The sequence below is a fragment of the Ditibartonella choladocola genome, assembly GCF_002007565.1.
Lineage (GTDB): Bacteria > Pseudomonadota > Alphaproteobacteria > Rhizobiales > Rhizobiaceae > Bartonella > Bartonella choladocola.
On sequence record NZ_CP015625.1, the window covers coordinates 1,211,100 to 1,268,770 of the forward strand.

The following is a 57,671-nucleotide window of genomic DNA, read 5'->3' on the forward strand; positions in this document are numbered from 1 at the left end:
GCAGCAAAAACCGGCTTCATGATAAGTCCGGAGCGGAAAACAAAGCGGTTCAGCTTGTCTATATAAGCATTCATATCCGTGATCGGTCGTGTCGCGACACCCGATTCCATCGCGGCTTTTGCAACGGCTGGCGAGATGCGCAGAATAAGCCGGGGGTCAAAAGGCGAGGGGATCAAATAATTCGGACCAAAGTTCAAGGCCTCGCCCGAATAGGCGCGAGCTGCCACATCGGAAGGTTCTTCTTTGGCGAGAGCTGCAATTGCATAGACAGCCGCCGCTTTCATCTCCTCGTTGATTGCCGTTGCCCCGACATCAAGTGCACCACGGAAAATATAAGGAAAGCACAAAACATTATTGACCTGATTGGGGTAGTCTGAACGACCGGTACATATCATTGCATCGGGGCGTACTTTCCGCGCTTCTTCCGGCATAATTTCGGGTGTCGGATTGGCAAGAGCAAGAATGAGTGGCGTTTTAGCCATCTTTGCTACCATTTCAGGTTTTAAAACATTACCGGCAGAAACGCCCAAAAAAATGTCGGCATCCCCGATGATGTCGTCAAGCTTGCGCGCATCGGTTTTCTGCGCATAGACGCTTTTCCAGCGATCCATCAAAGCTTCACGCCCTTCATAAACAACGCCTTCAAGATCGCTCACCCAGATATTTTCTTTTTTTGCTCCGAGGCGAACCAATAGATTGAGGCAGGCAAGGGCGGCCGCTCCGGCTCCGGAAGCGACAATTTTTACATCTTTGATGTTTTTGTGAGCGAGTTCAAGTCCGTTAATAACGGCCGCGCCGACGATAATGGCAGTACCGTGCTGGTCGTCGTGAAATACCGGAATATTCATCCGCTCCCTGAGTTGCTCTTCAACTTCAAAACATTCGGGTGCTTTGATGTCTTCGAGATTGATACCGCCGAAAGTCGGCTCCAATGCTGCAACAGTATCAACAATATGGGGAATGTCATTGGCATCTATTTCAATGTCAAATACATCGATATTGGCAAATTTTTTGAAGAGTACAGCCTTGCCTTCCATAACCGGCTTGGCTGCGAGCGGTCCTATATTGCCGAGGCCGAGGACTGCCGTACCGTTAGAGACCACAGCAACCAGATTTGAGCGTGCAGTATATTCGGCGGCCGTTTTCGGATCATCGTGGATAGCCTCGCAAGGGGCAGCTACACCGGGAGAATAGGCAAGCGCCAAATCGCGCTGGTTTCCCAAAGGTGTGGTCGGATGTATTTCAAGTTTTCCGGGGTTCGGATAACGGTGATAAAAGAGAGCTGCTTGTTCGAGTTCTACTTGACGGGGGGATTTGTTTTTTTGTGACATCGGGTTAATCCAAATTTAAAAAGCACTTAAATAAGCGCCGCCATCAATGATAAGGTTTTGGCCGGTTATAAAACCGGATTTTGTCGAGCATAAGAACGCACAAGCATGCCCGAATTCTTCCGGATTTCCGAAACGTTTAGCCGGATTCTGAGTTTGCCTTTTCGCTACGATTTCATGAACCGGAATTCCGGTCTTTTCCGATGCTGCGGCAAAACTTTGTTTTAAACGGTCAGTCAAGAACGGACCGGGCAAAAGATTATTGATCGTGACATTGTCTGCAACGACTGTACGCGCAATTCCGGCAAGAAAAGATGTTAAACCGGCGCGGGCTCCGGATGAAAGATCGAGACCGGCAATAGGAGCATAAACCGATGTCGATGTTATATTAACAATGCGGCCGAATTTTTTGGCAACCATTTTATCAATGACCGCTTTTATCAATTCGATAGGTGTGACCATATTTTGCGTTACACCATCGATAATTGTGTTGCGATCAAGCTCACGAAAATCACGAAAGGCAGGACCGTGATTATTTGTGACAAGAATATCGGGATCCGGACATGCTTTGAAGAGATCTCTCTGTCCTTCTTGAGTTGCAACGTCGCCAACCACTTCGATCACAGTTGCACCAGTAAGCGATTTGATTTCTTTCGCTGTCTCGTGAAGACTTTCGCCATGTCGTCCGTTAATGACAACTTCACATCCTTCTTTAGCCAAAGCGATTGCACAAGCTTTGCCTAATCCTTTACTTGACGCGCATATAATCGCTTTACGTGTTGTTAAACCCAAATCCATAGTATTTTTCTTTCAATCCACCTTTTATAATATAAGAACTGGATTATGTCGGCTTTTTTAAGTGGATGCCGCTGTTTTTCATTTTTAGTTGTCGAGATATAGTCTAACTATCCGCAACTGTCATGAGCTACAGGAATGTGTAGCTTACACGAATGTGTTATGTCCAGAAAAACATAGTTAATTGGAGATTAATCTTTCTCGATGATATTTAGGAATGTATTGAGAAGAATCGACATTTCAGGGGGAAATGAACAGGTTGAATGAGTGATCGTATGAAGTCGGCACAACAGAAGTTAAATAAACCGGCAATGGTTAGACATGATATAGAGGACGGAGTTCTGTCTGTTTCGTGTCTTGGCTATTGGAATACGCATACGGTATATCTTATCGACGATGAATTACGCAAACTCGAACACGCCGAGTGCAAAAAAGCTGTATTGGATGCTTCCGGTCTCGAAACTCTGGACACCGCCGGTGCATGGGTGCTCGAACGCCTTTATGTCAAGCTCAAAGAACGCAACATAGAGGTCGAGCTGACAGGAACCAAGCATTCGTGGCATTCGCTTCTCATTACTGTCGGCAAAAGTTTTTCCAATAAAGATGATACACTGAACGAACCCAAGCTACCTGCTTATATCCGCTTTTTTTCCGCCCTGGGTGAAAGGGTCATTAACAGCTACCACGATTTTTTATTGGCAATGGATATATTGGGTGCGACGATTCGCGGTTCCCAGATGAAAAAAGGGCGAGGGTCCGGGGTGAGCCTGCCTGCTGTTGTGACACAGATCGACCGGATGGGGGTAGGGGCCGTTCCGATTATCATTCTTATGTCATTTATTGTGGGGGCAATTATTGCCCAGCAAGGTGCATTCCAGTTGCGGCTTTTCGGTGCAGAAATTTTTGTTGTCGATCTGGTTGGTATCCTTGTTTTTCGTGAACTCGGTGTGCTTTTAACGGCGATTATGATTGCCGGACGATCGGGAAGTGCCATCACCGCAGAAATCGGCTCTATGAAAATGCGCGAAGAAACCGACGCATTAAAAGTTATGGGGCTTAACCCGATAGGTGTTCTGATTTTTCCGCGACTCGTCGCTTTGGCGATTATTTTGCCACTCCTGACAGTTATTTCCGATCTTGCAGCATTGATCGGCGCAGGCGTTGTTGCAAACCTTTATTCCAATATTTCGTATGCAGCCTTTATTACCCGTCTGAATGACGCTGTCTATACGACAACCTACTTTGCCGGTCTTATCAAGGCTCCTTTCATGGCACTGATTATCGGAATCATTGCTTCGGTCGAGGGGATGAAGGTTGGTGGCAGTGCAGAATCATTGGGGCAACGCGTAACATCTTCGGTCGTCAAGTCCATTTTTGTTGTTATCGTCATCGACGGTTTTTTTGCAATCTTCTATGCTGCGATCAATTTTTAAGAGGTTTTAAGGTGAAAAGAGCCAAACGAAACCATTCGACACTGGATCTCACAACCGATGAAATCATTTCGGTTCGTGATGTTACAGTGCAGTTCGGCAGCAAGAAAGTTCTCGATGGACTTAATCTCGATATTCACCGTGGTGAAATTCTTGGGTTCATAGGACCATCGGGTGCCGGAAAATCCGTGTTAATGAGAACAATTCTGGGGCTTAATAAAAAAGTATCCGGACATATCAAAATTCTGGGACAGGATATTGATGAAATTTCAGACAATGAAAAAGTCGAGATTGATATGCGTATGGGCGTATTATTCCAACATGGCGCCTTGTTTTCGGCATTGAATGTCTTGGAAAATATACAGGTTCCCATGCGCGAATACCTGGATTTATCGCCGAAATTGATGGACGAACTTGCGAGATTGAAAATTTCTCTGGTCGGGCTGGAGGCCGATACGGCCGAAAAATATCCTTCTGAGCTTTCAGGTGGTATGATTAAACGTGCAGCACTTGCGCGTGCTTTGGCACTCGACCCGCATATTGTGTTTCTTGATGAACCGACATCCGGCCTTGACCCGATCGGTGCGGCAGATTTCGATCTTCTTATTGAAGATTTACGCGACACTATGGGATTAACTGTATATATGGTAACACACGACCTTGATAGCCTCTACGCTGTTTGTGACAGAATAGCGGTTCTCGGTCATAAAAAGGTTATGGTTGAAGGTACGATAGAGGATATGTTGAAGTTTGACGATCCATGGGTTCAATCGTATTTTCGTGGAAAACGGGCAAGGCAGATTGTTCCGCATAAACGCCACCCCGAACCTGAAATAAAAGAGACGGCAGAGTAAGATGGAAACCAGAGCAGATTATGTGACAGTCGGTATCTTCACTGTGGTGACGCTTATCGCTGCTTTTATGATCGTTTATTTCATTGCCCGAATGGGTGATTCCCACCAGCTCGAACCTTTGGATGTCCGCATTCCCGGCTCTGTTACCGGATTGGGCGAAAGCAGTCAGGTATTCTTTAACGGTATACGCGTTGGTACCGTGCGCCGCCTTGTTCTCGATGACACCAACCCCAATATGGTTATCGCAAAAACAGAGATTAACGGCACAACGCCGATAACCCGCTCGACAGTTGCAACATTGGGATTTCAAGGGTTGACGGGACTTGCTTTTATCGAACTTAAAGGTGGTAGCTTGAAAGAACCGAATCTCCTCGAAGAGGCAAAGAAAGAAGATACAGTTGCACGTATTGATGCCGATCCTTCAACATTCAACAATCTTCTGGCAACCGCACAAGATATTTTTGCCCGTGCAAATTCGACATTGGGCGAAATGGAACGATTTATGAAGGATTCACGCGAGCCTCTTACAGAAACGATAAAAAATACCCGCAATTTCTCTGCGACGTTGAACAACAACACCGACAATGTTCAAAAAATTCTTGATGATACCAGACAGATGATGGCGCGACTGAATACCGCCTCGGAAAAAGCCGATTCCATTATGGCCAAGCTTGACAATATGCTCTCGCCGGATAACCGGAACAGTGTCATTGTTCAGGCTCAACAAACCTTGGCCTCTATTCAAAAGGCGGCCGATACTATAAACGAACATATAGGACCTATCGCCAATAATCTGGAACGTTTTTCGGGGCAGGGGTTACGAAATGTCGAGGCTCTTGTCAGTGATAGCCGTCGTTCGGTTGACCGGATAGAAAGAGCCATTTCGGATTTGGAACGTGATCCACAACGCGTGTTATTCGGCGGGACGGGGACTGTTCCACAATATGACGGGAGAACACGTCGATGATAACAGAACGGAAAAAAGTCAGTCGGTTTCTCTCGGTTTCTTTGGGAATCATGTTTACTGCATCGGTTCTTTCCGCCTGTGGTACACCTTCACGCGACACTTATGATCTATCAATCGGCAATGCCACGCTTGAGGGCGCGCAAAAACATCCGAAAATACAAATTCTGGTTGAACAACCGGATGCCGTTAAAGCACTTGACGGACAGGACATTGTTGTCAAACAGGGCGGTTCTATTTCCTATCTGAAACGGGCCCAATGGAGCGATCGTCTCCCCGATCTTGTTCAGGCACGTCTCATTCAAGCTTATGACAATAGCAATCATTTCGGCGGTGTCGGGCGTCCGGGAGACGGCTTGGCTATCAATTATCGAATCCTCTCGGACATTCGTTCATTTGACGTCAATGTTATGAATGGGCATAATGTGGCGACCCTTGAGATTGCCGTAAAAATTATGGATGACAGAAACGGTAATATAAAAGCGCAGAAAGTTTTCACGGCCAATTCACCTGTATCGGGTACAAACAACAATCAATATGCTGCCGCTCTGGATAATGCTTTCAAAAAAATTACCAATGATATTGTCAACTGGACAGTTTCGTCTATTTAGCCAAGGGTTTTTAGCTGGTTTCGCAAATCATAATGCTGCAAGCCACTCGCTCAACGAGCTTGCGCCTGCTTTTTCGTGATATGGCTGAACAGCCGATAGGAAGAGATTTCGCTGTGGCAGCGTGGCGTAGTGCATATTGTTAGAATAGGCGAATACCACGCTTACGCAGGCAGATTTCCGCTATTATTTTAAAGCCGCAGTTTTCTTAACATCTCTACAAAATACGGATAGTGGCGGGGTAGATGATGAAGCCATCACTCACGGATTAAAGACTGCCGAATTGCCTTTTGGAGGATAAATATTCATCCTTCCTGAAAACCGGCGGGAATACCGGTTTCAAACAAAATATTTCATTTCGGAGACTTCGATTTTTCAGGTATTTTTGTGCATTCCCAAAAAACAGATTTCCGGTGCGCCGGAGCTGAACGGCAGCGCAATCTGGTAACCAAAAACAGAGAGCTTGATTATCTCGTCAAAAAACAGGAAGCTTGAGGATTTTCAAGAGCGCAAAAAAGCGGTAGATCGTGCCGAATTAATCAAGATTCCGGTTCTCGGCTTCAAGAATAACGTTCAAGCGATATTGTTAACCCGATCTGTCTAAGACAAAAAAGGGAGCCTAAGGCTCCCCTCTTTTCAACTTACTGGATGCGTCCACTTGCATGGGCAAGCATTGTATAAACCTTGCCTGTATCCGAAGTCAGATATTTACGTATTGTTTCCCGATCGCCGGTTTCTCTCGAAACATCACGTAACAATTTTTCAAAATCGGCAATGTATTGATTGACCGAACGGCGGAACTCACTGTCAACGAGATATTTTTGGCGAATTTTCTCGAATGTCTTCTGACCACTTAAAGTGTAGAGACGTTGTGTATAGATGTTCCGTTGACCGCGACGATAATGATCCCAAAGCTGAACTGCTGCATTATGATCTATCGCGCGGACAATATCGACAGAAAGCGAATTCAGCGATTCAATCACATGATCGGCAGGGCGGGGCTGCTCGACTTTGGTCAGTGTTGCGACATCGGGTTCATCTCCACGTGATGCGCGAGCCAGCAGGTTTGAAACCCACCCATCTCTCGCCGGAGGTGTTGTCGTTACCTTTGCAGCAGCAGGAGCCGGCTTTGCAGCGAAATTCTGCTTGAACATCGGCATTGTACGAGGCTTTTCGTCAAAAGACGGAGCCGCAGTCCTTAAATTCGCGCTGGAAGAGGCAGGGCGCGAAAAATTATTGCTTTGTGCGGTTTGCTGCATCAATACCGAAAGTTCTTGCAACGCATTGATCTGGTCGGTTACCGCGTGACGCATCTGGTCTGCAGATTCCCTCGTTTGTACCGGCAGTTGACGAATCGTATTATTCAAACTGTCGCTTGTCTTTTCAAGTTCGTCCTTGATTGATTGGGTGGCGTGACGAATTTCATCAGTCGCATTGGAGAATTTTGAAGAAGCAACGACCACCATTTCATTGAGACTCTGTTGCAGTCTGAATGCTGAATCGCGTGTGCTTTGGTCGGTTTCTTTCAATGCTGCCCCGATTGCTTCTTCATAATGGGCGATAACTTGACTGATTTCTTCCGACTTTGCCATCAATGCATTGCTCAATTGAGCCAAAGCATTCTGCTTCTCTTCAACTGTGCCGCTGAACGACGACTGGGATTGTTCAAGCATTTGAACTGCCTGACTGAGAACACCGGCATGTTGATCGATATTCTGCGACATCTGGTTGATTTGTTCGAGAGTATTGCCTGACAAGCCTTGCAGAAGCTCGAAATTATTGCTGAGCATCTGGCTGGAATTGTTGATATTCTCGGCAATCTGGTTGCTGTTTTGATAGAACGCATTTGCCGTTTCACTGAGTTGACCGTCAATGTTCTGGATTGAAGCGATCAACGAATTAGCATTGGCACCGATATTCTGCGCAGATTGATCCATTTGCGCCAGTAGACCGGATACATTGCCAAGGAAGTCATCTTTTGCACCCGAAACAGCCTGTAGCGTTTCCGACGTACGTTGTGCCAGTGCATTCAGTAATGCGTCGTTCTGCGCCTGCATGCGTTGCTCGGTTTCTTGTGTCGCCGAGCTGAGTTGGTCGTTAAACTGCGTGGCCATATTACCGATTGATTGTGTGGCTTGCTGAGCTGTCTGACCGAGATTTTCTGCAACGCTTGCCAGTTGCTGAACATTACCGGCAATTTGGCTCGAAGCACTGGCGAATACATTGTTGACGTTTTCGCCAACGCTATTCAATTGATAACCGATATTATTCTGCAATTGCTGCATCGTTTCGTTCAGCATATTAGAACGTTCCGACAACGACTGTTCGATGGACTGGGCTGAAGCTTCGATGACAGAGTTAAAACGCTCGGCTTGCTGGTTGATAATCCCTTCAGCGCGAGACATTTCCGTATCTAAAGTTGTTGTCAATGTCTGTCCGGCTTCGTTGAAACGGCTTGCTGCTTCATTAATTCTGGAATCGAGTGAAGAGAGAATATTATCTCCGGCTTCGGCAAGTGCCTTGCCAACATTATCCGACTGTTCTGTAAGACTGGATACAGCACGTTGCCCTGAAGCAGTGAGAACGCCCTCGGCTTTTACTGCAACATCGGCAAAGGACGAGACAAATTCCTGACTGATGTCGGAAATTCTCGAATGAACCTTATCTGTCTCGCTATTCAATGTCGAAAGAATACCATCACTCATATTGGTAAGCGTAGATTGGAGTTTTGCCGCTTCGTCATTGAAAGAGGAAAGTACCTGATTACCCGATTGGGAGAGCATGGCAGAAGCCTTGTCTGTCACTTCGGTGAGTGAAACTTTTAATGTTTCATTTGAATTTTCGATGACGTTGCGGGTTTTTTCAGTCTCTTCGGCGATTGACGTTGTCAATCCGTTACCGGCCGCCGAAAGAACGTCTGAAGCTTTTTGTGTTGCCTCTCCAAGGCTATTGACAAGTTTGTCATTGGCCTCTGTCAGCAAGGAATGTGCCTTGTCTGTTTGGCTCGACAAATTCGTAACGAGACTACCGCTCGACTGGGAAATCAACTCGGCAGCCTTTTTAGCTTCATTACTGAAAACTTCCGATGCGGCCGCTATATTGTCACGCAAATCTCCCGCGAGAGAGACAGCAGAATCTTCCAAAGTTGTTTTGACATTATGAACGCCGACTTCCAATGCTTTTTGCATGGTCTGGGTGCGTTCGTCGAGGATCGCCGTCTGTTCGGAGAATGAACGTGTAATGCCTTCATTGTTCTCGGTCACAATGTTTTTCAGTTCATCGGACCTTTGCCCCAGCAAATTGCTTTGGACTTCCAACGAACGGGTGACTTCGCCCAAGGTGGTGGTAAGGCTGTTTTCCAACTCTCTGGCGCGTTCGGTTATCGTATTGGAGCTGGTTGTCAGGCTTTTATTCATAGAACCGATACGCTCGTCGACGGATGCCAACAATGAATCATTGGAAACAGCCAATGCTTTTTCGAGCATTTCGGTGTGATTTTTCAAAGTATCCAGATGATTTGTGAACGTAGATTTCAACGATTCACTATTGCTGCTAATAGCATCCTGAACTTTCAAAACCTGATTGCCGACGGTTTCGTTAAAAGTTGCATCACCTTTTGCAATGACATCCTTGATGTAATCAATGCGTTCCTCAAGTACACGCGCTTGATCGGCCAGAACTTCATTGAGCGCAGAGCTGTTGACGGTGAGGGAATCCCTCAAAGCATCAGCTCTGGTGTCGATATTGCGCGTTTGCGTATCCAGCAATTCGTTGGCTGTCTCAAAACTTTTTTCGATAGCCGCTTGTAGTGCTCCGGTGCGTTGTTCAATACCCTCGACATAGCCCTGCGAACGTTTGTCGAGCATTTCAACATTTTTAACCATAACTTCTTCAATACCGGTTACATGTTGTGAAAGCACGTCGATCTGGCCTTTTACAATCGCAGAAAGCTTATCTGTTTCGCCACCCAGCATTTCGGTGATGAGTTCACGACCTTCGGCGATCTGTGATTTGAACGCTTCGGCGCGGTTCTTGAGCATATCGCCAAGCGAAATGTCCAAACCGGCTATTTGGTCGGCAAGTATTTTTTTGCCGTCATCAACAGTCGTGAGAAAATCATTACGACCGGATGTGAACGCATTGGCAATATCAATGGCACGGGCTTTAAGTGTTTCATTTATTTCTGACGCACGTGAATCGAGTACTCCGCCAAGCTTCTCGGTGTTTTCTTCAAGCTCTTGAGCGCGTTTAATAAATGAATCGATTATCGTGTTGCCTCGTTCGTCCAACGATTTGTCGACGTCGGACAAGCGTTTTTCAAATGCTGCGATAGCTGCTGTTGTTGCATTGTCAAATTCGGCCGACAATGTGTTTGCATGGCTGCCCAGCTTGGATATTCTTTCGTCAAACGTGGATAATACGCGTTCGGTTGCAGCTTGCATCCGCTGTCCGAGTTCTTCGGCTCGCTGTTCTGCTTGCTCGGCCCCCTGATTGAAACTTGACGATATTTTCGCACTGTTGGATTCAAGCCGTTCGGTCGCGTTATTCACGCTTTGCTCTAAATTATTGTAGAGTTCGGAATTCTGTTTTTGCAATTCCTCGGCAGTCTGACGGAACTTTTCGGCAAGTTCACCACTGACACCTTCGCCGACTTCGGCAAGGCGTGCAACGAGATCTTCTCCCTGTTGCTGGAGTGATTTTGTCAGTGTTTTTGTGACGTTTTCAACATTGGCGGAAATGTTGGAGGTAATGAGGCCAAATTCCTTGCCCAGCTCGTTTTGCGTTCCGCGAATGGTTGATTGTACACGATCGGCATGGCCAAGAATCGCCTCGCGTTCTGTGCTCAATTCACTGATAAGATTATGAATGCGTGATTCGTTTTCTGTATAAGCGCGTTCAAGGTTTTGTACTTCACCCTGAATAAGTGCTTCCAGTTCTACCGCACGCGACAACGTCCGTTCGATGCCTTCGTTCATAGCGGCGACTTCCTGACGGATCGTCTTGCCTAACGAAACAGCATGTTCCTCTGTCGATTGCGGATGGCTTAGTCGTAATGCAGCGTCGCTGACCGCGGCCGCAATATTCTTGAGTTCGCTCGAACGTTTCGATAATTGTGCAAATCCCCAGAACATCAAAATAGGCACTGCCGTTCCCGCAGCCACCGCAAGACCGACAGGAGTGGTAGCAAATGCGGCAAGTCCCGCCGGTGCCAATGTATTTGCAACGTAAGCACCACCGGCTGCCCAAAGTGCACTTAAAGCTGTTGTGCTCCAATAAATGCGCGATGGTTTGTTGGTATAGGTTCCACGAACGGCGACAAGATTGAGGTCGTCATTGGCAGGGCGAGGCTGATTGGCGATCAGTGTGTCGTGAACCGTACCACCAGTTGATTCGCGCACCGGTTTTTTTCCGAAAAGGCTTTCTGCCACAGATTCGTCAACAGCCGGTCCCGCCGGACCGTTGCGTTTCGCAGACGGCGCACTTTCGGCGGCAAGTTCTTCTGTCGCTTGCGCTATCTGCTCGGCAAGGTCATCAAGATCTATGAGCCCGTTGTTTGATTGGGCAGCATTGTCTTTTGTCGGGGCATTATCGAAGTTGAAGTCTAAAGCCTGTTCAAGTGCTTCTTCTACTTCGACATCAATCTTTTCTGCCTTGGTTCTGCGTGCCATCTTAGCCTCTTTACTCTATACACATTGAAAGACGGTGGTACTTTCAATAAAGCTTGCCTATCCTAACCTTTAAGGAATTAGAAAGGAATACGTTCTTGGCTAAAGTTTGAAAAGTTTTAAGATAAAGTTAACGGAACTTCGTCAAGACTCGAAAATTCGGTAAAAAAATCCGAAGAAACAATGAGATAGGGTGATTGGTTTGGTACAGATATGTTTCGTAAACACGCGTGAACAACAGCAATTTGTTGTGGATAGCCCGTCAGGTTTGACATTGATGGAGGCAGCATTGGGAAATAATGTTCCCGGAATCGTTGCTGAATGTGGCGGAGCGTGTTCATGTGCAACATGCCACGTTTATATAGATGAGAACTGGTTGTCACGCGTCGGAGACCCGAACCCGATGGAAGATGATATGCTCGATTTTGCTTATGACAGACGTGAAAATTCCAGACTTTCATGCCAGATAACTCTTGACGAAAGTCTGGACGGTCTTGTTGTTTATATTCCGGAACGACAGGGGTGAGAATTATTTTCTCGATTGTTCGAGTTTCTGCAACCTTGCAACGAGCAAATTTATGAAACGATGTTCAAAGTTTACTGCTTCAGCCCGATCAAATTCCTTTTGCGCATTTTCGTGGTTTGCCAATATTTTATAGGTTGTTTTTTCAATGTCTTCTTTCAAGAGATTGCAATCGGTTCTGTAGGGTAAACTTTTTACCGCTCTTTCGATTTGCGAGGCATGGGCCCGCGCAATGACAATGTGGCTTTCTTCGTGACGCTGAATATCGCGGGACAAAGTGTCCCAGACGAGTGCCATTTCGATTGACTTGGTGGTTCTGCGTTGCTTCCAGCGTGGCAGAGACATTTTTGCGTGCACATCGACACTGACAGAAGCAACCTTGCAATAACGCCCGTCCTGAACCAGTTTCAAGCGTGGATCAAACGAAATTGTCGTAGCACCCGGATGATGGCTGCCTGTGCTTTTCAGATAGGGGCCTTTATGTGCCAGTCCTTTATCCAATTGTTCAGGGGTTGTGCCCGATAAAGTGTAGTAGCTGACAGTTTTATAAATTCTGGCCGCATTGGCCGTCAAACAGGACGGTATCAAGAAAATACATGTAGCAGTTAAAATACCAAAAGTTTTTTTGAACATTTTAATCTCTGTCGTTAAACGTCGTAAGTTGTTCTAGACATTTACATGAATATGCTAAAAAAGCATCTACAAAATCGGATAAATTTAAAGCAAGCAAAATACGACATGCAAAGTAGCTGGGCTATTGGACATAATAAAACTATTTTCCTTGGTACAAAATCTGTATTGATGGGGATTTTGAATGTAACGCCGGATTCATTTTCGGATGGTGGCGAACACAATTCGTTTGAAGATGCTATTCGTCACGCTGATAAAATGTTGCATGACGGAGCCATGATTATAGATGTCGGGGGGGAATCCACCCGACCGGGATTTGGCGAGATAGGCTGCGATGATGAACAGAGACGTGTTTTACCTGTTGTAGAGAGTTTGAGCGGGCAGGGTAAAGGGCTGTTGTCAATCGATACCTATCACGCCGAAACGGCGCGCCTTGCCTTGAAAGCGGGAGCACATATAATCAACGATATATGGGGGTTGCAGAAAGATCCGGAGATGGCAGAAATAATTGCCGAAGAGCAGGCCGGTATCATCATCATGCACAATTCGCGCGAACGCGTTCCGCTTCCAGATATGATCGAAGACCAGAAATTCTTTTTCGATAAATCATTGGAAATAGCCACGAAGGCCGGAATTCCGGACAATTCGATCGTGCTTGATCCGGGATTTGGCTTCGGTAAGAATTATCACGATAATCTCGCATTACTTCAGCGCGCCGCCGAACTCCGGATGTTCGGTTTTCCGTTATTGGCGGCTACTTCCCGAAAAAGGTTTCTCGGAACAATAACAGGCTACGAAAATCCGAAAATGCGCGACATTGCAACCGCTGCAACTTCGGTTCTGTTACGGCAGGCCGGTTTTTCACTTTTTCGGGTGCATAATGTGACAGATAATAAGGATGCATTGGCAATTGTTGATGCTTTATTGAATGTTGAAGAGAGCGATTAACGCTGATGAACAAGCCGAAAGCGGAAGAGCTTCGAGATAACGGTTGGAAGAGGGCGTGGCTCGGACTTGGCGGTAATATCGGAGATGTTATCAAAACACTTGGCAATGCCCTGGAAGATATGGCGCATGCACCGGCTATCCGGTTAAAAGCGGTTTCTTCCTATTACCGCACACCTCCTTGGGGAAAAACCGACCAGAATCAATTCGTCAATGTCTGTTGCGAGATCGAGACCGGCCTCTCTCCGGAAGAGCTTTTGCAATTTTGTCTGAATCTTGAAAAAAAATATGGACGGCTAAGAGAAGTCAAATGGGGTCCGAGAACGCTCGATATTGACGTGCTCGCATATGAAAATATCGACCATTATCACTCTGAAACTCTGGATATTCCCCATCCGTTGATGACGAAAAGGGCATTTGTGTTGGAGCCGTTAAATGAAATAGCTCCGGATCTCGTTATTAACGGGCGCGAAGTCAAAGCGTGGAAAAACGAATGTCAGAATGAAGGTATTGTGGTACTTCCGACACACTTCACAATCAGATGACAATGGTTTTTCATTATAGTGGTGACGCGGGCAGAAAAAATCGTTAAAGGGCATTATAATTCGATAACTTTGCGAGCGTTGTCGATTGGTCAAGCTGAAGTGTTCGCAAGCTGAGGTGTTCGTATGTCAAGCGTTTTCCCGAAATCATTTCTTATTGTTGCCGGTTTAGCAATCGCTGTATCGGGATGTACTACAACCTCGACGACAAAATCGACGGCTTCAACAAATGCTTTGGTTACCCCTATAGCAAGCAATCCGGCGCCGAAATTTCCGTCATTCACCTCGTCGGCACGGAGCGTTGCACCCGATCTTGCACAAGCATGTATCAACAGCGCGGCAAATAAATACTTTTTACCAACACGGGTTATCAAAGCGGTTGATTCTCGCAAACCCGGCGATGGCTCGACACAAGTAATCTTGAAAGTCGATTTACGTGACGCGGTCTGCACTGTCAGTGCAGGAGGTGTCGTGAAATCGGTTATAGATACATCTCCGAAAAGTGCTGACCAGATAGCAGCAGAAGCACAAGCAGCATCAGCCAAGACAGTTTCACCTAGTCGTACCGAAAACACGGTCGTTAAAACCACGCGGAAAGCCACTTCTGCAACCAACGTGTCGTCCGGTAATAAAAAGCGGTCGCAAGCAACAGCTTCTTCCGGACAATCTCTCTACTAAATTAAGCCTGTTTATTCCTTCGGGATGGGATATGATCGAGGAGTATAACTCCACGTCTTACCGGATTGTGTAAATTTTCGTGTCTGACTTGAACCGATAATGACAACAGAACGGCTTGTTATATCTTGAACGTTTACATTGGCGAGCGTCGTAATCGACGTTTGCTCGCCACTTCGGCCAATATCGGTGCCAATCATGATTAATCTTTCCGCCCCGCAATGTGCTTTAAGCATGTCGATGACATCCATTATTTTTGTAGGGCGCGCCCGCGAGACAGGATTATAAAGAGCAAGAACCAGATCGGCTTCTATTGCTGAAATAATCCGTTTTTCTATAATCTTCCATGGTTTGAGATTATCCGACAGCGAAATAACCGCAAAATCATGTCCAAGTGGTGCTCCAAAACGTGCTGCAGCGGATTGTGCGGCAGTAATGCCCGGTTCTACTCTCACGTCGACATTATTCCAGAGCGGTGAATAATGTTGGTCCAATGTTTCAAAAACGGCAGCAGCCATTGCAAATATTCCGGGGTCTCCCGATGAGATCATCGCAATTTTTTTGCCTGTTGCTGCACGATCAAGTGCGGCTTTTGCCCGTGCCAATTCCTCGCGGTTGTCGCTTGCGTGGACAATCTGGTTTGTCAGAAACGGAGCGGCCAATTTTAAATAATATTCATAGCCGAACACGTCGGTCGCTTCTTTCAAGGCATTCCGTGCAGAAAGAGTTATGCCTTCGGGGCTTCCCGATCCAATGCCGACGATTGTAAGCACTCCACGCTCTTGCGCTGGTAAAGAGACATGTTCTTCCCGTTTCCGGTAAACCAATTTTGTCGGGGAGCCATTCTGTTCTTTATTCACGTCATCAATGACGATTTTTAATGGTGCATCATTGACCAGAGGCAGCGAACCGGTATGAAACCATTGATGGTCCCCGACCAACGCGACTTTTTGTCCGTTTAAAAGCGATGAAATGAAACTTGCAGCGTCTTCTTTATTGACAAGTTCGAGATCGGCAGGAGGCAAAAGCAGATTTAACCCGAAACGCAAATATCCACTTGTGGTAATTGCCGCGTGTCCGTGAAGAATATCAGCCAATTCACCGGCGAGTTCGTTGGCTCCGGCGTTCCCTCCCAAAAGCGGTACAATGGACGAACCATCCTCGGCAATACACAAAACCGGTGGTTCATCGAATTTGTCCTTCAATAGCGGGGCGAGAATGCGAATAACGATTCCGCAGGCGCAGAATGCGACAATCGGCCGACCGGACTTGAATGCGTGCCTGATTTCATCGGAGATATTTTCTGTAAGCACAAATACGCTATGTTTAACGCGACTTGTCCGATAAATTGTGGCGTTCCTGAAACCTTCGCCTATCGCCATTGCGTGTTGAGAAGAGAAGTCAGAAAAAACAAATATCGCAATATGTTGGGAAGAATAATTAAACAATAATATCAACCTTTTTTCTGATGCGATTGCCCCGGTATCAAGATAAGCGAAAAATATGGCGCCTGTTCACTATCAACTTCCTTAAGCGGAATGATTTTTTGGTTCTCCATTGTAGCCCGTTCAATGTATAGAGCACGTTCGATCAATCCTGTTTCTGCGAGCGCTTGTCGAATTTTTTCGACATTGCGACCGACTTTCAAAATGGCAAAAGCATCGCCGTTTTTGAGGCGCTCAATAAGCTGTTGTTTTTCGAGAACACCGGACAAGACGGTGAAACTTTGATTGCGGTAGCATAATGGTACCTGAAGAACCGATGCTGCACCGAAAACAGATGAAATACCCGCAATGATTTCTGTTTTATAGCTTTTCCCAAGCCGGTCATAAATATACATGAAAGAGCTATAAAAAAGTGGGTCGCCTTCGGCTAAAACAACAACGATTTTTCCATTTTTTAAAAAGGTTTCAATAAGTTGTTCTGATTTCTTATAAAAATCGTTCAGCTTTTCCTTATAGTCATCAGAATTGCTATCCGATTGTATGGTTACCGGATAAGTCAGTGGTTGAAGGATTGCCGAGGGAGAAATCCAGCGACTTGCTATTTTGAGTGCGTTGCTATTATGCGAATCTGTTTCGTGATAGACGATGACATCGGCCGACTGTATGGCCTTCACACCTTTGACAGTGATAAGTTCAGGATCGCCGGGACCAATGCCAACACCGACAAGCTTTGCTTTTTGATCGCTCATTCGCGTTCACTCGCCAAAGCATTGATTGCAGCAGCAGCCATAGCACTACCGCCGCGCCTTCCATGAACAACAATATAGGGAATAGAAAATTTGTTCGTCGACAATGCTATTTTCGATTCTTTTGCACCTACAAACCCTACTGGACAACCAATAATTAACTTCGGTTTATCAAAGCCTTGTTCAATCAAGTTAAGAAGATGGAAGAGCGCGGTCGGTGCGTTTCCGATAACCACCACAGCATTTGACAGATAAGGTTTCCAAAGCTCGACCGCAGCGGCCGAGCGCGTATTGTGAATTTCCTTCGCGTGAGCAGGCACAGTCTCGTCGTCAAGTGTGCAGATCACACGATTATTCGCCGGCAAGCGTTTTCTTGTAACGCCTTCGGCAACCATTTTAGCATCGCATAATATTGCAGCACCACCATCAAGTGCTGTTCTGCCGATAGTGCCGGCATGGTCTGAAAATGCCATATCCTTGACAATATCAATCATGCCGCAGGCATGGATGACGCGGACAACCACTTTTTCAAGATCGGCCGGTACAGTGCTAAGATCCGCTTCCGAACGGATCGTTGCAAAAGAACGATTATATATTTCCTGACCGTCTTTGATGTAATCAAGCATTCACCTGCGCCTTTTTATTTTGTGTTTCGTTTTTCGATTGTTCTATATAGCGCACAATATCGGATATGCCCGCATTCTCGAATAAAAGTTTTCCGAATTTGGTTTTCTGCCCCGAATCTGCCCGATAGAGATTGTAAACGCCATCTTTGACAGCCAGTAACGTAAAGGGAAAAGCGACCGTTGCTACGCATGATTTCGGGCACGCAGTTAAATGTATAGAAGCGTTTTGCGAAGATGAGAGATGATCGACAAGATATTTTCCATCGCGCTGAACGTCTGACAGTGCGGAACGGCAAAATGGCGCACCGGCGCAACAATAAACATAGAGTGCCGGACTGTTTTCATCTGTCGCAAGGCCTATTCGCGAAAGTTCATTTTTTACAGATTCGGCTTCCGTCTTGGAACAATCGGATATAATTATTCCTTGATGGTGGGTAAGGCGCACCGGTGTGGCGATATTCCGTTTTTCGCCAAGTTTAGCAATTTCGCGCAATGCGCCAGATGTCAGGCGGCCAAGTTCCGGCCGCGCTCCGACGTAAAAACACCCTTCCTGCTTTTGGGGGAAAATTCCGGCGAGTGACGATTTGGCGTTGTTTCTGTTGATTGAAAACACAGGTTTGGAAATTTCACCGCCAAAGTGATTGGATAGATCGGTTAAAAACGCCTTGAATGTGGAACCGGAACAGAGATGTTTCATCCGGCTGATTGACGGATTGGCTCTGGCCACGGCAATGAATGCTTCGAGTGCAGAGCGGATAAATTCCAAAGCGTGACAAGCGCTGATATTTCCAACGGCATTGGAATTCTGTTTTTGATTATCAAGAGCGGATGAAGCAAAACCGAAATTATAAGTTTTACCATCGGGTAGGGCAGAGAGCCATATATCGGCAATGTGGTCGAGAACGCGGGTAGTTTCTCCGCCATTAATCAGAAAAGAAAATTTGGGAGACAGAACCGCAAACTCTTTTTCAAGTTGCAACATTTCCAGAAGTTCTTTTCCCAATTTTGTTGTGTCGCATGACATATCCACATCTATGCCGGCAGTTGGCGCAACCATGACATTGCGAATATCATCTCCTTCCGGCGTTAAGGGACCAAGGCCGAGCTTAAGCAGTTTGTCGATCAGCTTTTGCTCATTATTTTTTTCAACAGCCCGAATTTGAAGATTTGCTCTCGTCGTAAGCTCGATAAAACCGGTTGAAAAAGCATCTACAGCATCAGCCAAACCATTCAATTGGTCGCTTGTCACACAACCGAGTGGAAGCTTTATCCGGCAAATGCCGCCGTCATTGGCTAAGGGCATGCGAAACAATCCCGGACAGGCATATCTCCTGTCTTGAACGGCTTTAATTTTGTTTTCAATCTCGGTGGCGGGGGAATTCATCATTTTGCTTGCTCTTCAACCGTGCGGAATCTAATAAAACTAAATAGGAACAAATAGCTGACCGATCAACGTGAATGAACAAAAAACCTTGGCTTAAAATTATAGGTATCGGTGATGATGGTTGGGATGGTCTCACTCACCGCCAACAAGAAATCATCATTGACGCTACGCATATTTTCGGTGGCAAGCGACATCTCGATTTTTTACCGGACAATCTGCAAGCGGAGTTGAAAGTCTGGCCGACTCCTTTTTTGAAAGGGATAGACGAGATACTTTCGCTCAAAGGGAAAAATATTGTTGTATTGGCTAGCGGAGACCCCATGTTTTTCGGGGTAGGTGCTACTCTTTTACGTTATCTACCCGTTGACGAGGTTCTGGTTTTGCCTCATCCGTCATCATTTTCTTTGGCTGCTGCGCATCTTGGCTGGGCATTACAGGATATCATTTGCCTTTCGGTTAACGGTCGTCCCATCCGGTCGATTGTGCCACATTTACAGCCTCACAGCCGGTTTATCATCCTTTCCGAAAATGGCGAAAGTCCTTCAGCACTTGCGAAAATATTAACTGAACAAGGTTTTGGTGCGAGCACCATGGTGGTTATGGAACATCTCGCGGGAACAAAACAACGTATCCGTTCGCAAAAAGCCGATATGTTCAGTCTCGAAGACTGCGAAAATCTCAACCTTGTGGCGGTTGATTGCAAAGCGGATAATGCCGATGCAGGATATTCGTGCTGTTCCGGCTTGGCAGATAGTGCGTTTTTTAATGACGGGCAATTAACGAAACAGGACATTCGTGCGGTCACCTTGGCACATCTTGCGCCAAGGTGGGGGGAAGTTCTCTGGGATGTCGGGGCGGGAAGCGGCTCTATTTCAATCGAATGGCTGCGTGGCACAAAAGGTTCCCGTGCCTATGCAATCGAAAGAAATGCCAGACGGCAGGATATTATTTTAAAAAACGCCGATCACTTTGGTGTTATCGGGCTTCATTTGATAAAAGGCGAAGCGCCGTTTTGTTTTGATGGACTTGAACCCCCTGATGCCATTTTTATCGGTGGCGGTTTTACCCATCCCGATCTGTTCAGTCGATGTTGGCAGAGTTTGAAAAAGGGCGGTCGGATGGTGGTCAATGCTGTCACCCTTGAAACCGCTGCAATTCTTGCCGCCGAGGCGCCGAAATTGAATGCGCGACTTATTCATTTGGCACTTTCGGAAGCGGCTCCTTTAGGTCATTTCCATGTCTGGCGTAACGCACTTCCAATTACCATGATGATAGCCCGGAAACCGTGAACGGCTTGATACGGCGTTCTACTTAAAGCTGTGGGAGCGGTTGTAGTTTCACATTGACAATCGATGGTTTTTTGTTCGATATGAACAGAACAGAATTTTTGCGGTTCGAAATATAGGTATAAGAACAATGACGGAACGATCGCAGCACCTGCAGGATCTATTTTTGAATGCAGTGCGTAAACAGAAGATTTCTCTCACAATCTTTTTGGTTAATGGGGTCAAGCTTACAGGCATAGTAACATCATTCGACAATTTTTGTGTGTTGCTTCGACGTGACGGACATTCGCAGCTGGTTTATAAACATGCCATATCCACGATTATGCCCAGCCAGCCGGTGCAAATGTTTGATGACGAAGAAGACATCGAATAAGCGACATTTATTCCGGTCGGGAAGGTGTTTTGTTTGAAAAACTGTATAGGCTTGAAAAGATGGGGCATTGCCGTTTTCCGGCCTGTCAATCGGTTGACGCGTCATGACGGATGATGACAAGGCTCATAAGCTTATTTCGAGACAAACTGTAGCAACGCGGGCAATTGTCATTGTTCCCGTGATTTATGAACGGGAAAATGCCCAAAAAACCTATGAAGCTTCAACACGTTCGCGCATTGACGAAGCCGTAGGGCTTGCCGAAGCTATCCGGTTACAAGTGGTTGAAAAACTTTCTGTAAATATTGATAAACCGCGTCCGGCAACTCTTTTGGGACAAGGAAAAGTCGCCGAAATCGGAAAAATCATTGCGGAAAAAGATGTTGAATTAGCCATTATTGACTCCTCCCTGACGCCGATCCAGCAACGTAACCTCGAAAAAGAGTGGAGTTGCAAAGTCATCGACCGCACCGCACTCATTCTTGAGATATTCGGTGACAGGGCAAGAACCAAAGAAGGCGTTCTTCAGGTGGAACTTGCCCACCTCAATTACCAGAAAGGCCGATTGGTCAGAAGCTGGACGCACCTTGAAAGGCAACGCGGTGGCAGCGGCTTTCTGGGCGGACCGGGCGAAACGCAAATTGAATCGGATAGGCGTATCCTGCAGAGTAAAATTGTACGCATCAAGCGCGAGCTTGATACGGTTGTCAGAACGCGCGCCCTTCATCGTGCGAAAAGAAAAAAAGTGCCTTATCCTGTTGTCGCTCTTGTCGGTTATACAAATGCCGGCAAATCGACACTGTTCAATCGTTTGACGGGGGCCGATGTGCTCGCAAAAGACATGTTATTTGCGACACTCGATCCGACATTGCGCAAAATTATTCTGCCACATGAACAGACAGTGATGTTGTCCGATACGGTCGGTTTCATCTCCGACTTGCCGACCCATCTGGTTGCGGCATTCAGAGCAACATTGGAAGAGGTCGTTGAAGCCGACCTTATTCTTCATGTAAGAGATATGTCGGACGTTGATAACCACGCCCATGCTCAGGATGTGTTGAACATTCTTTCAAGCCTCGGCGTCAATATCGACAATCCTGACCATATCATAGAAGTCTGGAATAAAGTCGATTTACTGGATGACGTTTCGCGGGCAGCACTTGAGGATTCAGCACGCGCTTCTCTTAATCCGGTTGTAACAGTCTCTGCTTTGACCGGAGCAGGCATTGACAAACTTCTCGGCATGATTGAAAAACAGATTTCGGGTGAAATGGTCAAACGCCGGATCGTCCTCAAACCGGCCGAATATGGTTTGCTCGATTGGCTTTACAATAATGGTGAAGTCCTTGAAAAAAAGCCGGAAGACGATGGATCGCTTATTGTTACGGCAAATTTAACTGTTCAGGCGAATGATCGGCTGAATAATATGATAAAAACAAAACCTTCAGATTAATAATATTTACCTGTGAAGGGGAACGCAAATGGCTTTCTATCGGCTTGATGGCATTGATCCTGTAATTGAAGACACGGGCGCAACCTGGGTTGCGAAAAGTGCCGAAGTTATTGGAAAAGTCACATTAAAACCGCGCTCAAGTGTCTGGTTTGGCAGTGTTTTGAGGGGGGACAACGACGTGATAATAATCGGCGAGGGAACCAATATACAGGATTTGTCGGTTATTCATACGGACGCGGGAATTCCTGTTTCAATCGGCAAGAATTGTACGATCGGCCATAAAGCCCTTCTTCATGGTTGCACCATCGGTGACGGAAGTCTGATCGGGATGGGGGCAATCATCATGAACCGCGCCATTATTGGGGAAGAGTCAATTGTTGGCGCCGGTGCACTCGTTACCGAAGGAAAACAGTTTCCACCTCGATCACTTATTCTCGGCAATCCGGCACGTGTTGTGAGAAACCTGACGGATAAGGAAATCGAGGGCATAAAAGCATCCGCCTCCCATTATTATGACAATGCTCAAAGGTTCAAAAATAATCTTGTTCCTTTGTCTTTGCCTGAACAACTATAGAAGCCAGATAGGGATGGCGCTATTTTCCCGATTTTGTGCCTTCGTTTTTCAAGAAGAATAACGACAATGAAGTTTTTGCCCGACAAATTTTTAAGCGCGCTTATTCTGGCCATTATTATTGCCAGCATTGCACCTGTTTCAGGCAAAGCCGCAGAGTGGTTTTCGTTGCTGACGCAGTTTTTTGTGGGCTTGTTATTCTTCTTGCATGGCGCGAAATTGCCATGGCACGCAGTTCTCGCAGGTATTGTTCATTGGCGGCTCCATCTGACGGTCTTCCTTGCAACCTTTGTTCTTTTTCCCGTTCTGGGTATTGTTGCAGGGGCAATTGTTCCAGGACTGAAAGAATCGGCTTTCTACGCCGGTATCCTTTATTTATGTGTGTTACCTTCAACGGTGCAATCATCAATCGCTTTTACGTCTATTGCGGGTGGCAATATCCCCGCCGCAATTGTTTCTGCTTCGGCATCCAATATCTTCGGCATGTTTTTGACACCACTTCTCGTCGGTTTGTTGTTTTCTGCGGGCGGTGGTAAAGCTGCAATATCGGCAACTGCTTTTGAAAGTATTATGGTACAGTTGCTTATTCCATTTGTACTTGGGCAAATTTGCCAAAAGTGGATAGGCAATTTTATTATCCGGCACAAATCTTTGACTTCGCTTGTCGATAGAGGGTCGATCATTCTGGTTGTCTATCTTGCATTTAGCGAGGCTACAACAAGCGGATTGTGGCATACGACTAGTTGGCATGACCTTATCGTGATGGTGGTTATCGACGTGGTTTTGCTTGCTATTGTGCTTGCGATAACCTGGTATGGCTCCAAACTTTTAGGCTTTAACGAGAAAGACTGTATTACAATTACGTTTTGTGGGTCGAAAAAAAGTTTGGCAAGTGGCGCACCTATGGCGAACGCTATTTTTGCGGGGTCGGGCGGAGCAATCGGAGCTATTGTGTTACCGCTTATGTTGTTCCATCAGATACAGTTGATGGTTTGTACCATTATTGCCCGTCATTTATCGGAAAGAAGAAAAGAAATTGGACAAGACGAATAAATCCGGATTGGAACATTTTTATAATTTGGGATTATCGCTTGAAAAACAGGGTGATTTCGATAAAGCGGCCGAAGCTTACAAAAAGGCGCTCGAAGCGGATCCGGAAGATCATGGTGGAATAAAAGTAAGGCTTGCTTCTATCAATCGTGGCGAAACACCGAAAACAGCTCCCAAGGCTTATGTTGCAACTCTGTTCGATCAGAATGCCGATATGTTCGATTATATTCTTGTCGACCAATTGGGTTACGATGTTCCGCTGCAATTGCGCGAACAATTGATAAAAAACTTTCCCGACGTGAAATATGAAAAAATGCTTGATCTCGGTTGTGGAACAGGACTTTCTGCCGATGCGCTTGATGATCTGGCAAATGAAAAAACCGGTGTTGATCTTTCGGAAAACATGATTGAAATAGCCCACGAAAAGGGTGATTACCAACATTTGTTTGTGGGAGATGTAGTGGAATTTGTGAGCCGTTCGTCCGGTCAATGGGATTTGATTGTAGCTACCGATGTCCTCCCTTATATGGGAGACATTGATATATTCTTTGACAAAGTTGCTTGCCGACTCTCCAAAAACGGCGTTTTCGGATTTTCAACTGAAACTCTTGCCCAAAACGAGTTTAATGGTCTCGACTATAAAGTCGGTTCCCATCAACGCTTTGCGCATGATGAAGCCTATATCAGCAAGGAACTGAAAAAATACGGCATGAATTGTGTGAGTATCAATAACATCATTGTGCGTGCCGAGCAGGGCGAACCTGTAAACGGGCATTTGTTTATTGCTCGCAAGCAATCCTGAGTTTTATTGAAAAAGCGGTTTTCCAAGCTGTAAAAATTCGTTTTATGATTATTGTTTAATGGATAAAAATGCCGATTTCCGATTTCTTCACTATCGGGAATGTCGAGGCCTTGTACAGGGTTAAGACGAAGAGGGCTTGAAACTTCCGATCGTCTCTCAGCGGTAATGTTGCCCATAGCAGTCATTTGAAATCAATTGGAATTGAAAAAATACAACCCCGTGTGGAGTAGACGGTTCAAGATCCGGATAAATTTTTTAAAATCTGCCGACGTCAACCAATTCCGTCATTTCCAGTCCAAAACGACACTTGAAAGCAAACTTGTGTTTCCGGTTCAATTTGCCGCCAAACTTCAACAATTTTTACTTTTCACTGGAACTGTCTGATTGGCTCAATTTTATGAGCTTTCAAGTTCAACTTCATAAACTTCCCGTTTTGCTTAAAAAATTGAAATTTTTGGATTGACGAGCTGTTTTCTCCATAATAATGTTTCACCCATGAAACAGATTATTCTAGTAGTGCGAACGCGTATGGGGCAAATGGTGTAACCATTCGGCTTATAGCCACTCATACGCGAAACAGGCTCCCTTGGGGGCCTTTTTTATTACCTCAATGAATTCAGTTGGCGAGTAGGAAAAATGACAGAAGAACCAAAACCAAAAGACAGTTTCGATGGAAAAACAATGTCTGGTGCGGAAATGGTCGTGCAGGCACTTATCGACCAAGGGGTGGAGCGTGTTTTTGGTTATCCGGGGGGAGCGGTGCTCCCGATTTTTGACGAGATTTATCAACAGAATTCATTCGAGCATATACTCGTTCGTCATGAACAAGCTGCCGGACATGCAGCGGAAGGTTATGCCCGCAGCACCGGTAAAGTCGGTGTTATGTTGGTCACGTCAGGGCCGGGTGCTACGAATACGGTGACAGCACTTCAGGACGCGCTGATGGATTCGATTCCGCTTGTATGTTTTTCAGGTCAGGTTCCGACAACCTTGATCGGTACAGACGGTTTTCAGGAAGCCGATACTGTCGGAATTACCCGCCCGTGTACAAAGCATAATTGGCTGGTCAAGGATGTAAATGACCTGTCTCGCATTATTCATGAAGCTTTCTATATAGCGCAGACGGGGCGTCCGGGTCCTGTTCTCATTGATATTCCGAAGGATGTTCAATTTGCCTCCGGAGTTTATACCGCACCCCGATCAATGCCGCGTCAAAGTTATCGACCGCAATTGGATGGCAACAGCAAAGCAATCGAATATGCAGTCAGAATGCTTGCGGAAGCCAAAAAACCGGTTATTTATACGGGCGGCGGGGTAATATCTTCCGGAAGCGACGCCGTGCGCCTGTTGCGCGAGCTTGTTGCGCTCGGAGATTTTCCGATCACTTCGACGCTTATGGGGCTTGGAGCCTATCCGGCATCAGGGAAAAACTGGTTGGGTATGCTCGGAATGCATGGCACTTATGAGGCCAATATGACAATGCATGAGTGCGACGTTATGTTGGCAATCGGTGCGCGTTTTGATGATCGTATTACAGGGCGGCTTGACGCTTTTGCACCCAATGCGCGTAAAATCCATGTTGATATAGACCCCTCTTCAATCAACAAGATTGTCAAAGTCGAAGTGCCAATTGTTGGCGACGTTGCCCATGTTCTGGAAAATATGACACGGAATTTGCGTGCTCTGAAGCCGGTTCCTGATAAAGAAACAAGAAAAGCCTGGTGGGATCAGATCAATCATTGGAGGGCACGCAACTCGCTTGCCTATAAACACAGATCCGATGTCATTATGCCGCAATATGGAATAAAGCGGCTATACGAGCTGACGAAAGAAAAGAACGCCTATATCACGACCGAAGTCGGTCAACACCAGATGTGGACAGCGCAATATTATGGTTTCGAGGAGCCGCGCCACTTCATGACATCCGGCGGATTGGGCACAATGGGCTATGGTTTCCCCGCGTCGATTGGCGTTCAGATTGCCCATCCCGATGCACTTGTTATATGTGTGGCCGGTGATGCATCCATTCAAATGAATATTCAGGAATTGGCAACGGCTATGCAACACAAGACGCCGGTCAAGGTGTTTATTTTGAACAACCATTACATGGGAATGGTTCGTCAGTGGCAACAATTGCTTCATGGAAACAGGCTCTCCAATTCCTATACAGATGCTATGCCCGATTTTGTAAAACTTGCCGAGGCTTATGGAGCTGTTGGCATCAGATGTTCCAAACCTGAGGAACTCGATGATAAAATCGTTGAAATGCTTGAATGTGACAAACCGGTTTTCTTTGATTGCATTGTTGCTAAACTGGAAAATTGTTTCCCGATGATACCTTCCGGTCGTGCTCATAACGATATGCTGCTTCCCGATGAAGCAAATGATGAAGCAGTCCGGAACGCCATAGATGCTAAAGGTCGCTCGCTCGTATAAGGAATAGGATGATGAATGCACAGAATTTAAGTTTTGGCTCAGCTTATTTTATCGAGCCGGATAATGACCCGATGGAAACCCATATGCTTGCGGTTCTGGTTGACAACGAACCGGGTGTGCTTGCCCGTGTTATCGGATTGTTTTCAGGGCGCGGTTATAATATTGAAAGTTTGACGGTTTCCGAAACAGAACATGAGCAGCGGTTATCCCGCATTACCGTTGTAACAAGGGCCACCCCTCAGGTGCTCGATCAGATTCGCCACCAATTGGAGCGCATTGTCCCTGTTCACAGAGTGGTCGACCTCACACTTCGCGCTCGCGAGCAGGGTCAGGATGCTCCGATTGAACGGGAACTCGCACTTATCAAAGTCGCTGGTGAAGGCGCTGATCGCGTGGAAGCCTTACGTTTGGCAGACGCTTTCCATGCCAAAGTGATTGACGCCACAGTTGAACATTTCATTTTTGAAATTACCGGACGCACTGCGAAAGTCGACCAATTCATTGCAATTATGGGGCCATTGGGACTGGTTGAAATTTGCCGGACAGGTGTTTCCGCCATGAACAGAGGGCCAGACGGTATGTAATGAGGCTCGATAGAAGGCCACCGGTAAAATGCCGGTGGCTTTTTTATTAAAACGGATTTTTATTCAGCAGATTGTGTTGCCTGATAATATTCTTTTTTTAGACAATCAACGAGTTCGCCTGCGTCCATCGGGCGTGAAAACGGGGCACCTTGTCCGGCCCAATAAGCACCAAATTGAAAGTTCTGTTTATCTGCCGCAAGTTTTGCAAGTTGCTTTGCTGCATCATAGGCAAAAGGATAGGGGGGAACCTCCTTATTCGGAACGTTTCGGGTAAATTCAACAAAAGCGTTATCAAGTGCACGCGCCGGTCTTCCGGAAAATGCGCGGGTCATCACCGTATGATAGGCCGAGTTGCTGGCGAGAGTTTGTCTATAGCCGCTGTCGGCTTGCGATTGCGGACAGCCGATGAAGGCCGTACCCATTTGTACGGCACTGGCACCGAGTTTTATAAAGGCTGCGATGTCACGCCCGTCCATGATGCCTCCGGCGGCAATGACCGGAATAGAAACATTTTTACGAATGATCTTTAAAAGTGGTGCAAGCGAAAGGCATTGATCGACAGAGTTTTCATCAAATATTCCGCGATGGCCACCGGCCTCGTAACCTTGGGCGATAATTGCATTGAAACCGGCATGTTCGATTGCCAAAGCCTCGTCAAGGTTGGTGGCGGTTGCGAGCAAAAAGATTCCGGCACTTTTCATAGCATTGATTTTTTCCGGTTCCGGTAGACCGAAATGAAAACTCACAATTGCCGGCTTTTCTTTCATAACGAGTTTGAAAAGTTCATCATTGGAATAAAAACTTGTATAGATTTCCCGCAGGCTCGCGGGCTGTTGGCCGTTGAATTTTTGAAACAGAGGGCTCAAACGTTGTAGCCAGTTTTCTTCAACTTGTTTTGCGATCAGCGCAGGCTTATGGCAGAAAAAATTGACATTGAAAGGCCGCGTTGTTGCTTTTTTCAAGCTTTCGATTGCTTTATAGGCGATTTCAGCAGATGAAGCCCCCAAACCGAGTGAACCGATTGCGCCGCTATTACAGATTTTCGCTGCCAATTCGGGCGTTGAAACACCGGCCATCGGAGCTTGAATAAGCGGAATATCTATTTTGAAACGATCGCAAAAACCGGTATGCGGCATGTGTACCTCCCGTAAAAACACGAATATTCTATGGTAACAGGACTATAATTAACTTGCCCTTGATCGTCGAATCCTGTTTGGTTAAATCATGCAATTCTCACCTGAACAGGATAAAGCGCTTACAAAAGTATCGGCTTGGCTCAAGAATGGTCAGTCGCAGCTTTTTCGTTTGTTCGGATATGCGGGAACAGGCAAAACAACGCTCGCCCGTTATTTTGCGGAAAGTGTCGATGGTACGGTTCAATTTGCTGCCTTTACAGGTAAAGCGGCACAAGTTTTGCGCTCGAAGGGTGCAACGAATGCGCGAACCATCCATTCTTTGATATATCGTCCACGCGGTGAAGAAGAAGTGGCAGACGAAACCACGGGCAAAACTTCGATGGCTCCGATGTTTTCGCTCAATCGGCAGAGTCCCATTGCTCAAGCCAAGCTCGTTGTCATTGACGAATGTTCGATGGTCGATGAACAATTGGGGCGTGATCTGATGAGCTTTGGAACGCCTATCCTCGTATTGGGTGACCCCGGTCAATTGCCACCAATATCGGGTGGCGGTTTTTTTACCGAGCACGAGCCGGATTTTCTTTTGACGGAAATACACCGTCAGGCACGGGATAATCCGATTATCCGTCTGGCTATGGATGTTCGGGAAGGCCGCAATATTGATTATGGTGATTATGGTAGTGCCAAGGTAATTACCAGAAAGCAAGTGGATCAGCAATTGGTTCTTGAAGCCGATCAGGTGCTGGTTGGCATTAACCGGACGCGACGGCTTTATAATAAACGGTTGCGGGAGCTTAAAGGTTTTTCTGCCGATTACCCGCAAGCAGGTGATAAACTTGTTTGCTTGCGCAATGATCCCGCAAAGGGGCTGTTGAATGGCTCGTTATGGAAAGTCATGACAGCCTCGAAGGAAACAATCAAACCCGGTATCAGTTTGCTTATTACACCGGAAGATGACGATCGCGGTGTTGCAAAAATAAAATTATTGAAAGCAGTTTTTGACGATCCGGAAAGCGAGATTTCCTGGCAAATGAAGCGCCGTTATGACGATTTCGATTACGGCTATGCGTTGACCGTCCATAAAGCCCAAGGCTCGCAATGGGATAATGTTGTATTGTTTGATGAAAGTTTTGCATTTCGCGATACGCGCGAACGCTGGCTTTATACAGCAATTACACGTGCCGCAGAACGGTTGACAATTGTAAGATAATCATTTCATCTGATACCGATATGTGATTGCTATTAAAATGTAATAGCAAGAAAATATAGGCATGAGGAGAATTTATTATGCGGGTGAAAGATAAAGTAGCGATCGTTACCGGTGGCGCAAAAGGCTTGGGCGAGGCGACGTCACGTCTTCTGGCGAAAGAAGGTGCAAAAGTCGTTTTGACCGATCTTGATGAAGTCCAAGGCAAGAAAGTCGAAGCAGAAATTAACAAAGCCGGCGGCATTGCGAAATATATGAAACACGACGTTGCCAATGAACAGCAATGGAAAAAAGTCGTCGATGACACTGTCAAGCTATTCGGGAAACTGGATATTCTGGTCAATAATGCGGGTGTCGGACACTCGGCTTCTGCAGAAGACGAAACGTTGGAAAAATGGCGCTTTCTGCAATCGATCAACCTTGATGCCGTATTTCTGGGCACAAGAGAAGCGATCCGTGTCATGAAAAACCAGAAGAGCGGTTCGATCATCAACCTCTCTTCTATCGAAGGATTGGTTGGAGATCCAACGCTTGCTGCTTATAACGCAAGTAAGGGCGGGGTTCGTCTATTCACCAAGTCTGCCGCATTGCATTGCGCAAAATCGGGCTATGGAATTCGTGTGAATTCGGTTCATCCGGGCTATATCTGGACACCCATGGTTGAAGAAAGTGCCAAAGAAAGCGGCGATGTCGAGGAAAGAAAAGCAGCCTTAACAGCTCTACACCCGATTGGAAAATTAGGTGTACCGGACGATATTGCTTATGGCATTCTCTATCTTGCTTCCGATGAATCCGGTTTTGTCACCGGTTCGGAACTGGTTATTGATGGCGGTTATACCGCTCAATAAAGAGTGTCAAATAAACGCATTACCCAATTCGATTATAGGCTCGGTCTATAACCCGAATGGAGCAACCGGCTGAAGACCCGTCTTGCGCCGGTTGTAACCGGCAAATTATATCGGAATATCGGTATGTCGGTTGGCTCGGTCGTGCGGGTTTATGGAATTTGCCAAGGATAACAAAGCGGGCAGGCGTTGTTCGTGAATGTTATCTCGATCGCGAAAGTGATATTTGAACAAGAAATAACCCCGCCACAAAATTTGTGACGGGGTTTTAATTTTTGTTTTTCCGGAAATTGAATATTTCCGAAGCAAATTATTTGCGTTTGTCCAGCGGTACATATTCGCGGCGTGCTGCACCGGTATAGAGCTGACGCGGACGACCAATTTTCTGTGCCGGATCTTCAATCATTTCTTTCCATTGAGCAACCCAGCCGACACAACGTGCCAAAGCAAACAGAACTGTGAACATATCGGTCGGGAAGCCCAAGGCTTTCAAAGTAATGCCGGAATAAAAATCAACATTCGGGTAAAGCTTCTTCTCGATGAAATACTCGTCATGGAGAGCGATATGTTCGAGTTCCATAGCAATGTCGAGAAGCGGATCGTCTTTAATGCCGAGTTCTGTCAATACTTCATGACATGTCTTTTGCATGATTTTTGCACGCGGGTCATAATTTTTATAGACGCGGTGACCAAATCCCATAAGTCTGAACGGATCGTTTTTATCTTTCGCACGTGCGATAAATTCAGGAATTCTTTCAACTGATCCGATTTCCTGAAGCATTTTCAAACATGCTTCGTTAGCTCCGCCGTGGGCAGGACCCCACAAGCAAGCGACGCCGGCGGCAATACAAGCAAACGGGTTAGCTCCCGAAGAACCGGCCAAACGGACAGTCGATGTTGAAGCATTTTGCTCGTGATCGGCATGAAGGATGAAAATACGATCCATTGCCCGTGCCAATACCGGATTGACTTTGTATTCCTCACAAGGCACAGCAAAACACATTTTCAGGAAATTTGCAGCATAACCCAAGTTGTTACTCGGATATACGAACGGTTGGCCGATTGAATATTTGTAGGCCATAGCGGCAAGCGTCGGCACTTTTGAAATAAGACGGATGGATGCGATCATCCTTTGACGCGGGTCGGCAATATCAAGTGAATCATGATAGAAAGCCGACATTGCTCCAAGGCAGGCTACCATCACAGCCATCGGGTGTGAGTCACGGCGGAAGCCATGGAAGAATCGCGAGAACTGTTCGTGAACCATGGTGTGCTCGCGCACAGTCCGGTCAAAATCTTCTTTTTGTTTTTTGCTGGGGAGTTCTCCATAAAGCAGCAAATAACAAGTTTCCATGAAGTCACCTTGCTCGGCAAGCTGATCTATCGAATAGCCGCGGTAGAGCAATACACCGGCATCTCCGTCAATATAGGTAATCTTGGATTCGCAAGAAGCCGTTGATGTAAAACCGGGGTCGTAAGTAAACGTTCCCGTTTGCTTATAAAGCGGTGCAATCTCGATAACGTCCGGGCCCATTGTGCCTTTGCGTACCGGAAGTTCAATGCTTTTACCGTCAACGGTTATATGTGCTTTATTGTCTATCATGTATCTTCCCTTTCAGACCCTCCACCCCAAAAAGATGAGGTGCCGCGTTCACACTACAGGTAATAATTGCGGCTCATGTCTAATGCCTGTGTTACTTTCCAGATTATCCAAAAAGCGCCGGCTTGCAATCTCTAAGTTGTGTATTTTTATGTTACCGGTGTCAATCTTGTGTGATTCAAGCACAGGAAAATGCGCGTATCAAAGATCGGCATTGCCAGCGGTCGCAAAATGTCCAAACTAATTTGATAAAAAAATGCCACAGCGCTTTAAAAGGAGCTGTGGCACAATAATAAAAATCAAGATACCGGCTAATACGGCGTGAAGTCTCAGGCGATCTGGTCTTTTATCCGACCCAGCGACTCTTCGCGTCCCAAAATAACGAGCACATCAAAAACACCGGGTGAAACCGCCCGACCTGTTAATGCTGCCCGCAATGGCTGTGCAACTTTACCGAGCTTTAATTGTGCACCTTCCGCATATTGCCTGATGATGTGGTCAAGTTGTTCCTTGTTCCAGTCGGTGCAAGCTTCAAGAGCCGGATAGACAGCTCTCAAAATCGCCTTTCCTTCCTCATTCAAAAGGTTGGTAGCCTTTTCATCGAGTTTCAAAGGCCGGTCGGCAAAGATAAAAGTGGCGTTGTCGATCAGTTCTACAAGTGTTTTGGCACGTTCTTTCAATTCCGGCATTGCTTTTAGAAATTCGGCCCGGTTTTTATCATCGAGCTTCGCTTGAAGTTCCTTACCGCCTTCGATTTCCGGTAGAATGGAAAGCGCGGCATCAAACAGTTCTTTGTCATCGCTCATGCGCATATATTGGCCGTTGATCGCCTCAAGTTTCTTGAAGTCGAAGCGGGCTGCACCTTTGTTGATGTCATCAATATCAAACCAGGAAATCATATCTTCAGTCGACATAATCTCGTCATCGCCATGGCTCCAGCCAAGACGTACAAGATAGTTGCGCAAGGCTATCGGCAGGTAACCCATTGCGCGATAGGCATCAACGCCGAGGGCGCCATGGCGCTTTGACAGTTTTGCACCGTCAGCTCCGTGAATGAGTGGAATATGAGCCATTACCGGAACATCCCACCCCATGGCATTAAAAAGAATTGTCTGGCGTGCAGCATTGGTCAGATGGTCATCGCCACGGATAACATGGGTTACTCCCATGTCGTGGTCATCAACCACCACCGCCAACATATAAGTAGGCGTTCCGTCCGAACGCAAAATAATAAAATCATCAAGATCCTTGTTGGGGAAATGTACATCCCCTTGTACACGATCGTGCACGATTGTTTCGCCCTGAAGGGGTGCTTTTATGCGGATAACCGGTTTTACTCCTTTCGGAGCCTCGGAAGGATCGCGATCGCGCCAGATGCCGTTATAACGCGGGGGTTTTCCTTCTGCCCGTGCTTTTTCACGCATTTCTGTCAATTCTTCCGGTGTGGCGTAGCAATAATAAGCTTGCCCTTTTTTGACGAGTTCTTCGGCAACTTCACGGTGACGGTCAACACGTGAGAATTGCGAAATAGGCTCGCCATCCCATGTCAATCCCAACCACTTCAATCCGTCAATAATTGCATCGACCGCTGCTTTGGTGGAGCGTTCCCGATCGGTGTCTTCGATACGAAGCAGCATTTTGCCACCGGTGTGCTTGGCGTAAAGCCAGTTGAAAAGGGCGGTACGCGCTCCCCCGATGTGAAGAAAACCGGTGGGTGAAGGGGCAAAACGTGTAACTACAGGCGTGGACATAAATGTCTCCAGATTTCTACGAGTATTCCATTGTCAGTATGGTGTCGAACCATTAGCATAGACTCACTCACGTGTGCCAGTCATACCAACGGGGACAGATAGAATTATAAAGCAGAGAAATGCACCAGAAAGCAAATCAAATGCGCAAGGATTGAACAGGCAATCCGGAAAGAAGAGGATGGCGTCTGCTGCGCAGCTTTACAGCCCGGTCGAGCGGCATGTTGTGAGTCTGCCCGATGATATACCATTTATCAATCCACATAAAACAGGGATAAATTCGCTCTCTAAAAAGCTCAAGGATGCGCTTTTGTGGGTTTATCACTCGTTTGTTCATGAATTCGAGCAAGGGTTAGCGTTTTTGCTGATTCCGGTGTTCATGGCTGTCGGTGCGATAATCTATTTTACACTTCCATATGAACCCGACGGTTCAAAACTTGCAGCTTATTGCGCTTTGGCGATCGGGTTTTTTATCCTGTCCCGTCATTATCGGCCGGCCTTTTTTGTTGCCGGTTTTGCGACATGTATTGTTGTCGGAGCATTTTGTTCCAAAATAGAGACGTGGCGTATAGCGACACCAATGCTTGGAAGCGATATTTCGACAACAATAAGGGGGAGAGTTATTGCAGTCGAAAAGGCAACAAATGCAAAATCGCGTTTGGTCGTGGATATATTGGCGACGAATAATCCCCATCTCCATTACGCTCCCGAAAGAGTAAAGTTATCCGCTTCGACGAGCAATATGGAAATCGAACCGGGTGACGGGGTCGAGGGACGGGTGAAATTACGGGCAAGTTCCGGACCAATCAGGCCAAACAGCTATGACTTCGGATTTTCCAATTATTTCCAGTCTATCGGTGGTCAAGGCTATTTTGTAGGCAAGCCCAAGAAAATTATTGTCGAACCGCCGGACTCGTTGATTGAGCGGGTTTCTTTGGGAATTTCGCGTTTACGTGTGGCAATGACAGTAAGGATCATAAAGGCGATCGGCGGGGAAACCGGTAGCATAGCGGCAGCATTGATTACCGGCCAAAGAGGCGGCATCTCGCAGACAACCAATGATGCTTTACGGGTTGCAGGACTTTCGCATATTTTGTCAATTTCCGGTTTGCATATGGCGATGGTCGCCGGCATGGTTCTGATTATTGTCAGGACATTACTTGCAATATTTCCCGGCTTTGCCTCGCGCTATCAATCAAAGAAGATTGCCGCCGCAGCGGCATTATTGGCATCCGCCTTCTATCTCGTCTTGTCTGGTTCCGATGTCGCGGCGCAGCGCAGTTTCGTAATGGTTGCAGTTATGCTTATCGCGATAATTTTTGATCGTTCCGCGATAACAATGCGCAATCTCGCTATTGCCGCCATTATGACTTTGCTTGTTGTCCCGCATGAAGTGCTGGGACCGAGCTTTCAAATGTCGTTTTCGGCAACAGCCGCATTGGTGGCTGTGTTCGGTTGGTGGAGCAGAAGACCGAAATCATATTATCAGACGACACCGATGTTCGTGGGAGCCGGTATAATGCGCATTGTTCTTTTTCCGGTTCTTTCGACGGCAATCGCTTCACTTGTGGCCGGTCTTGCAAGCGGAATTTTTTCTGCTTACCATTTTTCCAATACAGCGCCCCTTGGAATTATCAGCAATGCTTTGGCATTTCCTGTAATGTCTATCATTGTCATGCCTTTTGCACTTGTTGCAGCGCTGGTTATGCCATTCGGTCTTGAATGGCTGCCGTTGCAAGTCATGGGAGGAGGCGTGAAACTTGTTGAAAAAATTGCCTACAGTGTTGCGGCAATCTCTCCGGATATCAATCCGGGTGTCATCCCTCCGGTTGCATTGGTTTTTCTGTCTTCCGGCCTCATTATATTTTTAATTTTAAAAACGAGGCTTTGCCTCTTTTCAGTTCTATGGTTTTTGGTTGGCGTTTTTTTTGTTGTTCTACAAAAACCGCCCTTATTGCTTGTGTCGGAGGATAAAGGTGCTGTCGGCCTCATCGACAATCGAAATCTTTATATTACCGATAAAAAACCGACGAAATTTGTCACAGAAGTTTGGCAACGGTCGTATAAATTGAACGCAGTTGTAGGCCCCGCAAACGCTGAACAGCGGGAAGGAGCGCAATTTATTTGTAATGAAGGGACTTGCCGAGCGCAAAAAGATGGCGGTTTAAAAATAGCAGTAATCGAAGAGCAATATAATAGCGACATGACATGCCCTGATGCGGATATTCTGGTTGTTTATCAAAATATCCATTTATTGAAATGTGACTCAGGGCAAAAAATTATTACTGCAACTTCATTGATGTTATACGGAACTATGTTGGTTACCGATAAAGGTAAAATAATATCCTCTATTAAGGGAGGGCCGACACGACCTTGGAACGAATATCGAAAATATTTGCAAGCCTCAAACCGGTCGTTCTGAATGAAATGACAGTTAAAGACTATCAGGATTCTTGAATTTCAATTCTTCGATTTCGGCTTGTCTTCTGCTCATCTTTTTCCGCTTGTTTTTCACTCATTAACAACTGACATCGTTCGGGTATTCGCTTGAAGCGTCAATAATGAACGAAACTGTCGATCAATGAAAGAAACTGTCACGCAGTTTAAGGCTTTCGGTTTCACGGAAGCTTTAACAAGTTATCGAGCCAGTTAAATATAATAGAGGCAGAACCTGAAAATGCCTGCAAGATTTCTTATTCCCATGGATAAATCGACGAGATTTCTAGCTCCATGGATGCGGTTCACCAACTCCGCTAGTCTTTCTGAAATGAGCGGTGGTGTTGTGACAACTGCGACATACCGGAACGTCGGTTTAATGAGCAATGAGGCGGGGACACCAAAACAGGGTGTAAGCGAATAAATAGCTATTTCAAAATAAATATGTGAATTTGAAAAACGGCTTCAGGCTAAAAGAAACAGGCCAGAACAACACTCGTGGTGGTTCTGGCCGGTTCAATTTCGATATTTATTTTTTATTCTTTGGCTTCGGCATGTTCAGCTGAACCTGCATTCAACTGGCCATATTTTTCTTCGCCAATCTTGTTAAGGAGAGCAAGTTGTGTTTCCAGAAAGTCGATATGACCTTCTTCATCTTCCAACAATTCATCGAATAATTTTTTTGAGATATGGTCGGACAATTCGGCGCACAGCTCACGTGCAACGCGATAAGCTTCTCTTGCCTCATATTCTCCGGCCAAATCACATTCCAGAACTTCCTTGATATTCTGGCCGATGCGAAGAGGGGCGAGGGTTTGCAAATTGGGATGCCCCTCCAGAAAAACAATACGTTTGACCAGCTTGTCAACGTGCCCCATTTCTTCAATGGATTCCTCACGTTCCTTATTTGCAAGCTTTGTGTAACCCCAATCTTCAGTCAAGCGGTAGTGAATCCAATATTGGTTGACCGCCCCAAGTTCAAGAAAGAGCGCCTGGTTAAGCCGCTCGATGACCTTTTCGTGACCTTTCATGTTGACCTATTCTCCTATATTTCAATCGCAATGCGCGCACACGATCAAGATAGGAGATAATCTCAGCCTCGTCCCGATTATGTAGGCGATGATAATTTTCCGATACCCGAATAATGGTTTCGAGTATATTCGGAAAGCAACAGCAACACTTGCCGCGCTTCGCCAACACTTTATAAATTTTTCCGGGAACAATCAATTGCCAACAATCCTCTTCCAACAGAGAATTGATAACATCTTCGATCTCTGATTGACTTATTACGTTACACGAACAAACAATCATTATCGATAACCAATTACAATGAAACCTATCAGACTCACTAAAACATGACAAACATATGAAACATTAAGTCGGGAATCAACCCCTAAAGTGGATTTTTTTTATCAACTATAAAAACAGGGTATAAAAGCGCAAATTTCGGTAAAAATATCGGGTTTCGGGTGTCGGGAGATTGCTTTTTTTTCAGCGATCCGTAAGAGATGAAACACTTGTTAGGAAAAGCGAATGGCTATGAATGCTCTGGAACTGAAAAAAGCAGCCGCCGCAAAAGCGGTTGAATTTGTCCAAGACGGGATGAAACTTGGAATTGGAACCGGCTCTACAGCAAATGAATTTATTCGTGTATTGGCGGAGCGTGTCAGAGACGGTTTAAGCGTTGTGGGCGTTGCTACATCGGTGCGTTCGGAACAGCTATGCCGTGAACTCGGAATTCCGGTAGCAAGTCTCGATGATGTTCCCGGTCTTGATCTTGATGTTGACGGTGCTGATGAAATTGGTCCGCATATGGCTTTGATAAAGGGGGGCGGTGGTGCATTATTGCGTGAAAAGATCGTCGCTTTTGCTTCGACCCGCATGTTGGTGATTGCTGACTCTTCCAAACTGGTCAACGCGCTTGGTGCATTTCCTTTGCCTATTGAAGTCAATCCGTTCGGTTTGGCAGCGACAAAACTTGCAATTGTCGAAGTAACAAAGAGCCTTGGCCTTTCTGGCAACATTTCATTAAGGCAAGAGAATAATAAACCTTTTGTTACTGATGGTGGACATTTTATTCTCGATGCATCATTTGGCCGTATTTCTGATCCAGAAGCTCTATCCGAAGCACTTTTTTCGATCCCGGGCGTTGTCGAACACGGTTTATTTTTGAATTTGGCAAAGAAATCGGTGGTTGCAATGACCAATGGTGAAATAAAAGTTTTGGATGAGGCGGATTTTTAGAGTAAATGTCTTTCCATCGGTTTTTTTTGACGAAAAAGATGGCTAAAAGTTTTTGACGATAATTATGGAGTAACCACTGAATGAACACGGCATTTTCCATCCGACGCCTTGCTGCAACGCTGGGAACAGTCGCAATTCTTGGTATGGGCGTTAATTTTACCTATGCTGACGATATTAGCGAAGCACAGTTGCAATCGGCACAAAAAGCAATTGCTGCAATCCATGCTACAGACCAATTTGATGAATTTCTCCCAAGCACCGCTCGTGATCTGAAAGACGAGTTGATGCGTAAAGACCCCAATCTCGCAAATGTTATTTCCGATACGGTTGATGAACAGGCAATGGCACTTGCCAAACGTCGCGCCGATTTGGAAAAAGAGGCCGCCCGTGCCTATGCCAAGCATTTTTCACAAGCCGAGCTTGACCAGATCACTGCCTTTTATACATCGGACACAGGTAAAAAATTGTTGACAGAAGGTCCTGTTGCCGTTCGCGACATCCTTTCGGCTTATGACGTATGGCGTCAAGGTGTAGCTCAGGATCTGGCTGCAAATGTCGGAAAAGCAATGGCTCAAAAGCTTGGTACACAAAAACGTGCAGCACCCAATCCACCGGCAGCCGCGCAGAGTGCAAAGCCCAAGGCTCCCGCACCTGCACAATAATCGGCTTTCATCAAGTTTTGAAAATGGCGGCATTATTGTCGCCATTTTTTTTGCCAAAAATTAAAAATACAGCTATTTCAGAAATCGGTTAAAGCAAATAACATTGTATTGGCTTATAATTCAGGCACTCCGGTACCATATTAAAAGTTCCAACAATTGAAGTGAAAGGAAGTCCCCGTGTCATCATATGATTTTGATCTGTTTGTAATAGGTGGTGGTTCGGGCGGTGTGCGTGCTGCACGTTTGGCCGGTGCGCTCGGAAAAAAAGTTGGCATTGCAGAAGAATATCGCATGGGCGGAACCTGCGTTATCCGCGGTTGTGTGCCGAAAAAGCTTTTTGTCTATGCCTCGCAATATTCACAGGAGTTCAAGGATAGTCATGGCTTTGGCTGGACTCTGGATGATTACAAATTCGACTGGACGCGGCTTCTTGAAGCTAAAAACAAAGAGATTGCCAGACTCGAAGGGCTTTATCGCAAAGGACTTGATAACAACCATGTCAAGATCTTTGAAAGCCGTGCCGTTTTTGTCGATGCTCACACATTGGAAATTAAAACAACCGGCGAACGGGTAACTGCCGAGAAAATTCTGATTGCAACAGGCGGTCATGTTTCCCGCCATCCGGAAATTATCGGAAACGAATTGTGTATCAGCTCGAATGAGGCTTTCAATCTGGACAAATTGCCTCAATCCATCGTGATAGCAGGCGGTGGCTATATTGCAGTAGAATTTGCAAACATTTTTCACGGACTGGGTGTGAAAACAACACTCGTTTACCGCGGTGATCTGATATTGCGCAAATTCGACTCCGATTTACGGCAACTGTTAAATGATGCCATGCAAGAAAAAGGTATTCGCATTTTATATAACGCAACGATCGAACAGGTTGAGAAAAATTCTGAAAACTTCAACGTAAAGCTTTCGACAGGCGAAACATTGACGACGGGAAAAGTCATGCTGGCTCTCGGACGTTCGCCCAACACCGACGGATTGAATTTGGATAAAGCCGGAGTTGAATGTAATTCCCGTCATGCTATCATTGTCGACGACTATATGAAGACAAGTGCTGATAATATTTGGGCTGTGGGTGATGTTACCGACAGGATACAGCTAACACCTGTCGCAATCCATGAAGCAATGTGTTTTATCGAAACCGCTTTCAAAAACAATCCGACAAAGCCGGATCATGAACTTATTGCAACGGCTGTATTTTCACAGCCCGAGATTGGCACAGTAGGGCTGACAGAAGAAGAGGCGGTGAAGAAGTTCCTGCGTGTCGAGGTTTATCGTGCTCTGTTCCGTCCGATGCGTAATACACTTTCGGGAAATACAGAAAAAATGCTCACCAAACTGGTTGTTGATGGAACGTCAAAACGGGTGGTGGGAGCCCATATACTGGGTCATGATGCAGCCGAGATGGCACAACTTCTCGGTGTCTCTCTCAAAGGCCAATTGACGAAAGATGTGTTTGATAGAACCATGGCGCTCCATCCGACGGCCTCTGAAGAATTGGTTACAATGTATCAACCCACTTATGTTTACGAAAACGGAAAGAAGTTGAATTGAATAAGGATGTGTTCAGTCGAACGGAAGTTGTTAAATTGTAGTAAAAAAAGCGGAATTCCACTTTTAGAGAGACCATGGACTTGGCTTTAAACAACAATTCTGTTTATATCATAAAGTAGGTAGGTGCACCTGATCCGGGATATTTTTAAATCCCGATAAAAGGACACCGGAACTATATTTTATACCGTAAAGTGAGATAATGATGACTAAAAATTGGACGCCTGCATCTTGGAGATCAAAACCGATTAAGCAGGTACCGACTTATCCTGATCCTGTAGCATTGGCTCATGTAGAAAGTGAATTGCGCCGTTATCCACCTTTGGTATTTGCCGGTGAAGCGCGCAATTTGAAGCATGAACTTTCACTGGTTGCAGAAGGAAAGGCTTTCCTGTTGCAAGGGGGTGATTGTGCAGAAAGTTTCGCCGAGCATGAAGCTGATAATATCCGCGATTTTTTCCGCGTATTTTTACAGATGGCGATTGCATTGACTTTCGGCGCTTCAAAGCCGGTGGTAAAAGTCGGCCGCATTGCCGGACAATTTGCAAAACCGAGATCTTCCGATACTGAAACCAAGGATGGTGTTACCTTGCCATCCTATCGTGGCGACATCATAAACGGAATAGAGTTCGATAAAGCTTCTCGTACACCCGATCCACAGCGCATGTCGGAAGTTTACCGGCAATCGGCAGCAACTTTGAATTTGTTGCGTGCCTTTGCTCAAGGTGGCTATGCCAATCTGGATAATGTCCATAAATGGATGTTGGGGTTTATTGCCAACAGCCCGCAGGGCGAACGTTATAGCAAGCTTGCACAACGCATTTCAGAAACAATGGATTTTATGCGGGCAATAGGTATAACAGCCAATACAAATTCGTCATTGCGTGAAACGTCATTTTATACAAGCCATGAAGGGCTTCTCCTCGGTTATGAAGAAGCGCTAACGCGCGTTGATTCTACATCGGGTGACTGGTATGCGACATCGGGGCATATGCTCTGGATCGGAGATCGTACACGTCAGTCCGATCATGCGCATGTCGAATATTGTCGCGGTATCAAAAACCCGATCGGCCTTAAATGCGGTCCGTCACTTGAACCTGATGATTTGTTGAGACTGATTGATATTCTCAATCCCGAAAACGAGGCGGGAAGACTGACACTGATTGCCCGTTTCGGTTACGACAAAGTAGGAGATCACCTTCCGCAACTCATTCGTGCTGTTGAACGCGAAGGTAAAAAGGTTGTCTGGTCTTGTGATCCGATGCATGGCAATACCATTACGGCCAACGGTTATAAAACCCGCCCGTTTGAACGGATTTTGAAAGAGGTGGAAAACTTCTTCGCTGTCCATCATGCAGAGGGAACTTATCCCGGTGGTATCCATATCGAAATGACCGGACGTGATGTCACTGAATGTACGGGTGGCGCCCATGCCATTTCGGCAGAACATCTTTCCGATAGGTATCACACCCATTGTGATCCGCGGCTGAACGCCGATCAGGCACTTGAATTGGCGTTTCTTGTTGCAGAGCTTTTGAAAAAACAACGGGATGCCGAGACAACACAGGCAACTGCCCGCTAGAGAAATTAAAACACAATTTTTGACATCGGATGAAAAACGCATGGAGAGATTATTCAAAGCATTTTTGAATTCCCTCCGTGCGGTCAAATATTTGTTGACTCACGAAAAGGCTGTTATTCAAGAGACAATTCTTTTCGTGATTTCTCTGCCTGTAGCCTTCTTTTTGACCGATAATTGGCAAAGCTTTTTATTGCTTTGCGGTTCTATACTTTTTGTTATTATTGTCGAGGTATTGAATACCGCTATCGAAGCGACCTGCAACGCCATCACCCGCGAATATCGTGAAGATATAAAAATTGCCAAGGATGCGGGTTCTCTAGCGGTTCTTCTTTCTATTCTCTTAACGATATGTATATGGATTTCGGTCATTTTAAAAACGTTGTTTTTCGTTTAACATATGCCGTTGCAAGGGCAACGATGACAGGCTAAATCAAGACCATGACCAAAAAGCTGATAGAAAATGATCTGACGCTCGCTGTTGCACAATTCAATCCGGTTGTTGGCGACATTGAAGGCAATTTGAATCTTGCCTTGAAAGCCCATAACGAGGCGAGTGAAGCCGGTGCCGACCTTCTACTGTTTACCGAGCTTTTTATCAGCGGTTATCCTCCTGAAGATCTTGTGCTGAAACCGTCTTTCATTGAAACATGTGAAAAAGCATTGTCGAAACTTGCATTGGCAACGGCTACGGGTGCCGGTATTATCGTCGGTGTTCCGATACGTCGAAAAGGTCACGTCTATAACGCCGCAGTCGTTCTTGACGGGGGAAAGGTCATTGCCGAATGCCTGAAATTCGACCTGCCGAATTATAGCGAGTTTGACGAAAAACGGGTTTTTTCTGCCGGACCATGTCCGCAGCCGGTGGAATTCCGTGGCATGAAGATCGGTTTGCCAATTTGTGAAGATATCTGGAATGATGATGAAGTCGCAGCCCGACTTGCCGAAGCAGGCGCGGAAATCATACTCGTTCCCAATGGCTCTCCTTATAATCGTGAAAAACCGGAATTACGCTATGAAGTCGTTAAAAAACAGGTATTGAAATCTTCTCTGCCAATTGTTTATGCGAATGAAGTCGGCGGTCAGGATGAACTTGTTTTCGATGGTGGGTCATTTGCTGTCAATGCAAATGGAACGCTTGCCTTTCAAATGAAGCATTTTCAAAGCGAGCTTGCATATAGTCGCTGGCAAAAACAGAATGGTAAATGGTCTTGTGTTTCGGGACCTCAGGAAAAAATGCTTCATGATGCAGCAGCCGATTATCAGGCTTGCGTTCTAGGCTTTGGCGATTATGTCAATAAAAACCGGTTCAAGAGTGTTGTATTGGGGCTTTCGGGTGGTATCGATTCAGCCTTATGTGCGGCCATTGCAACCGATGCACTTGGAGCAGAACGTGTTCACGCTATTATGCTTCCCTATAACTATACCTCTTCGGAATCGATAAGGGATGCGGAAGAATGTGCGAAGATGCTGGGCTGCCGGTATGACACAGTACCGATTGCCAAACCGGTCGAAGGATTTGAACAGGCTCTAAAACCGCTTTTCCAAGGCACAAAGGCCGATATTACCGAGGAAAATTTACAAAGCCGGACACGCGGCACAATTTTGATGGCCATATCGAACAAGTTCGGCGCAATGGTTGTAACCACCGGAAACAAATCTGAAATGTCGGTTGGTTACGCTACGCTTTATGGCGATATGAATGGCGGCTTTAATCCGATAAAAGACATTTATAAAATGCAGGTTTATGCGCTTTCAAACTGGCGCAATAACCATTTTCCAATGAACGGCTTGGGACCAAAAGCCGCGGTCATTCCGCAAAATATTATTGATAAGGCACCATCGGCCGAACTGCGTGAAAACCAGAAAGACGAGGATTCACTTCCTCCATATCCGGTACTTGATGATGTTTTGCGTTGCCTCGTCGATGAAGAAATGAGTGTTTCCCAAATAGTCGAACGTGGACATCCGAGAGATTTGGTCGAAAGGATCGAGCATTTGCTCTATATATCCGAATATAAAAGACGCCAATCGGCTCCCGGCGTAAAAATAAGCCATAAAAATTTCGGTCGTGATCGTCGCTACCCCATTACCAATCGTTTCCGCGATAAAAATTGAGTTGTTTTATGATAAAAGTTCGTTTTGCACCCTCGCCAACCGGTTATATTCACATCGGTAATACCAGAATTGCTTTGTTTAATTGGCTGTTTGCCAAGGCCGAACAGGGTAAATATGTTTTACGTTTCGATGATACAGACATCGAACGCTCCAAACAGGAATATATTGATGGAATCGGTATTGACCTCGACTGGCTCGGTATCAAACCGGATGAAATCTATTATCAGTCCAAGCGATTTGACCGCTATAATGATGTCGTTGAAAAGTTGAAACAGCAAGGTCTTCTTTATCCCTGTTATGAAACACAGGAAGAGCTTGAAAGACGGCGTAAAATTCGTTTGTCTCGCAAACTTCCGCCAATCTATGGACGTGAATCTTTAAAACTTGAGCCGGAAGAAATAAAAGCATTTGAGGCCGAAGGCCGCAAACCTCATTGGCGCTTCAAACTGCCCAATTTTGATACCGACCCGTTCAAGACGAGACGCACCGATGTCCATTGGAATGATGTTGTGCGTGGGCCGCAAACAATTGATCTTGCGTCTATGTCGGATCCGATCCTCATTCGCGAGGATGGAAGTTATCTTTATACCCTGCCTTCTGTCGTAGATGATATTGACATGGGTATAACCCATATTATTCGCGGCGATGACCATGTTACAAATACCGGCGTTCAAATAGCAATTTTTGAGGCACTTGGTGCTCATGCACCGACATTCGGCCATATCAATCTGCTTACGACCATTTCGGGTGAAGGTCTTTCTAAACGTAAAGGTGACCTGTCAATCCGTTCATTACGGGAAGAAGGTTTTGAACCTATGGCTGTCGAGTCATTGGCGGTTCTGATTGGAACTTCCGAAAATGTAACAGCATGCAGAACCCAGGAAGAGTTGCTGGAACACTTCGATCTGGCATCTGCATCAAAGTCGTCGGCAAAATTCGATCCGGCCGATTTGTTAACGCTTAACAAGCATATTGTGCATTTGCTGGAATTTGATGAAGTCAAGGCACGTCTGGAGAAATTGGGTATAGCCGGAAAAGATGCTTCACCCTTCTGGTATGCAGTACGCGGCAATATTGACAAGGTAAACGAAGCCAAGTTCTGGTGGGAAAGATTGGAGAAAGACGGTTCTTTTAACGCTGTTTCAGAGGAAGATCGTGATTATGTTCACCAATCTGTTTCCTATTTACCGGAAGGCGAATTTAACGAAACAAGCTGGAAAAGCTGGACGGAAGCATTAAAAAAAGCAACAGGCCGAAAGGGCAGGGCACTTTTTATGCCATTGCGGCAGGCGCTCACCGGCCTCGATCATGGACCGGAAATGGCAGCATTATTACCGCTATTGGGAAAAACCAAAACTCTTAAGCGTTTAAAAGCTTGAACTTGATGTTTAAAGAAACACCAATAGAGGCAGATTAGCAGATGTTGATCTGCCTTTTCTTTAATCAAAAATTTTCTATTTGGCCAAAAGCCACCGGTACGTAAGGCTGCTATTTTTATCTGATAAAATCAATATTGGCGGCGAAATACCGCTTCAAACCGCTGAATTTTCCGCTCTATAACAATGCCGGATGAAACGAACGGAGAAACGGTTAAATCAACCCTCGTATGGCTAAATCAGCCCAGCCCACGGCTAAATCAGCCAATGTACGGCTAAATCAATCCCGCGTACGGCTAAATCAGCCTTGCGTACGACAAATAATCAGCCCCGCGTACCATTAAATCACCCCGCTTACGGCTAAATCAGCCCCGTGTATCAATCAGCATAAAAGCGGGAATATCGTTCCCGAACCCTTTCGGAGAGGCGGGTTCTTTTGACAATTTACCGGCGTAATTTTTTGAAGAGTCGTTGGAACGAACATCCGTTGCAGAAGCATGCTTAAGGCTTGGCTCAGCATCTTTTGTTTTTTCAACTTTTTCGACAGGCAGCTTTTCACGGCTTTTGCTTTCCTGCTTTTGCTCGGCCTTGTCTGTTCGTTTTTTCGCGTTTCTTCCGGTTTTCGATTCTGCCGATTTGGAGCGTTTGTCGTTACGGTTTGGCTCTTCCTCGCTCGTATCCTGTTTCAGCGAAGCGAGATCGCCATTATACCAATCGATTTTCTGATCGCTCATCTTTTCGATTGCGTCGACGTATTTTTTATCTGCCGTTGTAACGATAGTGAAAGCTTTTCCCGATTTTCCGGCTCGACCGGTTCGTCCGATACGGTGAACATAATCTTCTGCATGGGTTGGAACATCGTAGTTAAAGACGTGACTTACATCCGGAATATCAAGACCTCTGGCAGCAACGTCGGAAGCAACCAGCAAAGCAATTTTTCCTTCCTTGAAATTCGCCAGCATAGTCATGCGCGAGCGTTGATCCATGTCGCCATGAAGTGCACCGACGCTGAAGTTATGGCGTACGAGCGAACGAAACAGCTCCGATATATCTTTTTTCCGATTACAAAAGATAATTGCGTTTTTTAATTCATTTCCTTCATTATGAATGAGGTCGCGCAAGACTGCACGCTTTTCCCAGGATTTACGGCCGGAAGCGACGAGCTTTTGCGTAATTGTGGTGGCGGTTGAAGAGGCTTTTGCGATCTCAATCCTGACCGGATTATGCAGGAATTGCTCGGTCAATTTGGTAATTTCGGGTGCCATGGTTGCCGAAAAAAACAACGTCTGGCGGGTAAACGGAATGAGTTTACAAATACGTTCAATATCGGGAATAAATCCCATATCAAGCATACGATCTGCTTCATCGATAACCAGAATTTCAACGCCGGTTAACAACAACTTGCCCCGCTCGAAATGATCGAGGAGTCGTCCCGGAGTAGCAATCAGGACATCCGCTCCACGGTCAAGCTTGCGATCCTGATCGTCAAACGACACGCCGCCAATGAGAAGTGCCACACTCAAGTGATGATTGGCGCCATATTGATCGAAATTCTCTTTCACTTGCGCAGCAAGTTCACGTGTCGGTTCAAGAATGAGGGTGCGGGGCATTCGTGCCCTTGCGCGCCCTTTTTCAAGAAGCGTCAACATTGGAAGTACAAAGGAAGCAGTTTTCCCCGTACCGGTCTGGGCAATGCCCAATACATCCTCATGCTTCAGGACATGAGGAATGGCTCCAAGTTGTATTGGCGTCGGTTCTTCATATCCAACGGATTTTACTGCTTCGAGAACCTTTTCAGAAAGGCCCAAATCACTGAAACTGGTCAAAGGCGCTATCACTCTTTCTCTTTTTCGCCCAACTTTTATGACTATGGTCAGGACAAGTCAGCCAACTTACACCCCTTACAAAGGCGTTAAGGTGCAATCATAAAAAAGTCAACAAAAACCCTTGTTCGCCACGCGTTTTAACGTGTATTCTTCTTAATAACGGAATTGTTCGGATAATATACGCTCATCCCATGAATGGTTAGAATCAAATAAAATAGAGGCCTTAACGCCCTTTGCTAATGAAATAATTACCGAACTCACGGATTTTACTTCAACATTGTCTGCGGCAGCATTAACAGGTCGCTTATCCAATTCCAGCATATCAAAACGGACAGTCACAGAATTGGGCAACAGCGCACCATGCCAACGCCTTGGCCGGAACGGGCTAACCGGCGTGAGAGCCAGTAGCGGGGCAAGTAAAGGTAATATCGGCCCTTGTGCCGAAAGGTTATAAGCAGTCGAACCAGCCGGAGTTGCAACCATGACCCCGTCACAATTCAGTTCATCCATACGCACTTTGTCGTCAATACTGATTTTGATTTTGGCCGCCTGATATGATTGCCGGAACAGCGAGACTTCATTGATCGCCAATGCCTCGACATGGCCTTCACAGATCGAATCCGCTATCATTCTGAGAGGTTTTATATCTTCTTTGTGCGCTTTGGCGATGCGTTGCGGCAGATTTGCTATTCTATATTCGTTCATAAGAAAGCCGACCGACCCGCGATTCATTCCGTAAATGGGCTTTCCGGAATTCATGAAGTTACGTAAAACTTCCAGCATTGTTCCATCACCACCCAATACAACAATGACATCGGCTTCATCCACTGCCGATTGGCCATAACGGTCAATCAGAGCTTGCATCGAACTTTTTGCCTGTTCGGTTCTGGATGCAATAAAATGAAACCGCTCTATAGATTTATCCATAAAATTATTCCGCTTTTCCGGGAGCCTGGTCTCAGAAGAGTTTGAATTTGCAGGCCGCACATTGGGATTCAATATAAAAACAAAACATTGGATACTTAATCTGTAAAAACAGTTTTTTCAATCATTGACAATTTCTGCTGCCTTAGTTCATGAATAATGGCAAGTTCTTGTCATTCGTTCAGCAAATAATTGAAACGCAAGCCGAAAAGAAACGGTTACCCAAAAAGGTGAAGTGATGAAAACGAGACTTTGTTTGATTATACCTGTCGCACTTTTTTCTTTTTCTTATGCCTATGGAGAACCGGCTCTGAAAGGTTGTGCTGCAAAAAAACACAGCATCGAAACGCAAATCCAACATGCACGACAATATAACAATAAACATCAAATAAAGGGGTTGGAAAAAGCCCTTGAAGATAATATCGAAAATTGTGACGATAAGAAACTGGCGGCTGAACGCAAACAAAAAATAACAGAAAAAATGAACAAGGTTTCTGAAAGAGAAGCCGAACTGAATGAGGCGAAAGCACGCGGTGACGCGAAAAAAATATCCCGTAAAGCTGAAAAACTGGAAAAGGCAAAACAAGAGCTGAAAGCTGCGCAGGAAGAACTCGATCGTTAAAAAGGGTATTGTTCTCCCGATTTTAGTGTTTTGCGTTTTGTTATAGCGACATTTATCAAATTACCGGTGATCGTTCTGATGAGCGGTTAAAAAGGGCTGGCGAGGCCAAAAACACCACCAGAATAGTTTTCAAGGGTGTGCTTTAACTGCTGTTATGGTTGCTCATTTTGAGAATGCGGAATGTTGGTAGTTTGTCGTTCAAAACCAACTATTCGCCAGAATTTCGTTTGGTATTCGCTAAAATTCGGTTTGGTGGACCTTTTCAGCCTGACAAAATGACCGCATCCAAAGAAAATTTATCAAAAAGGTTTCAGCGTTTAGATTGTTCTATTGTGCAATTGATTGATATTCGATCCGAAATATGTTTCGGCGGCTTGATTGCTGCCGACAATTGCGACGCATGGTTATTCTCTCATTTGCAAAATTAAAATAGAAATGTGTTTGCGGCAAAAACTGTCATCACATTCTGAACAGGCGTGGCGCCACCTGATCTATGAGATGTGTTAATTGGAACGCGTTTTCTGAAATGGTGCAATGACGGTTTAAAGCATCTGTCGCACTACAAATAAAATGCCCTAAGGCGAAGCGAAAAATATTTTCAGTTTTTGATTTTTTTCACGTTATTAATACAAAAAGCATTTTCACCATTGAACCATTCATTCTGATCGGCTAGAAAACCTCAAAACAAACCGGGTTCTTGCAATCCGGATTTGCACCCGTAGCTCAGCTGGATAGAGCGCTGCCCTCCGAAGGCAGAGGTCAAGAGTTCGAATCTCTTCGGGTGCGCCAATATGGTATCTATTTCTTGAAAATATTCGATAAGCAGAGAGACGTTCGTTTAGCGCGAAGCAATTTCCGGTTGTTCCCGATATGTGAAATCAATCCGGAATTTTATAAAACCGCTTCTGATGTCACGATGATTTTTCAATGTTCGTGACAAGCAAATCGGCAATACGATTTGCTGCAGCATTCAGGACTTTTACGGTCTTGCAACTCTATCCAATAATATGGAAAAGGGAGGGAAGCCGAAAGAATTGCCTGAAATTTAAAAAAGAGCAGGCGCAAGACAGAAGATTTTATGTCTTCCCATAACCTTTCCAAAAATAACGATAAAAATTGCTGATAAAATAAAAGTCGGTTGTGCGATAAAGACTTTCGCGTTGATATTTTGTCAACAGCAGGATTGTAGAGAAAATTTTGGCTAACTTTTACAACAACAAAAAAGCCTCACAACGCCGTTATATTCCGGACTTTGTGAGGCTTGTTCGTGAGCGATGAAATAGGTATTTTCAAGTGAAACGCTTAGAAAAATCCTTTTCTTTGCCACCAACCAACACGTTTTGGCTTGTCTTCTTCATTTTTGTCAGAGGAGGTTACAACCGGTTCACTGGAAACCGTTTTTTCATTCCCGTCGGTTTTATTTTTTGATCGCGTTGTTTTGCGTCGAGATTTCTTGGCAGGTTTTTCCGCCTCAAGCGTTTCGGTGTCTGACGCTGTTTCGTCTGATTGTTCCTCGACTTTCGCTTTACGTGACCGTCTGGTTGTCTTCTTTGCAGGTTTTTCGACTTCTTCCGGCGGCACCTGTTCTTTCGTCGTCTCTACAGGGGTTGTCGCGTCGTCATTTAAAACAGCCTCAACAGTTTCAGCCGTTTTTGTTTTACGTTTGCGACCACGCGACGAGCGTTTTGGTGTTTCATCCGCTTCGTTAGTCTGAGACTTTGTCTCGCTATTTTTCTCTTGTGCAGTTTCTCCGGCTTCAACGAGCGTTTTCTTTGTCCGTCTCTTGCGGGGTTTAGCGGTTTCTTCCTGGTCTTTCTGGTCTTTATTGTCCTTCTGATCTATTTTCGGTTGTTCAGCAGGAATTTCGGGAACACTTTGTTCTTTTGCAACTACAGGCGTCACCTTGATTGCAATTTCTGTTGCAGAAAAGCCGACCGGTTCGGCAGCCGGTACACGACGTTGCCTTCTGGCGGCAATAACTTCGGCGAGCGCGCGTTCAGCAAATTCGCCAACCGGTTCCGCATAAGGAATTCTGCGACGTTCAAAATCGCCATCACGATAACGGCGGCCGCCACGGCGTCCACGACGGCGACGACGCCTGTTGTCGTCTTCGCTGCGCACTACGTCATCTTCATTACGGGTACGCTGGGCTTTCTCTTCATTGCGTTCGTTCGATTTGCCGCGGTTACGACGTTTGCGCCTCTGATTATTGTCGTTATTATTATCATCTTTTGTTTCATTATCGATTTCCGAAGTGTCTTCTTCGGCAATGATTTCATCTTCGCTATCATCAACCGGTGGCAATTGCGGAATAACCGCAGGTGTCCCTTCGGCCGCTGTTCCTTTATAAATCGCCAGATTTTGTGCACCGACTTCGTCATCAGCCTCGATATTGATTGTAAGACCGAACCGATGTTCCAAATCCGACAAAGCTTGCCGTTTGTGATTGAGCACATAGAGTGCCGTTGCGACCGATGTCCGAACAGTAATATTGAAATGCGGGTTACGTAACAGATATTCTTCTATTGACCGCAATACGTGGAGAGCCAATGACGAGTCGGAACGTATATAGCCTGTTCCATTGCAATGTGGACAAGGTTGCATTGTGCTTTCAAGAACAGAAGCACGAATGCGTTGGCGGCTCATTTCCATAAGTCCGAAATGCGAAATGCGCCCGACCTGAATGCGCGCCCGATCATCTTTCAGACAATCTTTGAGTTTTTTCTCGACCAACCGGTTGTTGCGCTTTTCTTCCATGTCAATGAAATCAATGACGACAAGTCCTGCAAGATCACGAAGTCGCAATTGTCGCGCTACTTCTTCGGCTGCTTCAAGGTTTGTTTGACAGGCGGTCTCTTCAATAGAATGTTCTTTGGTCGACCGACCGGAGTTTACGTCGATTGCAACAAGAGCTTCGGTCTGGTTGATAACAAGATAGCCGCCGGATTTAAGCGTTACTTCAGGCTGCAACATGGCATCAAGTTGCGCCTCGATACCATTATGGGCAAAAATCGGTAATTGTTCGCGATAAGGTTGAACGACTTTCGCATGGCTGGGCATCAACATGCGCATAAAGTCTTTGGCTTCTCTATAGCCATGCTCGCCTGAAACAAGAATTTCGCTGATGTCTTTGTTATAAAGATCGCGGATCGAGCGTTTGATAAGGCTACCTTCCTCGTAAACAAGGCAGGGCGCAACCGATTCAAGCGTCAGCGCGCGAACATTTTCCCAAAGACGCATCAAATATTCATAATCGCGCTTGATTTCTGCCTTTGTGCGGTTGGCTCCGGCAGTGCGCAAAATAACCCCCATACCTTTTGGTACGTGAAGGTCTTTGACGACATCTTTAAGACGTTTACGATCTTGAACATTTGTGATTTTGCGCGAAATGCCGCCACCGCGAGCAGTATTCGGCATAAGCACAGAATAACGACCCGCCAAGGACAAGTAGGTTGTCATGGCCGCACCTTTGTTGCCACGCTCTTCTTTCACAACCTGAACCAACAAAATCTGACGACGTTTAATAACTTCCTGAATTTTATATTGGCGACGGGGAGCACGCTCGCGAGCGGGAACCTCTTCCAAAGCGTCTTCAGCACCGACAAGCTCGACACTGTCTTCAGCATCTTCGCCCGCTGCCTGTTCAATGTCGTCAATCTCATCACCTGAATCGGCGACTATATCGCTCTCAATTTCAGCTTCAGCCGGTTTGACTTTCTTTCTGCGGTTGTTTCTGGAAGTTTTTTCGTTTTCCTGTTCGTCTTCATCGTCGACAAGAGCAGCTTTTTCTTCTTCCTCTAATAAAGCTTGCCGGTCAGCAACGGGAATTTGATAATAATCGGGATGAATTTCGGAAAACGCAAGAAAACCATGGCGATTACCGCCATATTCAACGAAAGCAGCTTGTAAAGACGGCTCCACCCGCGTTACACGGGCTAGATAAATGTTTCCCTTGAGAAGTTTTTTGTGTTCGGATTCAAAATCGAATTCTTCAATACGATTGCCACGAACAACAACAACGCGAGTTTCCTCCGGGTGGGAGGCATCGATAAGCATTTTGTTTGACATTATAGAAAATCCTGCAGGCGACACGTATAATAGAGCCGATGAGAGACCTTGAAAGTCTCTTGGGAGGCAAAAAATACTGTCTGCCGATGAATAGAAGCTTTGCCAACGAACTATAGTAAGAGTGGGCGCGCATATTCCAGCTTGCATGTGCCGCTATTGAAATAACTTCCACTATCAGTTTTGTTTGACTCATATCCAGCGAGTCTCCGGCAAAACGTTTTTGAAATAGTCCGGATAACCGAACCAGCGAAACTTAACTGTTACAAGCCCGTTTCCAATACATTCAGTCTATGACAAAATGATATAGAACGCCCGGCGCTTATAGACTTCTTGGAAGGAAAATTATTTGCATGAACTGACTAAAAGAACGTTCATCCATTTTTTCCTGACCATTCAAGACATTTACGCTTTTAAGTCGATATTGTGTCCAACACAAGTAACTTTATAGGGACACATAACTTATCCCTTGAAAAACATGATTTTGGCGGTTTATCTGCATCTTTTGCAAACAATAGTGGCACAATCTTAAAATTGCCAAATAGCCGCATTACTGTTCGACCCGTTTTTGGGGGCAAAAGCGAAAAGAAACGAGGATTGTTTAGCAATGAATCAACAAAGACAGCGATCGGGGTTCATTGCTGTAAGAGGAAATGGGAGAGGGGTTCTTTTTCTCATCGCCTTGTTGATGTGTTTTTCCGGTTTTATCAATTCCGGTATTGCTGCACCGGCAAAACTGGAGCTTATCAACATAAGGGCGATCGGAGACAATACACGCACACGCCTCATTGCGGTATTCTCTGCCAATCCTGCCTATTCGCTCCAATTTCTCGACCATCCGAACCGTCTTGTAATCAACCTTCCGGTTGTCGATTTTTCTTCGCAGAAACAAAAGCCTTTAAACTTCGGTATGGTTTCCGATTTGCGCTACGGCTCGTCCGGTCCGGTGTCGTCGAGAATTATCCTGACCACAACAGCACCATTTTCTGTCGAAAAAAACAGCATTGAACAGCTCGATAGCGGACTTTGGCAACTTGTTATCGATCTCGTCAAAGATAATGAGCAAAATTTCAAAAAGCTGGTGAATAGCGGGATTGCTGAAAATGCACAGACAGCCGGAAACCGGACAATCGCACAAAAACCTTTCCGCATTGTGATTGATGCCGGACATGGCGGAATTGATAGTGGTGCGGAGAGCATTTCGGGGGTGTTGGAAAAAAATGTGACTTTGGCATTTGCCAGATCGTTACGTGATGAACTTGAAAAAAATGTCAATCTTGAAGTTTTTTTGACGCGTGATTCCGACGTTTTTCTCAGACTGAACGAACGTGTGCAAAAAGCGCGAAGTTATGGAGCAGATCTTTTTGTTTCTATTCATGCAGACACAATCAACATGACGGCAATGCGCGGTGCAACAGTCTATACGATTTCCGATCAGGCTTCGGACGATATCGCTAAAGCTTTAGCCGATCGTGAAAACAAAGCCGATCTTGTGGACGGATTGCCACCCGATGAATCGCCAGAAGTTACGGATATTCTGATTGATCTGGCGCGCAGAGAAACGCTTTCGTTTTCGGTAAATTTCGCCGACAGGGTTATTTCATGCCTTGAGCAAAATAATATAAATCTCATAAAAAATCCGCATCGCTATGCCGGTTTTCAGGTTTTGAAAGCACCCGATATTCCTTCGGTCCTCGTAGAGATCGGATATTTGTCGAACAGGGAAGATGAAAAGCTGATTACCGATCCGCTTTGGCGCAGACGCGCTGCAACCGCGATTGCAAATGCAGTGCAACAATTCGCCAATTATCGCAACCGCAACGGAAATAATCCACAACCATGAGAAAAATGCTTGAGAAAAACTGCTACGATAGTCTTAACTTTGACATTAAAATACTAAATATTGCAATTTAGCCTTGTTTCTATCGCAATTCCGGTGCACACGCAACGAGGCTCAGCAGTGAATGTCTCGCATTGTGCGAGTTCGGGAGAAAGCGACATCCGGGTATTATGATGAAGTTTTTTAATTTTTTTCTTGCCGCCGGAGTTGCTTGCGGCATGGGTATAACCTTGATCGGGTCGGCAGCCGCTGTGAACCAACAGCAAGATGATGAACTTCCCGATTATCAGGTGCTTGCCGATTATGAACCTCCGGTGATGACACGCATTCACGCCGCCGATGGTGGCCTTATGGCCGAGTTTGCAACCAATCGCCGTCTTTATTTGCCAATCCAGTCTGTTCCCGATCTGGTCAAATCGGCATTTATTTCGGCAGAAGACAAAAACTTCTATACCCACTTCGGACTTGATCCGGAAGGACTTGCCCGCGCAATGGTGAGCAATTTCAAGAATATCGGTTCCGGGCGCAGGCCGGAGGGGGCATCAACCATCACGCAACAGGTGGCAAAGAATTTTTTATTGAGTTCCGATGCGACGATGGAACGCAAAATCAAAGAAGCAATTCTGGCTATGCGTATCGAGCGCGCCTATTCTAAGGATCGCATCCTCGAACTCTATCTGAATGAAATCTATCTGGGGCGGGGCGCCTACGGGATTGCTGCTGCGGCTTTAACATATTTCAATAAGTCCGTGAATGAACTGACCTTGGAGGAATGCGCCTATCTTGCATCTCTTCCGAAGGGGCCAAGCAACTATGATCCATTCAAACATACACAACGCGCGCTTGATCGGCGCAATTGGGTGATCGACCGGATGGTCGAAAATGGCTATGCAACGCAAATGCAGGGTGAACAAGCGAAATTGAAGCCGCTCGGGGTTACTCTGCGGGGCGACGACACCTATATTTTTGCCGCTGACTATTTTACTGAAGAAGTTCGCCGCCAATTGATAAATCGCTATGGGTCGAAGGCACTTTACGAGGGTGGATTATCGGTTCGCACAACACTTGATCCGAATTTGCAAGTTATGGCGCGTCGTGCTTTGCAGGATGGCCTTGTCAAATATGACCAGAATCACGGTTGGCGCGGTGCTTATAAACATATTGATATTTCGGACGACTGGGGTGTTGCACTCGGCGAGGTGAGTGGTTTTAGCGACGTTCCGGAATGGCGTTTGGCTGTCGTATTGGCTGTGTCTGCTGACAAAGTAAAAATCGGTTTACAGCCGAAACGTGAAGTTTCGGGTGCACTTTCGGCGGAGCGTGACGTTGCCACAATCAACGCCAGCGATATGCGTTGGGCTTATCGCATGGTCGGTAGGAATGACCGCCGTTCATCTGCTTCAAGCCCGTCAGGGGTTTTGCAAGTGGGTGATGTCGTCTTTGTCGAGAAAAAAGCGGGGAACGATGGCAGCTATTTGTTACGTCAACCGCCTAAAATCGAAGGGGCTATGGTGGTCATGGAACCACGCACCGGCCGCGTTCTTGCTATGGTCGGCGGGTTTTCATTTGCTGAATCGGAATTTAACCGTGCAACACAAGCTTACAGGCAACCCGGCTCCTCGTTCAAACCGTTTGTATATGCGGCGGCACTGGATAATGGCTATACGCCTGCGTCTGTTGTTCTTGACGGCCCTGTCGAGATCAAACAGCCGAATGGGGAAGTTTGGCGACCGAAAAACTATGGCGGTACTTTTGCCGGACCTTCCACATTGCGCTATGGCATCGAACATTCGCGTAATTTGATGACTGTACGATTGGCAAATGATCTTGGAATGCCGATTGTCTCTGAATATGCGGAACGTTTCGGCATTTATGACAAATTGCAACCCTACCTGCCAATGGCCTTGGGAGCGGGTGAAACGACAGTTTTGCGTATGGTGACGGCCTATTCGGTTATTGCAAATGGCGGACGTTCGATTTCGCCTTCTTTAATAGACCGGATTCAAGACCGTTACGGTAAAACGATTTACCGGCACGATCAGCGTAAATGTGAAGGCTGCAATGTCAAGGCATGGGATAACCAACCCGAACCGACGCTCGTCGACGAACGCGATCAGGTTCTCGATCCGATGACGGCCTATCAGATTACATCTATGATGGAAGGCGT

General features: G+C 45.9%; 45 protein-coding genes, 1 tRNA gene and 1 pseudogene (2 of these 47 cut by a window edge). 31 read left to right on the plus strand and 16 right to left on the minus strand.

Annotation, left to right across the window (positions count from 1 at the left end):
* Both BBC0122_RS05445 and BBC0122_RS05450 read right to left on the minus strand, forming a co-directional pair.
* A protein-coding gene (locus BBC0122_RS05445) for an NADP-dependent malic enzyme (RefSeq protein ID WP_077992007.1) crosses the window boundary here: on the minus strand, window positions 1-1,331 show its 5' portion. Its footprint begins 985 nt before the window's first position; 1,331 of the gene's 2,316 nt are visible here — the first part of the coding sequence; it begins with the start codon at window positions 1,329-1,331; the stop codon falls past the left edge of the window.
* A 15-nt stretch (window positions 1,332-1,346) separates the two neighbouring features.
* The gene (locus BBC0122_RS05450; protein ID WP_077992009.1) at window positions 1,347-2,126 is read right to left on the minus strand and encodes an SDR family oxidoreductase; all 780 of its coding nucleotides are present in this window, start codon (window positions 2,124-2,126) and stop codon (window positions 1,347-1,349) included.
* A gap of 260 nt (window positions 2,127-2,386) precedes the next feature.
* On the opposite strand from BBC0122_RS05450, the gene BBC0122_RS05455 reads away from it, so the two are divergent.
* The 4 genes from BBC0122_RS05455 to BBC0122_RS05470 are packed head-to-tail and all read left to right on the plus strand — an operon-like array spanning window position 2,387 to window position 5,982.
* On the plus strand, window positions 2,387-3,556 hold the full coding sequence (locus BBC0122_RS05455) for an MlaE family lipid ABC transporter permease subunit (protein ID WP_077992011.1): 1,170 nt from the start codon (window positions 2,387-2,389) through the stop codon (window positions 3,554-3,556).
* 11 nt (window positions 3,557-3,567) lie between these two features.
* On the plus strand, window positions 3,568-4,407 hold the full coding sequence (locus tag BBC0122_RS05460) for an ABC transporter ATP-binding protein (RefSeq protein WP_077992013.1): 840 nt from the start codon (window positions 3,568-3,570) through the stop codon (window positions 4,405-4,407).
* A gap of 1 nt (window position 4,408) precedes the next feature.
* Window positions 4,409-5,374: an MlaD family protein gene (locus BBC0122_RS05465; RefSeq protein ID WP_077992014.1), complete on the plus strand. Its 966-nt coding sequence runs from the start codon at window positions 4,409-4,411 to the stop codon at window positions 5,372-5,374.
* Entirely contained in the window at window positions 5,371-5,982 is a 612-nt protein-coding gene (locus BBC0122_RS05470) for an ABC-type transport auxiliary lipoprotein family protein (protein WP_077992016.1), read from the plus strand. Before BBC0122_RS05465 ends, BBC0122_RS05470 begins: the two co-directional genes overlap by 4 nt.
* 638 nt (window positions 5,983-6,620) lie before the next feature.
* Here BBC0122_RS05470 and BBC0122_RS05475 read toward each other — a convergent pair.
* On the minus strand, window positions 6,621-11,648 hold the full coding sequence (locus tag BBC0122_RS05475; protein ID WP_077992018.1) for an apolipoprotein A-IV repeat region-like domain-containing protein: 5,028 nt from the start codon (window positions 11,646-11,648) through the stop codon (window positions 6,621-6,623).
* A gap of 199 nt (window positions 11,649-11,847) precedes the next feature.
* Here BBC0122_RS05475 and BBC0122_RS05480 point away from each other — a divergent pair, with 199 nt between their 5' ends.
* Entirely contained in the window at window positions 11,848-12,171 is a 324-nt protein-coding gene (locus BBC0122_RS05480; RefSeq protein WP_077994525.1) for a 2Fe-2S iron-sulfur cluster-binding protein, read from the plus strand.
* A 3-nt stretch (window positions 12,172-12,174) separates the two neighbouring features.
* Here BBC0122_RS05480 and BBC0122_RS05485 read toward each other — a convergent pair whose 3' ends face one another.
* On the minus strand, window positions 12,175-12,801 hold the full coding sequence (locus tag BBC0122_RS05485) for a DUF922 domain-containing Zn-dependent protease (protein WP_077992019.1): 627 nt from the start codon (window positions 12,799-12,801) through the stop codon (window positions 12,175-12,177).
* Between the two features lie 105 nt (window positions 12,802-12,906).
* Here BBC0122_RS05485 and folP point away from each other — a divergent pair, with 105 nt between their 5' ends.
* The 3 genes and pseudogenes from folP to BBC0122_RS13355 all read left to right on the plus strand — a co-directional run.
* Window positions 12,907-13,746: a dihydropteroate synthase gene (folP, locus tag BBC0122_RS05490; RefSeq protein WP_077992021.1), complete on the plus strand. Its 840-nt coding sequence runs from the start codon at window positions 12,907-12,909 to the stop codon at window positions 13,744-13,746.
* 5 nt (window positions 13,747-13,751) lie between these two features.
* Window positions 13,752-14,288, plus strand: coding sequence for a 2-amino-4-hydroxy-6-hydroxymethyldihydropteridine diphosphokinase (gene folK, locus BBC0122_RS05495; protein ID WP_077992022.1), 537 nt, complete (start codon window positions 13,752-13,754; stop codon window positions 14,286-14,288).
* A gap of 123 nt (window positions 14,289-14,411) precedes the next feature.
* Window positions 14,412-14,870 (plus strand): annotated as a pseudogene (locus BBC0122_RS13355) (hypothetical protein); the annotation flags it as partial.
* A 104-nt stretch (window positions 14,871-14,974) separates the two neighbouring features.
* Here BBC0122_RS13355 and cobJ read toward each other — a convergent pair.
* The 4 genes from cobJ to cobG form a co-directional block, all read right to left on the minus strand.
* Window positions 14,975-16,273: a precorrin-3B C(17)-methyltransferase gene (gene cobJ / locus BBC0122_RS05505; protein ID WP_225868157.1), complete on the minus strand. Its 1,299-nt coding sequence runs from the start codon at window positions 16,271-16,273 to the stop codon at window positions 14,975-14,977.
* A gap of 140 nt (window positions 16,274-16,413) precedes the next feature.
* On the minus strand, window positions 16,414-17,154 hold the full coding sequence (locus BBC0122_RS05510) for a precorrin-2 C(20)-methyltransferase (protein ID WP_077992024.1): 741 nt from the start codon (window positions 17,152-17,154) through the stop codon (window positions 16,414-16,416).
* A complete protein-coding gene (locus BBC0122_RS05515) occupies window positions 17,151-17,777 on the minus strand; it encodes a precorrin-8X methylmutase (RefSeq protein WP_077992025.1) in 627 nt (208 codons plus the stop codon). The genes BBC0122_RS05510 and BBC0122_RS05515 overlap by 4 nt, the downstream gene beginning before the upstream one ends.
* On the minus strand, window positions 17,770-19,164 hold the full coding sequence (gene cobG, locus BBC0122_RS05520) for a precorrin-3B synthase (RefSeq protein ID WP_077992027.1): 1,395 nt from the start codon (window positions 19,162-19,164) through the stop codon (window positions 17,770-17,772). The genes BBC0122_RS05515 and cobG overlap by 8 nt, the downstream gene beginning before the upstream one ends.
* Before the next feature lie 71 nt (window positions 19,165-19,235).
* Here cobG and cbiE point away from each other — a divergent pair, with 71 nt between their 5' ends.
* The 8 genes from cbiE (at window position 19,236) to ilvN (ending at window position 27,713) form a co-directional block, all read left to right on the plus strand.
* Window positions 19,236-20,450: a precorrin-6y C5,15-methyltransferase (decarboxylating) subunit CbiE gene (gene cbiE, locus BBC0122_RS05525; RefSeq protein ID WP_077992033.1), complete on the plus strand. Its 1,215-nt coding sequence runs from the start codon at window positions 19,236-19,238 to the stop codon at window positions 20,448-20,450.
* A gap of 127 nt (window positions 20,451-20,577) precedes the next feature.
* Complete coding sequence (gene hfq, locus BBC0122_RS05530; RefSeq protein ID WP_077992035.1) at window positions 20,578-20,820, plus strand: RNA chaperone Hfq; 243 nt, start codon at window positions 20,578-20,580, stop codon at window positions 20,818-20,820.
* Window positions 20,821-20,923: 103 nt separating this feature from the next.
* Window positions 20,924-22,270 carry a GTPase HflX gene (gene hflX, locus BBC0122_RS05535; protein WP_077992037.1) on the plus strand — a complete coding sequence of 449 codons (1,347 nt, stop codon included), beginning with the start codon at window positions 20,924-20,926 and terminating at the stop codon, window positions 22,268-22,270.
* Window positions 22,271-22,298: 28 nt separating this feature from the next.
* Window positions 22,299-22,844 (plus strand): gamma carbonic anhydrase family protein, encoded by a 546-nt coding sequence (locus BBC0122_RS05540; protein ID WP_077992038.1) that lies wholly within the window; start codon window positions 22,299-22,301, stop codon window positions 22,842-22,844.
* A gap of 66 nt (window positions 22,845-22,910) precedes the next feature.
* The gene (locus tag BBC0122_RS05545) at window positions 22,911-23,894 is read left to right on the plus strand and encodes a bile acid:sodium symporter family protein (protein WP_077992040.1); all 984 of its coding nucleotides are present in this window, start codon (window positions 22,911-22,913) and stop codon (window positions 23,892-23,894) included.
* Window positions 23,854-24,693 (plus strand): class I SAM-dependent methyltransferase, encoded by an 840-nt coding sequence (locus BBC0122_RS05550; RefSeq protein WP_077994528.1) that lies wholly within the window; start codon window positions 23,854-23,856, stop codon window positions 24,691-24,693. Before BBC0122_RS05545 ends, BBC0122_RS05550 begins: the two co-directional genes overlap by 41 nt.
* Before the next feature lie 636 nt (window positions 24,694-25,329).
* Window positions 25,330-27,129 carry an acetolactate synthase 3 large subunit gene (locus BBC0122_RS05555; protein ID WP_077992041.1) on the plus strand — a complete coding sequence of 600 codons (1,800 nt, stop codon included), beginning with the start codon at window positions 25,330-25,332 and terminating at the stop codon, window positions 27,127-27,129.
* 11 nt (window positions 27,130-27,140) lie between these two features.
* Window positions 27,141-27,713 (plus strand): acetolactate synthase small subunit, encoded by a 573-nt coding sequence (gene ilvN / locus BBC0122_RS05560; RefSeq protein ID WP_077992043.1) that lies wholly within the window; start codon window positions 27,141-27,143, stop codon window positions 27,711-27,713.
* 59 nt (window positions 27,714-27,772) lie between these two features.
* On the opposite strand, the gene BBC0122_RS05565 is transcribed toward ilvN, so the two are convergent.
* Window positions 27,773-28,849: an NAD(P)H-dependent flavin oxidoreductase gene (locus BBC0122_RS05565; RefSeq protein ID WP_077992045.1), complete on the minus strand. Its 1,077-nt coding sequence runs from the start codon at window positions 28,847-28,849 to the stop codon at window positions 27,773-27,775.
* A gap of 88 nt (window positions 28,850-28,937) precedes the next feature.
* Between BBC0122_RS05565 and BBC0122_RS05570 the strand changes: the two genes are divergently transcribed.
* The 3 genes from BBC0122_RS05570 to BBC0122_RS12985 all read left to right on the plus strand — a co-directional run bounded on the left by BBC0122_RS05570 (window position 28,938) and on the right by BBC0122_RS12985 (window position 31,131).
* Window positions 28,938-30,059, plus strand: a complete 1,122-nt coding sequence (locus BBC0122_RS05570) for an ATP-dependent DNA helicase (protein WP_077992046.1) — start codon at window positions 28,938-28,940, stop codon at window positions 30,057-30,059.
* A gap of 77 nt (window positions 30,060-30,136) precedes the next feature.
* A complete protein-coding gene (locus BBC0122_RS05575; RefSeq protein WP_198231056.1) occupies window positions 30,137-30,904 on the plus strand; it encodes a glucose 1-dehydrogenase in 768 nt (255 codons plus the stop codon).
* Between the two features lie 56 nt (window positions 30,905-30,960).
* Entirely contained in the window at window positions 30,961-31,131 is a 171-nt protein-coding gene (locus BBC0122_RS12985) for a hypothetical protein (RefSeq protein WP_188318090.1), read from the plus strand.
* 80 nt (window positions 31,132-31,211) lie between these two features.
* Here BBC0122_RS12985 and gltA read toward each other — a convergent pair whose 3' ends face one another.
* Both gltA and gltX (BBC0122_RS05585) read right to left on the minus strand, forming a co-directional pair.
* Window positions 31,212-32,504: a citrate synthase gene (gene gltA / locus BBC0122_RS05580; protein ID WP_077992050.1), complete on the minus strand. Its 1,293-nt coding sequence runs from the start codon at window positions 32,502-32,504 to the stop codon at window positions 31,212-31,214.
* 326 nt (window positions 32,505-32,830) lie between these two features.
* Window positions 32,831-34,252 (minus strand): glutamate--tRNA ligase, encoded by a 1,422-nt coding sequence (gltX, locus tag BBC0122_RS05585; RefSeq protein WP_077992051.1) that lies wholly within the window; start codon window positions 34,250-34,252, stop codon window positions 32,831-32,833.
* 178 nt (window positions 34,253-34,430) lie between these two features.
* On the opposite strand from gltX (BBC0122_RS05585), the gene BBC0122_RS05590 reads away from it, so the two are divergent.
* The gene (locus BBC0122_RS05590; protein WP_077992053.1) at window positions 34,431-36,671 is read left to right on the plus strand and encodes a ComEC/Rec2 family competence protein; all 2,241 of its coding nucleotides are present in this window, start codon (window positions 34,431-34,433) and stop codon (window positions 36,669-36,671) included.
* A gap of 550 nt (window positions 36,672-37,221) precedes the next feature.
* Here the strand turns inward: BBC0122_RS05590 and bfr are convergent.
* Window positions 37,222-37,716: a bacterioferritin gene (bfr, locus tag BBC0122_RS05595; protein ID WP_075870748.1), complete on the minus strand. Its 495-nt coding sequence runs from the start codon at window positions 37,714-37,716 to the stop codon at window positions 37,222-37,224.
* Window positions 37,682-37,996: a (2Fe-2S)-binding protein gene (locus BBC0122_RS13135; protein ID WP_077992055.1), complete on the minus strand. Its 315-nt coding sequence runs from the start codon at window positions 37,994-37,996 to the stop codon at window positions 37,682-37,684. Before BBC0122_RS13135 ends, bfr begins: the two co-directional genes overlap by 35 nt.
* Window positions 37,997-38,224: 228 nt before the next feature.
* On the opposite strand from BBC0122_RS13135, the gene rpiA reads away from it, so the two are divergent.
* From rpiA to gltX (BBC0122_RS05635), 7 genes are all read left to right on the plus strand, one after another.
* Complete coding sequence (gene rpiA / locus BBC0122_RS05605) at window positions 38,225-38,929, plus strand: ribose-5-phosphate isomerase RpiA (protein WP_077994529.1); 705 nt, start codon at window positions 38,225-38,227, stop codon at window positions 38,927-38,929.
* Between the two features lie 80 nt (window positions 38,930-39,009).
* Complete coding sequence (locus tag BBC0122_RS05610) at window positions 39,010-39,591, plus strand: DUF2059 domain-containing protein (protein ID WP_077992056.1); 582 nt, start codon at window positions 39,010-39,012, stop codon at window positions 39,589-39,591.
* Between the two features lie 177 nt (window positions 39,592-39,768).
* Window positions 39,769-41,157, plus strand: coding sequence for a glutathione-disulfide reductase (gene gor / locus BBC0122_RS05615; RefSeq protein ID WP_077992058.1), 1,389 nt, complete (start codon window positions 39,769-39,771; stop codon window positions 41,155-41,157).
* A gap of 202 nt (window positions 41,158-41,359) precedes the next feature.
* Window positions 41,360-42,736: a class II 3-deoxy-7-phosphoheptulonate synthase gene (locus tag BBC0122_RS05620; protein WP_077994530.1), complete on the plus strand. Its 1,377-nt coding sequence runs from the start codon at window positions 41,360-41,362 to the stop codon at window positions 42,734-42,736.
* 40 nt (window positions 42,737-42,776) lie between these two features.
* Entirely contained in the window at window positions 42,777-43,130 is a 354-nt protein-coding gene (locus BBC0122_RS05625; RefSeq protein ID WP_077994532.1) for a diacylglycerol kinase, read from the plus strand.
* Between the two features lie 44 nt (window positions 43,131-43,174).
* Complete coding sequence (locus tag BBC0122_RS05630; RefSeq protein ID WP_077992061.1) at window positions 43,175-44,851, plus strand: NAD+ synthase; 1,677 nt, start codon at window positions 43,175-43,177, stop codon at window positions 44,849-44,851.
* Window positions 44,852-44,859: 8 nt separating this feature from the next.
* A complete protein-coding gene (gene gltX / locus BBC0122_RS05635) occupies window positions 44,860-46,230 on the plus strand; it encodes a glutamate--tRNA ligase (RefSeq protein WP_077992062.1) in 1,371 nt (456 codons plus the stop codon).
* Between the two features lie 362 nt (window positions 46,231-46,592).
* Here the strand turns inward: gltX (BBC0122_RS05635) and BBC0122_RS05640 are convergent, their stop codons facing one another.
* A complete protein-coding gene (locus BBC0122_RS05640) occupies window positions 46,593-48,065 on the minus strand; it encodes a DEAD/DEAH box helicase (RefSeq protein WP_077992064.1) in 1,473 nt (490 codons plus the stop codon).
* Window positions 48,066-48,206: 141 nt separating this feature from the next.
* The gene (locus BBC0122_RS05645; protein ID WP_077992065.1) at window positions 48,207-48,980 is read right to left on the minus strand and encodes an NAD kinase; all 774 of its coding nucleotides are present in this window, start codon (window positions 48,978-48,980) and stop codon (window positions 48,207-48,209) included.
* 235 nt (window positions 48,981-49,215) lie between these two features.
* Here BBC0122_RS05645 and BBC0122_RS05650 point away from each other — a divergent pair, with 235 nt between their 5' ends.
* Together BBC0122_RS05650 and BBC0122_RS05660 are read left to right on the plus strand one after the other, a co-directional pair.
* Window positions 49,216-49,599 (plus strand): DUF1090 domain-containing protein, encoded by a 384-nt coding sequence (locus tag BBC0122_RS05650; protein WP_077992067.1) that lies wholly within the window; start codon window positions 49,216-49,218, stop codon window positions 49,597-49,599.
* Between the two features lie 712 nt (window positions 49,600-50,311).
* Window positions 50,312-50,388: transfer RNA gene (locus BBC0122_RS05660), tRNA-Arg, on the plus strand.
* A 513-nt stretch (window positions 50,389-50,901) separates the two neighbouring features.
* On the opposite strand, the gene BBC0122_RS05665 is transcribed toward BBC0122_RS05660, so the two are convergent.
* Window positions 50,902-53,667 carry an Rne/Rng family ribonuclease gene (locus BBC0122_RS05665; RefSeq protein ID WP_077992070.1) on the minus strand — a complete coding sequence of 922 codons (2,766 nt, stop codon included), beginning with the start codon at window positions 53,665-53,667 and terminating at the stop codon, window positions 50,902-50,904.
* 604 nt (window positions 53,668-54,271) lie between these two features.
* On the opposite strand from BBC0122_RS05665, the gene BBC0122_RS05670 reads away from it, so the two are divergent.
* Together BBC0122_RS05670 and BBC0122_RS05675 are read left to right on the plus strand one after the other, a co-directional pair.
* Window positions 54,272-55,507 carry an N-acetylmuramoyl-L-alanine amidase gene (locus BBC0122_RS05670; protein ID WP_418214881.1) on the plus strand — a complete coding sequence of 412 codons (1,236 nt, stop codon included), beginning with the start codon at window positions 54,272-54,274 and terminating at the stop codon, window positions 55,505-55,507.
* 167 nt (window positions 55,508-55,674) lie between these two features.
* Window positions 55,675-57,671, plus strand: partial view of a penicillin-binding protein 1A gene (locus tag BBC0122_RS05675; RefSeq protein ID WP_077992072.1) — the 5' portion only. 475 nt of this gene lie beyond the right edge of the window; only the first 1,997 of its 2,472 coding nucleotides appear in the window; its start codon is at window positions 55,675-55,677; its stop codon lies beyond the right edge, outside the window.

Coding starts and splice junctions, on each gene's coding strand:
- BBC0122_RS05450 (WP_077992009.1), bottom strand. CDS start 2,126: ATGGATTTGGGTTTAACAACACGTAAAGCGATTATATGCGCGTCAAGT.
- BBC0122_RS05455 (WP_077992011.1), top strand. CDS start 2,387: ATGAGTGATCGTATGAAGTCGGCACAACAGAAGTTAAATAAACCGGCA.
- BBC0122_RS05465 (WP_077992014.1), top strand. CDS start 4,409: ATGGAAACCAGAGCAGATTATGTGACAGTCGGTATCTTCACTGTGGTG.
- BBC0122_RS05470 (WP_077992016.1), top strand. CDS start 5,371: ATGATAACAGAACGGAAAAAAGTCAGTCGGTTTCTCTCGGTTTCTTTG.
- BBC0122_RS05475 (WP_077992018.1), bottom strand. CDS start 11,648: ATGGCACGCAGAACCAAGGCAGAAAAGATTGATGTCGAAGTAGAAGAA.
- BBC0122_RS05485 (WP_077992019.1), bottom strand. CDS start 12,801: ATGTTCAAAAAAACTTTTGGTATTTTAACTGCTACATGTATTTTCTTG.
- folP (WP_077992021.1), top strand. CDS start 12,907: ATGCAAAGTAGCTGGGCTATTGGACATAATAAAACTATTTTCCTTGGT.
- folK (WP_077992022.1), top strand. CDS start 13,752: ATGAACAAGCCGAAAGCGGAAGAGCTTCGAGATAACGGTTGGAAGAGG.
- BBC0122_RS05510 (WP_077992024.1), bottom strand. CDS start 17,154: ATGAGCGATCAAAAAGCAAAGCTTGTCGGTGTTGGCATTGGTCCCGGC.
- BBC0122_RS05515 (WP_077992025.1), bottom strand. CDS start 17,777: ATGCTTGATTACATCAAAGACGGTCAGGAAATATATAATCGTTCTTTT.
- cobG (WP_077992027.1), bottom strand. CDS start 19,164: ATGATGAATTCCCCCGCCACCGAGATTGAAAACAAAATTAAAGCCGTT.
- cbiE (WP_077992033.1), top strand. CDS start 19,236: ATGAACAAAAAACCTTGGCTTAAAATTATAGGTATCGGTGATGATGGT.
- hfq (WP_077992035.1), top strand. CDS start 20,578: ATGACGGAACGATCGCAGCACCTGCAGGATCTATTTTTGAATGCAGTG.
- hflX (WP_077992037.1), top strand. CDS start 20,924: ATGACGGATGATGACAAGGCTCATAAGCTTATTTCGAGACAAACTGTA.
- BBC0122_RS05540 (WP_077992038.1), top strand. CDS start 22,299: ATGGCTTTCTATCGGCTTGATGGCATTGATCCTGTAATTGAAGACACG.
- BBC0122_RS05545 (WP_077992040.1), top strand. CDS start 22,911: ATGAAGTTTTTGCCCGACAAATTTTTAAGCGCGCTTATTCTGGCCATT.
- BBC0122_RS05555 (WP_077992041.1), top strand. CDS start 25,330: ATGACAGAAGAACCAAAACCAAAAGACAGTTTCGATGGAAAAACAATG.
- ilvN (WP_077992043.1), top strand. CDS start 27,141: ATGAATGCACAGAATTTAAGTTTTGGCTCAGCTTATTTTATCGAGCCG.
- BBC0122_RS05565 (WP_077992045.1), bottom strand. CDS start 28,849: ATGCCGCATACCGGTTTTTGCGATCGTTTCAAAATAGATATTCCGCTT.
- BBC0122_RS05570 (WP_077992046.1), top strand. CDS start 28,938: ATGCAATTCTCACCTGAACAGGATAAAGCGCTTACAAAAGTATCGGCT.
- BBC0122_RS05575 (WP_198231056.1), top strand. CDS start 30,137: ATGCGGGTGAAAGATAAAGTAGCGATCGTTACCGGTGGCGCAAAAGGC.
- BBC0122_RS12985 (WP_188318090.1), top strand. CDS start 30,961: ATGGAGCAACCGGCTGAAGACCCGTCTTGCGCCGGTTGTAACCGGCAA.
- gltA (WP_077992050.1), bottom strand. CDS start 32,504: ATGATAGACAATAAAGCACATATAACCGTTGACGGTAAAAGCATTGAA.
- gltX (WP_077992051.1), bottom strand. CDS start 34,252: ATGTCCACGCCTGTAGTTACACGTTTTGCCCCTTCACCCACCGGTTTT.
- BBC0122_RS05590 (WP_077992053.1), top strand. CDS start 34,431: ATGGCGTCTGCTGCGCAGCTTTACAGCCCGGTCGAGCGGCATGTTGTG.
- bfr (WP_075870748.1), bottom strand. CDS start 37,716: ATGAAAGGTCACGAAAAGGTCATCGAGCGGCTTAACCAGGCGCTCTTT.
- BBC0122_RS13135 (WP_077992055.1), bottom strand. CDS start 37,996: ATGATTGTTTGTTCGTGTAACGTAATAAGTCAATCAGAGATCGAAGAT.
- rpiA (WP_077994529.1), top strand. CDS start 38,225: ATGAATGCTCTGGAACTGAAAAAAGCAGCCGCCGCAAAAGCGGTTGAA.
- BBC0122_RS05610 (WP_077992056.1), top strand. CDS start 39,010: ATGAACACGGCATTTTCCATCCGACGCCTTGCTGCAACGCTGGGAACA.
- BBC0122_RS05620 (WP_077994530.1), top strand. CDS start 41,360: ATGACTAAAAATTGGACGCCTGCATCTTGGAGATCAAAACCGATTAAG.
- BBC0122_RS05625 (WP_077994532.1), top strand. CDS start 42,777: ATGGAGAGATTATTCAAAGCATTTTTGAATTCCCTCCGTGCGGTCAAA.
- BBC0122_RS05630 (WP_077992061.1), top strand. CDS start 43,175: ATGACCAAAAAGCTGATAGAAAATGATCTGACGCTCGCTGTTGCACAA.
- gltX (WP_077992062.1), top strand. CDS start 44,860: ATGATAAAAGTTCGTTTTGCACCCTCGCCAACCGGTTATATTCACATC.
- BBC0122_RS05645 (WP_077992065.1), bottom strand. CDS start 48,980: ATGGATAAATCTATAGAGCGGTTTCATTTTATTGCATCCAGAACCGAA.
- BBC0122_RS05650 (WP_077992067.1), top strand. CDS start 49,216: ATGAAAACGAGACTTTGTTTGATTATACCTGTCGCACTTTTTTCTTTT.
- BBC0122_RS05665 (WP_077992070.1), bottom strand. CDS start 53,667: ATGTCAAACAAAATGCTTATCGATGCCTCCCACCCGGAGGAAACTCGC.
- BBC0122_RS05670 (WP_418214881.1), top strand. CDS start 54,272: ATGAATCAACAAAGACAGCGATCGGGGTTCATTGCTGTAAGAGGAAAT.